The organism is Castellaniella sp. (genome assembly GCF_047971665.1).
Lineage (GTDB): Bacteria > Pseudomonadota > Gammaproteobacteria > Burkholderiales > Burkholderiaceae_B > Castellaniella.
Map to the genome: position 1 here is coordinate 1 of NZ_JBKEAA010000027.1, position 56,458 is coordinate 56,458.

The window sequence follows — 56,458 nt, forward strand, 5'->3', positions numbered from 1 at the left end:
CCAGCGGGAACTGCGCGCCCACGCCCAGCTCGCCCCACGTGCGCTGATAGGTCTCGCGCAGCTCGTCGCGCCCGATGAGCGCCTCGGACTTGTTGCACGTGAAGTCATGCAGCACGTTGGCCGTCACGTATAACGTGTGGGTGCGCTGCTCGCCGTTGTCGTTGTTGTAGGCCAGCCGCGCGCCGATCCGTCCGCGCAGGGTGCCGCCGCTCTGTTCGTCGATCGTGCGCACATCGTCATCGAAGTCGTTCAGGTGCACGTACTGATAGGACAGCTGCGCCTGCGGCTCGATCTGCCAGTGGCTGTCGCCCAGCCGCCACGGACGGCCCACCTCCACCGACACGACCAGCCCGTAGCCGTTCTGGCTGGCCGAACCGCTGCAACTGTCGTAGGTGTTGTGGATGACAGAGAGGTTGCCCACCAGGTCCAGATAGGTGCCGTTGGCGCTGTACCAGGTGCTGTAGGCTCCCAGCGAGTACATGTCGGTCGTGCCCGTGCCCACATGCTTGCGGTCGGTGACCACGCCGTTCTCGGCGCGGTACCTGTCGTAGAAGTCGTGATCGCCCCGACTGTAGGTCACCATCACGCCGAGGTGCTGGTGATTGCGCTCCTCATCCGTGCGCACCCGCAGATCGGTGCCGAACTGGATGAAACTGTCCTTGGTGGCGTAACCGAAGCGGTTCTCGCCCTGCTCCTTCAGGTCGGTGACGTTCAGACGGCCCCAGACCGGGTGGGGCCGTTTGCCCGTCGCCGTGCGCTCGCGGTAATCCGCGCACACCATGCCACAGTCATCCCAGGCCCAGGTCTGCTGCTCGCCCACGCGTTCGTGCAGCTTGCCCAGTTGCTCCAGCCCCATCTCGCGGTCGATGCGCGACATCTGCACGTAGCCCGAGGTGCCGGGGGTGTAGATGGGGACTTCGGGTTCAGTCTCGGGCTGCGGCACTTTGGCCGACAGCGTCCAGTAATTGTTGCTGGCGCCATTGGCGTCCGTCCGCTGCACGAGTTGCGCCTGGCCGGCATTGGTGGTTTCGGCCGTGCCTGTGAACGTGTTCGGCTGATCGAGGTCGCGCTCCAGGACGGAGACGACGGGCGCCAGCCACGCGCCGTTTTTGGCGACGTCGCTCTGTGTCACATCGCCAATGATGCCGTTGGGGACAGACACCGTGGTTGTCCCGCTCGCCGTGCCCTGGATGATCAGCAGATCATTTTGCTGGACATCCGGATTGTTCCAGCCTGAATCCACCAACAGGCGGGCTTTCTGACCGGTGTAGCTCCCCTCGATGGTCAGCTTGTCGCCGATGTGTCCATCGCTCATGCTCAGTGTCGATCCGTTCGAATCCACGTTTCCCTGCATGACGAAGGCCGCCGTTCCCGCGCCGTTGAAGGCATTGACGGTCGAGCCGCTCTGCATTTGCAGGTTTGTGAACGATGAGGTCCAGTCTCCATTGCTCTGGCTGAGATTCCAGGTAAATCCATTGCGCAGCGTCAACTCGAGGCTGGCTCGATTGAGCGTCGTCAGGCCTTGCATCTTTCCGTGGCCATCAAAGACGGCGGTGGTATTCCCCGCTCGCGTCACATTCTGGCCGACGCCCGCCTGTATCAACCAGCCATTTGCCGGGGCAACGATATCCGTGTTGTCGCCCGTGACGTTCAGACTGAAATCCTTCTGGTTGTCGTAAACCTTGACGATCGAGGCGGTGTCGGTGATGGATTGCAGTTTTGCGTCTTTCAGAAAGACCTGATTGTTCTCTTCTTCCTTGTTTCCAGTCACCTGCCAGTCCGATGGGCCAACGGCAATGACATCCAGATTGGCCGTCACGGTGGTCGCGCTGTTGGCGTAATCCGCCTTGAGGAGAGAATTGCTGCCGTATATCTTGATGGCATCGCCGATCGCGCCGGAGGCATCGATGGTCATTTTGCCCTCGGAAAAGACCACCCCGTTGCCTGTGCCGATGGCGCGGTTCTTGCCGATTTTGATGGCGCTGCTTTGGTTGTTGGTGCTGCCTTGGTTGTTGGTGCTGCCTTGGTTGTTGGTGCTGCCTTGTTGCGTCAATGTGATATAGCTGTCTCCTTTGAGCACGACCTGGGAGACGGCCTCATTGCCATACGCATCGGTAGACGCTCCGGAGACGTAAATGCCTTCTATGCGCGGGCCTTTCAGATCCATGGTCAGGGTCTTGTTGACAATGATCTGGCCGGCGCTGCCGTTTTGATCGTCCTTGCCGCCTTGAATTGCGCGCAGGCCTGCGTTGAGGATCGGTACGACTCCACCGCTTGTGGTTTGGTCCAGGGTCAGGTTGTCAACTTCGATGGTGGTGAATTGTCCATTATGGCCCGGGTCTGTTTCACCGGAGTTGACGGAGGAGCCCGCCAATAACCCGTAGACCCCCACGCCGCCAGAGAAGTTAAGGCCGGCATAATTCGTATTGACTGTCAGTTTGACGTCATTTGCCGTGATGCTGTTCAGATCGGACGTGTCGAAACCGATTGTGTTGTCAGCGGATTTGTAAGTCCCGGTGATATTCCTGAGAATGAGTTTCTTGCCTACCCGATATTGATTGGCGACGAGAGTGAATCCGCCGCTTTCCTTGAGCGCGGTTACGACTATATCCCCGGCAGTGTCCGTGGTTGAGCCGGAGTTGTTCCTGTTGATAATAAAAAGGCTTGTATTATCGTTGAGGTCGATCGAGTTTGTGGTGACACTCAGTTTTGGATTGTTGGCCGGGATAATGGTGCAACCTGATCCGGCGGGAACATAGGTTCCGCTTGTGGCGTTGGCCATGCATTCTGCGGCTGTCGCAAAATGCACGGGCGCCATGCACGCGACTGCGAGGAACAGGGATGCCACGACGGAACGTGTTTTTATTCTGCCGGCGACGAGTTCAGAACACGCGACCCATGCCATCAGGGCACTGTTCCACTTTGTTTTGTAGATATGATTCAATTTTGCCCCCGTGAGCCCCCAAAGGGTTTGCTTTTTCTGCCCGGCTGAATCTTTTTCATGTGTGCGCATGGGCTCGCGCGCACATTGATGCCGGTATTCACCGCAACGCACTGCTTTCCTGAGACGGAAGCTTTTACACATGAGAGCATTTGCAACAAATCCGGACAATTCAACAATTGTCAAATTTGCATTAATTAATGATTGAATATTCAACCATTGCCAACGATGTTGTTTTTGCGTGATGCATGCCAAACGGCAGCCAGGCAGGCGATCAAGAAACCGTTGGCATGATCTGCCGAATCAGGCCGGATGGGGCCAAGGGCTCGATGCTGGGAGGACGCGCAGGCGATTCGCGCAAAGGGCGGGTGAGAGGAGAAGTCAGGTCAAGCCGTCGGGGAAGGCGGTCTTGCAGGTGCCCGCAGGCAAGATGGGATGAGTGCGCCCTTGGCCTCCAGGCATGGAGAGCGGCCAGGCGTCAGGGGTGGTCGGTTTCCGGTCTCAAGGTTTTTGCGAACCGGTCCCAATCGAATCCCGGGCCTGGATCGGTCTTTCTGCCAGGGGCAATATGCTCGTGCCCCCGGACCGCCCGGATCGGGTGACGTGCCTGGAGGGTGGCCGTCAACGCGGCCAGTCGCGTGTACTGCGCGTCTGTAAAGGTCTGCGTGTCGGTCCCCTCGAGTTCGATGCCGATGGAGAAGTCGTTGCATCGCTCGCGGCCCTCGAAAGACGAAATTCCCGCGTGCCACGCGCGCAGCGTCGTCGGCACGAACTGCACGATCTCGCCGTCCCTGCGGATCAGAAAATGGGCCGAGACCCGCAGGTCGCGAATGTGGTCGAACCAGGGGTGAGCATCGATATCCAGGCGGTTCTGGAAGAAATCGATGATGGCGTTGCCCTGGAATACGCCGGGTGGCAGGCTGATATTGTGGATCACCAGCAGGTAGGGGGCCTCTTCGTCGGGGCGCTCGTCGTGGTTGGGCGAGGGGCGGCGCAGGAGCCCCGCGCCGGCGGCCAGCCAGCCGCTCGTTCCGATGGACAGCGCAGGTTCAGGAGACCCCGGCATCATCTTGCGACCTTTGGCTTTCGGCTATTTGCCCAGGCCCAGCCGGGCATGCTCGGGGCTGCACCAGGTCTTGCCCTGGCTCTGGAAGGCCTCGGACCGGGGCAGGTAGATCTGGCAGTGAGCGCAGCGCACCATGGTTTCGGACGCGGTTTTCGCCTCGTCGGCCTGACGGCGGGCGGCGGCCTGGCGCGCCTGGGCTTTTTGGTGGCTCAGAATGCGGGAAACAAACAGGACGGCCAGGATGATGATCGTCCAGAGCAGGAATTTACCCAAGAGTGCCTCGTTGCAGAATGACTTCAAGGACGAACCGGCTGCCCGTGTAGGACAGCAGCAGGAAGGCAAAGCCGGTCAGCGTCCAGCGCAGGGCGATGCGGCCGCGCCAGCCCTGAATGTGGCGCCCTGCCAGCAGTACGCCGAAGGTGGTCCAGGATAGCAGGGTAAAGACGGTCTTGTGGTCCATGGGCAGGGCGTTGCCGCCCAGGCGCAGGGAGACGATGATACCGGTCAGGACGGTCAGGGTCAGCACCCCGAAACCGATCCAGATCAGGCGGAACAGCAGTTGTTCCAGTGTCAGCAGCGGCGGCATGGCGCCCATGGCGCGGCTGACCACGCTTTGCTGTCCAGCGGATTCGATGGGGCGGTGCAGGTGGCGGTCCAGTACGGTCATCAGCATGGCGTGCAGGGCGGCCACGGTGATCAGGCCGTACGCTGTCATGGCGATCAGCAGGTGAACGCGCAGCCAGTCGTTGTCGGCATGGGGCACCAGATAGCCATGGGGGAAAAGCGCCGACAGCAGACTGACCAGTGCCGCCATGGGCAGCAGCAGGAGCAGCAGGCTGTCCAGGCGCAGCAGGAAATTCTCGATCCAGAAGACGATCATGCCCAGCCACAGGGCGGTGGAAAGGGCCAGCGCCCAACTCAGGTGCAGGCCGGTGGGCACGATGACGGCGGCAACCAGGCCGATGCCATGCAGGGCGATGGCGCCCAGCAGGCAGCTGCGGCCGATGGTGCCGGCGGGATGGACATCACTGGCCTGCGCAATAGGGCGCCACAGGGCAATGCCCAGCACGGCATAGGCCAGCGCGGCAAGCAAGTGAAATACAATGCTGACTGACATAGTCCCGTCGGTGTCCGGCGCGTGAAGCCGCGCCCCAAAAGCATCCATTTTATGCGCAGGCCGACGGATCAACCAGTTTTACGGATACGGCATCATGCTCGATAACCTGACTTCCCGCCTGTCGCGCATCGTCAAGACCATGCGCGGCGAGGCCCGCCTGACCGAGGCCAACACCCAGGAGATGCTGCGCGAGGTGCGCATGGCATTGCTGGAGGCCGACGTGGCGCTGCCGGTGGTGCGCGATTTTGTGGCGCGGGTCAAGGAATCCGCCCTGGGCCAGGAGGTTGTGGGCAGTCTGAACCCGGGCCAGGCGCTGGTCGGCGTGGTGCACAAGGAACTGACCGCCCTGATGGGCGGCGACCTGGGGGCCGAAGCCGGCGAGCTGTCGCTGGCCGCGCAGCCGCCGGCCGTGATCCTGATGGCCGGCCTGCAGGGCGCGGGCAAGACCACCACCACGGGCAAGCTGGCCGGGTGGCTGTCCGAGGGCAATCACGTTCAGCATGGTCGCAAGACCGGCCGCAAGAAAGTGCTGGTGGTCAGCGCCGACGTCTATCGTCCGGCCGCGATCGACCAGTTGCGCACGGTGGCGGCGCAGGTCGGGGTCGATTTCCTGCCGACCGAGACGACTCAAAAACCTCAGGACATCGCGCGCGGCGCCCTGGATCACGCACGCCGTCATCATTATGAGGTGCTGATTGTCGATACGGCGGGCCGCCTGGGCATCGATCAGGCCATGATGGACGAGATCCGTGCGCTGCACGAACTGCTCTCGCCGATCGAGACGCTGTTCGTGGTCGATGCCATGCAGGGCCAGGATGCGGTCAACGTGGCGCGTGCCTTTTCCGATGCGCTGCCTCTGACCGGCGTGGTCATGACCAAGCTGGACGGCGATGCGCGCGGCGGCGCGGCGCTGTCGGTGCGCCAGGTCACCGGCAAGCCGCTCAAGTTCGTCGGTGTCTCGGAAAAGCTCGACGGGCTGGAGCCTTTCCATCCCGAACGCATGGCCCAGCGCATCCTGGGCATGGGCGACATCGTGTCGCTGGTCGAGCAGGCCCAGAAGAACATCGACATCGCCGAGGCGCAAAAGCTTGCTGCGCGGATGAAATCCGGCGATCGCTTCGATCTGAATGATTTCCGCGATCAGCTGCAACAGGTCAAAAAGCTGGGCGACATGGGCTCGCTGCTGGAAAAGCTGCCGACGCAGTTCGCCCAGGCCGCATCACAAGTGCAGGGCGGTCAGGCGGAAAAGCAGTTGGCGCGCACAGAAGGCATTCTGAATTCCATGACGCCGCTGGAACGCGCCCGTCCCGAGCTCATCAAGGCCTCGCGCAAGCGCCGCATTGCCACTGGCTCGGGCGTGCCGGTCCAGGAGGTGAACCGGCTGCTCAAGCAGTTCGAGCAGATGCAGGGCATGATGAAGCAGATGAAAAAGGGCGGCATGGCAAAGATGATGCGCGCCATGGGCGGAATGAAGGGCCTGGGTGGCCTGGGACGGGGCGGTTTTCGCTGATCCCGCCAGGCGCGCCGGCGGTCATCCCGTCTGCGGGTGATCAGGTCTGCGACTGCAGGTAGTTTTGCAGGCCGACTTTTTCGATCAGGCCCAGCTGCTTTTCCAGCCAGTAGGCGTGATCGGATTCGGTGTCGTCCAGTTGCGCCACCAGCAGGTCGCGCGTGACGTAGTCACCATGGGTCTCGCAGATGGCGATGCCCTTGCGCAGCGAGGCCCGGACCTCGTATTCCAGTTCGAGGTCGGCGTGCAGCATGCCGGGGACGTCCGTGCCGGCCTTGAACGCGCTGGGGCGCATGTCGGGCTCGGCTTCGAGCATCAGCAGGCGCTGCAACAGGACGTCGGCGTGTTGGGTTTCCTCCTGCATCTCGTGGTCGCTGCGGGCGTGCAGTTTGGACAGGCCCATGTCCTGGTAGCGGCGTGAATGCAGAAAATACTGGTCACGCGCCGCGAGTTCGCCGCGCAGTTGTTCCGTCAGGTAGGCAATGACTTCGGGATGGCCTTGCATGGTGCTCCTCGGGTGGATCCGTCTACTAGGTGGAAGTATGCCACATGCGGATGTCTCGGGTCGGCTGCCTGGACATCCTCCGCGCCTGGAATCATCCACCGCCCACGGCGACGACGATTTCGATGTGGTCGCCTTCGGACAGCGGCGCCAGGGCATGCTGGCTGCGGGGCACGATGTCGCCATTGCGCTCCACGGCGATGCGCTTGCCTTCATAGCCCAGGTGCACCACCAGGTCGTGGATGGTGCGCACGTCGTCCAGGGCGGTGGCGGTGCCGTTCAGCAGGATGTTCAGGCTCATGGCGGAGAGCTCCTCAGTCGTTGGCATAGCGGTCGGTCGCGGCCAGCAATTGCGTCAGGATCCCGGGCTCGTCGAAGGCGTGTCCGGCGTCGGGGATCATCTGGAATTCAGCCTGAGGCCAGACGCCGTGCAGGTCCCAGGCCGATTTGGCCGGAGTGCAGACGTCGTAGCGGCCCTGGATGATCACCCCGCGGATGCCGGCCAGCTTGTGCGCGTCGTGCAGCAGCTGGCCTTCTTCCATGAAGCCGTGGTTCACGAAATAGTGGTTCTCGATGCGGGCGAACGCCAGCGCCGCCTGGTCGGCCGCATGCGCGCTGTGATGCGCCGGATTGGACAGCAGGCTGATGGTATGGCTTTCCCACTGGGTCCAGGCATGTGCCGCCTGCAGTCTGATCTGAGGGTCCGTGCCTGTGAGGCGACGTCGATAGGCGGCCATCAGGTCGTGGCGCTCGGCCTCGGGGATCGGGGCCAGATAGCCTTCCCACAAATCGGGAAACAGCCAGGACGCGCCTTCCTGGTAGAACCAGCGCAGTTCCGCCTGGCGCAGCAGGAATATCCCGCGCACGATCAGGGCATTGACGCGTTCCGGATGGGTCTCGGCGTAGGCCAGCGCCAGGGTCGAGCCCCAGGAACCGCCGAAGACGACCATGTGGTCGGCTCGCAGGACCTCGATGCGCAGGCGCTCGATGTCGGCGACCAGATCCCAGGTCGTATTGTGCTCGATGCTGGCCGAGGGCGTCGACCGGCCGCAGCCGCGCTGGTCGAACAGCAGGACGTTGTAACGCGCGGGATCGAACAGGCGGCGGTGGCTGGGGGAGCAGCCCGCGCCCGGGCCGCCGTGCAGAAACACGGCCGGCTTTCCCTGCGGGTTGCCGCACAGTTCCCAGTAGATGCGGTGGCCATGGCCGGCGTCCATGAAGCCTTGCGCGTAGGGCCGAATCTCTGGATACATCAGTCAGTCTCCGATGAGAGGGGCGCGTTCTCCGGGGAGCAGCGCGTGAAAATCAGGTCCCAGACACCATGGCCCAGACGCAGGCCGCGTGTTTCGAATTTGGTCAGCGGCCGGTAGTCGGGGCGGGGCGCATAGTCCGCGCAGGTGTTTTGCAGCGAGGGCGTCGCCGACAGGACTTCCAGCATCTGCTGAGCGTAGTGTTCCCAATCCGTGGCGCAATGCAGATACGCGCCTGGCGCCATGCGGCTGGCCAGCAACTCGATGAAAGCGGGCTGGATCAGCCGGCGCTTGTGGTGGCGTTTTTTGGGCCAGGGGTCCGGGAAGTAGATATGCACCCCGGCCAGCGATCCGGGAGCGATCATGTCGTGCAGCACTTCGACGGCATCATGTTGGATGATGCGGATGTTGTCCAGTGCGTTTTCGTGGATGCGCTTGAGCAGCGCGCCCACGCCGGCGTTGAAGACCTCGACCCCCAGGAAATCGTCGCCGGGCCGGGCCTGGGCGATTTTCTGGGTGGTCTCGCCCATGCCGAAACCGATTTCCAGGATCACCGGGGCTGTCCGGCCAAAGGCCTGGGACAGGTCGATGGGTGCGTCCTGATAGCGGATAGACCAGCGCGGCAGCCATTCGGCGATCGCCTGCTCCTGACTGGGGGTGATGTGGGCGCGGCGATGGACGAAGCTGCGGATGTGCGTGCTGCCCGAGGGGGTCTGGGCCGTCACGATGGGCGGAGGAGATTTGGACAGGTTCAAAATGCTGCTAAAATATTGGGCTGCAAGGGATTTGCTGATTACGATTTTACCAACGAATCTCTGTGCGTCACCGGCTTTGCTCGGTGCGGGTGTAGTTCAATGGTAGAACGGCGGCTTCCCAAGCCTCAAGCGTGGGTTCGATTCCCATCACCCGCTCCATCCCAGCGGCATTCAGAACCTCGACCGACATTCACTGCGCGATCACCCCGCGGGATGGCGCCTGTGCCAGTCCGTCGCCTGTCGGTAGGCCCAGCCAGCGCGCACCAGGTTGGCCTCGCCAAAATGGGTGGCGATGAACTGGAAGGCCACCGGCGCGCCGCTTTTCGTGAACCCTCCGGGCATCGTGATGGTGGGATGACCGCTCAAATCGAATGGGCACGTATAGCGCAAGGTACCGTTGAAAAGATCGGGATCCGTGCCGAGCTGCAGCATCCGCGTCACGGTCAGGGCGGATTCGACCGTCACGGGGGCCAGGATCAGGTCGACATCGCAGAAAAGCGCATTGACCCGGCCACGGAAGTCCGCGCGCCTGAGCAGCAGTTTTTGATAATCCATGCCGCTGGTCTGGCGCCCGGTGTCGATCAGGCCCGCCAGCCCGGGGCCGTATTCGTCGCGCCGCGCAGGGAAGGTGGACTCGTGATAGACGGCGGTCTCGACGCCGCACAGCGGCACCCAGTCATGCGCCGCCTGGTCGGAATCAGGAAACTGAATGTTCACCACCGTGCCACCCATGTGGGCGACGACCTCGAGCACCTCGTTGAGCACGGCGCGGGTGGCCTCGTCGACGCGATCGATCGACCAGGCCGGGTCGACGCCGACGCGCAGTCCGGTGAGGCCGCGGGTCATGAGTGTCAGGTAGTCGGGCACCGCCTCGTGGCTTGCCGTGGGGTCCTTGGGATCGCTGCCGGCGATCGTCTGCAGAATGGCGCCTGCGTCGGCGGCGCTGCGCGCCAGCGGGCCGATGTGGTCCATCGACGCGGCCAGCTCGCATGCGCCATAGCGGCTGACGCGGCCCCATGTGGGCTTCAGGCCGGTCACGCCATTGGCCGCTGAAGGAAAGCGGATCGAGCCGCCGGTATCGGTTCCCAGCGCGCCAAAGCAAAGACCCGCCGCTGAGGCGACGCCGGAGCCGCTCGAGGATGCGCCCGACCAGAGCGCGTCGCCCCACGGATTGAGGGGCGGTGGCACATCGGGATGGTGATCGGCGAATGCTCCCTCGGTCTGTTGCAGTTTTCCCAGAAGCACGGCGCCGGCATCGTGCAGCCGGCTGACGACCGTGGCATCGTCCTGAGCCATGAATTGCCGGTTGATCGGCTGCCATGCGTGGTCGGCGCATTCCGGGTCCAGAACAAGTCCTTGACCGCGAGCGGGACGCCATGCAATGGTCCGCAGACCCGTCCCTTCGCTATTTCATCATCGGATTGCTGCGCCTCGGCCAGGGCCTGCTCGCGCAAGACCGTCACATAGCTCTGAAGCCGGGGGTCGATGGCGTCGATCCGCGCCAGCATCGCCTGGGTGACTTCCATCGATGAGAGTTCACGGGACTGGATCAGCCGGCCTGCTTCCAGCAGGCTGAGAGAGTGAAGCGCGTGGTCCGCCATGTCTTTGCTCCTGGGGCGTGATCAGGTTGAACGATCAGGCATGCCCGTGGGAACCTGCCCGCCGTTTACCAGTTAACGGCAGGATCAGCGGTGCTGCTGTTCTGGGAGGGACGCCCCGGTGGTCTCTGAAGGACAGGCGGGGACAAATGCCAGGGAGCCGGGCGGTAGCGCCCTCAAGAGCGGATCAGGGTGTGGGGCGCATAGCCGAATGTCTTGCGAAACGCCCGGCTGAAGTGCGAGGCATCCGAGAAACCGTGGTCGAAGGCGGCCTCGGTCACGCTGCGGGACCGGCCCTCGATCAATGCGCGGTGACTGGCCTCGAGGCGCAGTTGCCAGACCATGCCCATGGCGGTCCGCTGGCGGCGCGCGAACGCCCGGGTGATGGTGCGGGAAGAAACGTGATGCGCGGCTGCCAGGCGCTCGAGATGAAGATCCGGATCCTCATAGTGGCGCTGGATATAGTCCGATACCTTGCTGTAGAGGTCGCGCTCGCTGGCCGGCTCGACCTCGCCCATCTGGATTTCGAGCGCGACGGCGACCAGATCCAGCAAGGTGCTGCCGAGCTGCGCTGCGGCGCCGGTCCGCATCCTGGTGAGATCCGTGGTGGCGGCATGCTCGATCATCGTCCGCAGCGGCGCGGCGGCCGGCTGGAGGTCGTCGATCACATGCACAGCCATCTGGTCAGCGCCGGGGCAGCGTTGCAACAGAGATCGCCGGGGAAGCCGCAGCAGATAGATCCCGTTTGTCTCCAGGGTGATGTCAAAGGGACGGGCTGCGTCATACAGCATCAGCGCGCCCTTGCTCAGGCGCGCCTCCCGGCCCCGCTGGCGCATGACGGCGTTGCCGCCCGTCATGTAACCGATCCACAGATCATCGTCAGGGGCGCGGCGCAGATGCGCCGGGTCGCGCGACCACCAGTGCAGGGGTGCGGCCATCTTGCTGATCTCGACCGCTCCGACCGTGCTGATGGCCATATCACCTCGGTGACTTTGCTGCGCTCGGTTCCGTCAAGGCCCCAAACCTTTGCATTAAACAGGAATCGCCTCGGTGAAAGAATCCGTGAATACCCGTCGCGGTCAGGCCGACCGCTCAAGGGGCGGGTCGTTTCCGTCATGCGTTGCGTGGGGCGGCGGCGTCTTCAGTTTGTCCAGACAGGCGCGTGCCGCGCCTTCCTTGACATGTCCGAAACCGCGCACCGATTGAGGCATCGCAGCCAGTTCCACGATCTGGCGGTAGTTTCCATGCGACAGGCCGGCCGCCCAGTCATCCAGGCGGGCGAAGTAAGCCCGGCACAGATCGCGCTCCAGGCGGCGCTCCGCGGTATATGAAAAGGGATCCATCCAGGTACCGCGGATTCTTTTGCAGCGCGCCAGGATCCGGAAGAGAGTCTCGGTGGCGGGGCCCAGCGTGATCTTGCGTGGTTTGCCAGTGTGTGGGTCGCGGCGGGCCAGCAGCGGCGGCGCCAGATGAAAGCGCAGGGTGTAGTCGCCCTCGAATTCGGCCTCCAGCTGTTTGCGGAATGCACCGTTGGTGTAGAGGCGCGCTACTTCGTACTCGTCCTTGACCGCCATGAGTTTGTACAGCGAGCGCGCCACCGCCAGGGCCAGCCTGGGTCGTCCCCCGGGAAACAGCGCTTGTTCGGCCGCCTCGATCCGCGCGACCGCGTCCTGATAGCGCCGCGCGCAGGCTTCGTCCTGGTAGGCCGCCAGTTCACGACCAAAGCGCCCGGTCACGACGGACAGCGGTTCGGGCATGTGCACAACGATGGCCTGTTCGCGAACCGGCGCGGCCACGCCCAGTGTCTCGGGCCTGGCCGCGGCCAGCCGACCCAGTCCGAATGCTGTCTTGTTGGCCTCGACTTCGACCCCGTTCAGTTCCAGCGCGCGCATGATCGCCGCCTCGCTCAATGGCACGGCGCCGCGTTGCCATGCATGGCCCAGCATCATCATGTTGGCCAGAATGCTGTCGCCCAACTGCTCGCGGGCCAGTGCATGGGCATCCAGCAAGGCCTCGTCGCCACACTGCGTGGTGCGGCGGATCATCTCGATCAGTCCGGCGGGGTCCTGTTCGGCCTGCGCATCGCGGGTGAACTCCGGGGTGGGGGCGAGATAGGTATTGAGCGTCACCTGGCACCCTTTGCGCCTGAGCGCCTGCAGCGCGTCGGGCTGACACGCCGCCACCACATCGCAGAGGATCGCGACGTCCGCCTCGTTCGGGCCGATGCGCACGGCGCCCGGGGCGTGGTCGCCGGGCGCGAGCCGTACATGGCTGATGACGGCGCCGCCTTTCTGCGACAGGCCCGTGATATCCAGCACGCTCGCGGCGCGGCCTTCGAGATGGGCCGCCATGGTCAGGATGGCGCCCACGGTGATGACGCCGGTGCCGCCGATGCCGACGACCAGGATATTGCAGTGGCGCTTGTCGGTGTGCCACTCCGGCTGCGGCAGTTCCGCGATCAGGGCGCGACGCCGGGCCGGGTCGGCGGCGCGGCTGCTGGCGGATTTGCGTGGTGTGCCGCCGATGACCGACACGAAGCTCGGACAGAAGCCGTTGACACAGGTGTTGTCCTTGTTGCAACTGGACTGGTCGATGGCCCGTTTGCGTCCGAAGGGGGTTTCCACCGGCACGAGCGACAGGCAGTTCGATTGCGTGCCGCAGTCGCCGCAGCCTTCGCAGACCGCGGTGTTGATGAACAGGCGGCGGGCGGGTTCTTCCAGGATTTTCTTTTTGCGCCGACGGCGTTTTTCTGCTGCGCACACCTGGTCGTGGATCAGGACCGTGACGCCTTCGGTATCGCGCAGTTCGCGCTGCAAGGCGTCCAGTTCCTCGCGGGGATGGACGGTCACGCCCTCCGGCAGCCTGACGCCTCGATAGCGGGCCGGGTCGTCGGTCGTGACCACCACGCGCGCGACCCCTTCGCCTTTGAGTTGCTGGCAGATGCCGGGCACAGAGATTTTGCCGTCGACAGGCTGGCCGCCGGTCATGGCGACCGCGTCATTGAACAGGATCTTGTAGGTGATGCGGGCCTGGGCCGCGACTGCCTGGCGGATGGCCATGTAGCCGGAATGAAAGTACGTGCCCTCGCCCATGTTCTGGAAGACATGCGGTCGGCGCGTGAAGCGCGACAGGCCGATCCAGTCGACGCCTTCGCCGCCCATCTGTGTCAGGCCGCTCGTGTCGCGGTCCATCCAGGTGGCCATGTAGTGACAGCCCACGCCGGCCAGCGCCTGACTGCCTTCGGGCACCTTGGTCGAGGTGTTGTGCGGACAGCCCGAACAGAAGTAGGGACGGCGGGTCAGCGTCGAGGCGGGATCGGGGACTGGTGCGCCAGCATCGGCGCCGGCACGGCGGGTCTCAAGGGCGCTGAAAGCCTCGCTCTGTTGCGGCGTGGTGTCGACCGGATGCAGGACGGTGTCGACTGAATGCGGGACGATATCGACTGGGTGCGGTGCGGTCGCCGGCGCTGTGTCCGGCCCGAAGCTCGCCTGCGTCAGCCACCGCTCCAGTGCCTGCAGGACCGTGCCCGGGCTCAGCTGTCCTTCGCGCGGCAGCAGGGGCTGCCCATCCAGCCCGTGCTGGCCGCTGACGGAGGGGCGCGTCGGCAGGTTGAACAGAATATCCTTGACCTGGCCTTCGATGACGGGCGCTTTTTCTTCCACCACCAGGATGTGGTCCAGACCTTGCGCAAAGTCCAGCAGGCCCTGCGCATCGATGGGCCAGCTCAGGCCGATCTTGTAATGGCGCAAGGCGGGCGGGGTGGTGTGGGTATCGCGATCGGTCAGGGCATCGAGCGCGTCTTCCGTATCCAGGAACGCCTTGCCGGTGGAAATGAGGCCCAGGGTCGCGTCGGGGGCCGGGCGGACCAGCCGGTCGAGGCGGTGCTGCCGGGAGAACGCCTTGACCGCCTCGATGCGGCGGGCCATGCGGGACTCGATTTCCGGCGTCAGGAATTCCCGCGCGCTGTAGGGGACGGCTCCGCGGTGCGGATCGGATTCGGGCGTGGCGAAATCGGGAATCGGCGTCAGGGTATAGGAGCGGGCGCTTTCGACGGTTTCCGTCACCGCCTTGAAGGCGACCCAGGCACCGCTGTAGCGCGACAGCGCCCAGCCCCAGCGGCCAAAATACTCGTATTCCTCGACGGAAGCCGGGTGGACGACCGGAATGCGCCAGCCGATCAGGGAGGTTTCGCTGGCATGAGGGATCGACGATGAAGCGGCGATATGATCGTCGCCCACCACCAGCAACACGCCGCCATGCGCCGAGGCGCCGGCGGCGTTGCCGTGGTGCAATGCATCGCCTGCGCGATCCAGCCCGGGCCCCTTGCCGTACCAGAGGGCAAAGACGCCATCGACGGTGCGGTCCTCGTGGGCGCCGGCCTGTTGCGTGCCCATGACCATGGTGGCACCCAGGTCCTCATTGACGGCTGGCAGAAAATGGATGTCGTGAGCATCCAGAAGTTGCTGGACGCGCCACAGCGCCATGTCCACCCCGCCCAGCGGTGAGCCGCGGTAGCCGGTGACGAAGCCCGCCGTGTTCAGGCCGGCCGCTTTGTCGGCCTGGCGTTGCGAGAGCAGCAGGCGCACCAGCGCCTGGGAACCAGTGAGAAAGATTCTGCCCTGTGTGGACGTCAGGCTGTCTTGCAGCCTGTAGGTCATGTCGGTTTCGTGCGTATCCATACGGCCTCCGGGGATGAATTCATGATAGGCAGAATGGCCGTGGGGTTTATCGCGTCAAGGCAGAGTAAAATCCCTAATAAACGAAATGAATATTTCATATCGAGACTATTTTGGACAAAACAGACCTGAAAATATTGAAGGCTCTGCAAAAGGATGGTCGTGCATCCGCCCAGCAGTTGTCCGATGCGGTCGACCTGTCGGCGGCGCCGGTCTGGCGTCGGGTCAAGGCCCTGGAAAAGAACGGTGTCATTCAGGGTTACGCCGCGCAGGTGAATCGTGGCGCGGTGGGGCTGCAAGGTTGCATGTTCACGCAGATCAGCCTGGAACGGCATTCGACTCAGGTGGTCGAGAATTTCGAGCGGACGGTGCGCGATGCACCCGAGATCCTGGAGTGCTATGCCGTCACGGGCGACGCCGATTATCTGCTCAAGGTGCTGGTGTCCAACCCCGAGGCCTACGACCGGTTCCTGCACCGGTTCCTGTTCAATATGCAGGGGGTGCGGCAGACGCGCACCATCGTGTCCCTGCGGGAAATCAAGCACGAGGTGTGCTTGCCCTTCGATGTGTGACGGGATGTCGGGTCGATCCCGTCGCGCTCCGGGATCTCTGGCCGTCCGAGATATCAATGGCCCGGTGTCTCAATGGCCCGGGTCTTTGTGGTGCGATATTGCAACGGTCTTCGCCGCCGGCCCGCAGAATCACACGGGCCGGCCATGCCGCTTGCTCAGCGGTTCAGCGCGGTTTCAGCCGTCGGAATGCGACCGAACCGGCCGCTGTTGAAGTCCTCCAGCGCCTGCCGGATTTCCTCTTCGCTGTTCATGACGAACGGACCGTAGCCGACCACCGGCTCATCGATCGGTTCGCCCGACAGCCACAGCAGCGTGACTTCGCCGTTGGCCTCCAGATGCACGGTGTCGGCCGCCCGATCCATGTGCACCAGTTGACCCTCGCGGGCGATCTCCTGCCCGTTGACCCGCACGGTGCCATGCAGCACCACCAGCGCCAGTGAGCGCCCCGGCACCGCCACGAGTTCGGTTGTGGCGCCGGCATGGAGCCGGACATCCCAGACATCGATCGGCGTGAACGTCCGTGCGGGGCCCCGGCTGTCGCCGTAGCTGCCGGCGATGACGCGCAGGTGGCCGACGCCGTCAGACAGATCGACCTGCGGGATGTCCGTGCTCGGCAGGGTCTGGTAGCCGGGGGCGGACATTTTGTCCCGGGCCGGCAGGTTGACCCACAGCTGCACCATTTCCAGCGGGCCGCCGCGTTTGGCAAAGGATTCGGCATGGTATTCCTCATGCAGAATCCCCGAGGCCGCCGTCATCCACTGCACATCGCCGGGGCCGATGGTGCCGCCGGCGCCCGTGGAGTCGTGGTGCGCCACTTCACCTTCGTAGACGATGGTCACGGTCTCGAAGCCACGATGCGGGTGTTCCCCCACGCCGCGCCGTCCGGTGGTGGGCGTGAAGTGCTGGGGACCGGCATGGTCGAGCAGCAGGAAGGGGCTCAGCGCCTTGCCGTGGTTGCTGTAGCTGAACAGCGAACGCACGGGAAAGCCGTTTCCGACCCAGTGGGGGCGCGGGGCTTCGTAGACACCAAGGACTTTCTTCAGCATGACGTTTCTCCTTGCGACAGGCCTGAGGGTCCCTCGGGACGCGGCAGGCGTTGAACATGGGGAAATTATGAATTTGGAACGATATTATGAATAGCCCACAATAATCACTCTCAGTGTTCTATAAATGAAACGATGAAACTGCCTGACCTGAATGATCTGTACTACTTCGCCCGGGTGGTGGAGCAGGGTGGATTCGCGCCTGCGGGCCGTGCGCTGGGCGTCCCCAAGTCCAAGCTCAGCCGCCGCGTGGCGATGCTCGAAAAACGGCTGGGCACGCAGTTGTTGCTGCGCTCGACGCGCAGTTTCGCCGTGACCGAGGTGGGCAAGCGCTACTATCAGCACTGTCGCGCCATGCTGACCGAGGCCGAGGCAGCGGAGGAATCCGCAGCGCTGGCGCACGCCGAGCCCTGCGGGGTGGTGCGGCTGAGCTGTCCGGTGGCCCTGCTGGCGGCGCGCGTGGGCTGCTTCCTGGGGGAATTCCTGCGAGACTATCCGCGCGTGGAACTGCAGGTGGATGAGACCAACCGGCGCGTGGATGTCGTGGGCGAGGGGCTGGATCTGGCGATCCGTGTGCGCCCGCCGCCGCTGCAGGACAGCGATCTGGTGCTGCGCACGCTGGGGGAACGCCGGCAGTGCCTGGTGGCGAGTCCCGCGCTGGTGCGGCGCATGGGAACACCGACCGGCCCCATGGATCTGTCCGAGTGGCCCAGCCTGGACCTTGGGGTGCCGCAGGAAATCCACCGCTGGATACTCTATGGCCCCGATGCCGTGCGCACTGAGGTCCGGCATCGACCCGGCCTGGTGACGCAGTCCATGGCGGCGTTGCGCGATGCGGCCCTGCTGGATGCGGGGGTGGTGCAGTTGCCGACCATGTTCGTCCAGGACGCGTTGCATGAGGGCACGCTGGTGCGGGTGTTGCCGAACTGGGCGCCGCGTTCTGAAATCATCCATGCGGTCTACGCGTCGCGTCGCGGGCAATTGCCCGCAGTGCGGGCGTTGCTGGATCATCTGGTCGAGCGGTTCGCGGCGTTGCAGGAGGAATGAAACGCCGATGTCCGTACCGGCATCGGCACTCGCACAGGTGTCGACGCCGGCAGAGTGTGCTGCCGCGCGGCTTTATCCGCCGAACTCCAGGCCGATCGCCAGTGCGCCGCCCAGCACGCCCAGCCCGGCGACGCCCAGCACCAGAACGGCCAGTTCCGAACGCCGGAACGATTTGCCCACCATGACCAGCGACGGCAGGCTGACCGGCGGCAGGGTCATGAGCAGCGCTGCCGCCGGCCCCACGTCCACGCCCAGGGCCAGCAGCGCCTGGACGATGGGGACCTCGCCAGCGGTCGGAATGACGAACAGGGTGCCCACCAGCGCGGCGCCCACGATCCAGAGCAGGCTGTTGTCGATGCTGAAATCGAGCACGGGAAACAGCCAGGCCCGGGCGGCGCCCAGCAGCAGCACCAGGATGAGGTATTCGGGCAACAGCCTCAGCGCCATGCCGGCAAAGGTCCGGGCCCAGCGCCGCAACATTCGGGACAGCTGGAAATAGGCGGGATCGGTTTCGACGGCCGGCGCGGCGTCGTGAACCGGTGTGCCGTCAGTCCGGTTCATGCGGTTCAGCGCCCAGCCCAGACCCAGCACCATCAGCAATCCCAGGGCCAGGCGCAGGCCGGCCCAATGCCAGCCCAGGACGAAACCCATGAAGATCAGGGTGGCCGGGTTGAGCATGGTGTTGCCCAGCCAGTAGGCGGCCGTGCCTCCCGGCGCGGCGCGGCAATGGCGCAGGCCGGTGATCACGGGCGCGGCGCAGCAGGTGCACATCATGCTGGGGATGGACAGCAGGCTGCCGGTCATGACGCTGCCGGCATTCGAGCGGCCCAGCCAGCGTTCGATCCAGTGTGGCGACAGCAGGGCCTGGATGGCGGATCCCAGGAGCAGCCCGAGAATCAGGGCTTTCCAGATGGCCAGCCCGTAGACCTTCGCGTAGTCGAGCGCGGCGGTCAGGGAAGGCGCGGGCGGCGCCTCCTGGTTCCCCGTCAGGATCGAGGCGCCGATGGAGTGTGTCTGGGCCGCCATGAAGGCGCGGTCGTAGTACGGCGACCATTTGACGTAGAACAGCCCCGCCAGGGCGATCAGGGCGACCAGCGCGATGCTCCAGAGGGGGGGGCGGGCGGGGTGGGTCGGATTCAATGCAGTCTCCGTGCGGGCTGGAGACGGGGCAAACGACCGGGCAGGCGGATCATGGAAAAGGCCGGGGGTGACGAAAGCTGGAATGATAAACCACCGGTTCGCCGCGAGAGGCTGTTGGCCGGGGCTGATGGGCGCCGGCGGCCGTGCCCCGTCTTCGCGATTCTTTAGGTCATAATATTCGAAATTGCTTAAATCTTTCCCGGAGTGTTCCATGAGCCTGTCGCCCTTTCATCTGGCCATCCCCGTGTACGACCTGCCCGCCGCCCGTCGTTTCTATGGCGAGGTCTTCGGCCTGGCGGAAGGCCGTTCCAGCGCGCAGTGGGTGGACTTCGATTTCTACGGCCATCAGCTGGTGATCCACGAGCATCCCCGGACCGCGTCCCAGGAGCGCGCCCACACCAACCCGGTCGACGGGCATGATGTGCCGGTGCCGCATTTCGGCATTGTCCTGGAATGGGATCAGTGGGAAGCCCTGGCGGATCGTCTGAGGTCCTTCAGTACGAAATTCGTCATCGAGCCTTATGTCCGTTTCAAGGGCCAGGTCGGCGAACAGGCCACCATGTTCCTGCTCGACCCCTGTGGCAATGCGCTGGAGTTCAAGGCGTTCAAGGATCTGGGCCAGCTGTTCGCCAAGTAGGCCATGCCGGCCGGCTTTGACGCGGGCCCCGGGTCGGTGTCAATATCCTGGCCATGCCCCGATTCCTGCACACTGCTGATTGGCAGATCGGCCGTCAATATGGCCGCTTTGCCCCCGAGGACGCCACGGTTCTGGCCGAGGCCCGTTTTGCCGCAGTCGAACGCATCGCGGCGTTGGCGGCGCAGGAGCGCGTCGACGCCGTGCTGGTGGCGGGCGATGTATTCGACGCGCAGACGGTCTCGGACCGCACCATCCGGCGCTTGTTCAATGCGCTGCGGGCCTTCGCGGGCCCCTGGATCCTGATCCCGGGCAATCACGATGCCGCCCTGGCGGAAAGTGTCTGGACCCGCGCGCAGCGATTGGACGCGGTGCCGCCGGGCGTGTGCCTGCTGCTGGAACCGGGCGTGCGTGTTTTTCCCGAGTCGGGGTTCGCGGTGCTGGCCGCGCCGCTGACCCGGCGGCAGACGCACGAGGATCTGACGGCATGGTTCGATGCGGCGCAGACGCCGGCGGGTCTGGCGCGCATCGGCCTGGCGCATGGCAGCGTTCAGGGCATCCTGGCCGAGGACATCGATTCCCCCAATCCGATCCAGAACGACCGGGCGCGATGCGCGCGGCTGGACTATCTGGCGCTGGGCGACTGGCATGGTTTCAAACAGATCGACGCGCATACCGTGTACAGCGGCACACCAGAGCCGGAGCGCTTTCGCGACAATGGGTCCGGCCGTGTCGTCCGGGTGGTGGTGTCCGGTCCTGGCCAGGTGCCGGAGGTCGAGCCCCTGGCGGTCGGGCACTACCGCTGGCTGGCCTGGCACGAACGCCTGGCCGTCGCGTCCGATCTCGATCTGCTTGTCGAACGCCTCGATGGCCTGCCGCCCGAGACCGTGCTGGACCTGACGCTGACCGGCGCCATCGATCTGGTGGGCGAGCGGCGGCTGGATCGCGCGCTGTCCGTGCTCCAGGGGCGCTGCCGCAGCCTGCAGGTGCATCGCGCGGGTTTGCGGCTCGAGCCGACGGTCGAGGACCTGGCCGCGCTGAGGGCGGACGGTTATGTGGGCGAAGTGATCGCGCAATTGCGTCAGCGGCAGGCGGTGGCCAACGGGACGGTCGGCCCGGAAAACCCGACGGATGCGAGGACCATGGCGGCGGCCACGGATCAGGCGCACGCAGCGGATACGGCGCACGCAGCGGATGACCAGGCGGATACGGCGCGCGAGGCGCTGGCGATCCTGGCCGGGCTGCTGGAAGCACAGTCCACGGGACCGGAGAAAGGCCCATGAAACTGTTGCGATTGCGAGTCGAGCAGTTGAGGCAGTTCCGCGAATCGGTGGAGATCCGTGATCTGAACCCAGGGCTCAATGTGTTCGCCGGTCCCAATGAATCCGGCAAGAGCACGCTGGTGCGGGCGATCCGGGCGGCTTTTTTCGAGCGGTTCAAGTCCAGCAGCACAGAAGACCTGCAGCCGTGGGGAGATACGTCGGCCGCCCCTCGCGTGGACCTGGAGTTCGAGTGGCAGGGCGAGCGCTGGACACTGAGCAAGCGCTTTCTGAAGCAGAAACGCTGCGACCTGGAGATCGGTGGCCGGCATTTTGATGGCGAGGCTGCCGAAGAAAAACTGGCCGCGTTGCTGGGCTATCAATTTCCCGGAAAAGGCGCCAGCAAGGCCCAGCACTGGGGTGTGCCGGGCCTGTTGTGGATCGAGCAGGGCGAGGGCCAGGAGCTGCGCGAACCCGTGGCGCATGCAGGCCATTACCTGAAATCCGCTCTGGGCGAGGGGCTGGGCGACATCGCCAGCAGCGCGGGCGATACGCTGATTGCCCGGGTCGAGGCCGAGCGGGCAAAACTGTTGACGGCGACGGGACGTCCCACCGGGGACTATGCCGAGGTCCTGCGGCAGCATCAGAGCGCCGCGGAGCGTCTCGCGGCGCTCGATCAGGACATTGCCGCCTATCGCCAGCAGGTGGACCGTCTGGCCGAATTGCGCCGCCAGCAGGCCGAGGATGTCGGCCGACCTTGGGAGGCCTACCGCCGGCAGGTCGCCGAGGCGCAGGCGCAACTGGCCGAGGTCCAGGGCTGGCGCCAGACCCGGGCGCACGAAGCGCAGTCGCTGGCGCACTGCCTCGCCAGCCAACAGCACGTCCAGGAGCAGCAGGCGGCCCATGTCCGCCAGCGCCAGGAACTGGCTGAGCGCGCGCGGGACCGGGACCTGACAGGCCAGAAAACCACCGGATTGGCGCATGAACAGCCCCGGATCCAGGATCGGCTGCGGCAGGCGCAGACCCACTACCGGCAGGCGGAGGACCGCCTGGCCCTGACGCGACGGCAGGCGAAACGGGCCGCCCTGGCCGACGAACTGGACCGGCTGATGCCCGAGCAAGCGCGGCTGGCGGCCGATCTGGCTCAGGCGCAGGCCTTGCAGGCGGGTTTGCAGGCGCTGCGTGAACGGCTCCAGCGCGTGCTGCTGGACGACTCGGTCCTGAAAAAATTGCAGCGTCTGGACCGGACGCTGGCCGAGCTCGATGCCGCCCGCCAGGCGGTCGCCACCCGCCTGGAATACGATCTGGCCTCGCAGCGGCACATCCGCGCGGGGGGTGAGACTTTGTCCGGCCAGGGCGAGCGACTGCTGCTGGAATCCGTTGAACTGGAAATCCCGGCGGTCGGCCGGCTGCGCATCCGCCCTGGTGGCGAGGACGTGGCCGACCTGGCCCGCCGCCGCCAGGAGGCGCGCGACCAGTTCGAGGCGCTGTTGGCCGGCACGGGGGCAGCGGATCTGCGGCAGGCCGAGGCGCAGGCGGAGCAGGCCCGGCTGCTCGAGAACGACATCCGTCTGGATATGTCCCGGCTGGAAGGGCTTGCGCCCCAAGGCGCGCAGGCGCTGGCCGACCGGCTGGCGCTGGTCCGCAAACGCCATCAGGCGGTGACCGAGGCCCTGGCCGCCTTGCCGGAGGACGAGGCCGGCGCTGACGCAGGTTCCGAGCCCATCGATGAGTCCGAAGCGGAGCGCGGTCTGGCCTGCGCGCGAGAGCAATTGCAGGCTGCGGAGCAGCGGGATGCGCAGCATCAGCAGGCGCTGCGTCTGGCGGAGCAGGCGGGCCGGACGGCCCAGGCCGAATGGCAAAGGCTTCAGGATGTGATCCAGGCCCCGGACCGCCAGCAGCAGGCGCAGGCGCTGGCGGCCCGGCTGGTCGAGCTGCAGACGCAGGCAGCGGCGCTGCGGCAATCCCAGCAGGCGCTGGACGAGCGGATTGCGGCGGCCCGGCCGGAGATCCTGGAGCAGGATGTGCAGCGGCTTTCGTGCACGGCCGATCTGTTGGCGCAGGCCGCCGAAACGCGGCGCGAGGAAAGCATCCGGGTGCAAAGCGCGCTCGAAGCCCTGGGCGCCGATGGACTGGAAGAACAGCGTGCCGAGCTGGGGCTGGAGACGGCATTCTCCGGCCGGCGGCGCGATGAGCTCAGGCGCCGGGCCGAGGCGCTGGATCTGTTGCTGGCGCTGTTGCGCGCCGGCCGTCAGGCATTGACCCGGCGCATTCAGGCGCCTTTGCAGCGCCACTTGAACCGCTACCTGCAACTGCTGTTTGCGCAGGCGCGGCTCGACGTGAACGAGGACCTGCTGCCCGAACGGCTGGTTCGCGCCGGGGCGGCAGGATCATCTCATGAGGCGGTGGACGCCCTCAGTTTTGGCGCGCGTGAGCAGATGGGGCTGATCAGCCGTCTGGCCTATGCCGATCTGCTGCGGGAATCGGGCCAGCCCACCCTGATCATTCTCGACGATGCCCTGGTGCACAGCGACCATGATCGTCTGGAAGGCATGAAACGCATCCTGTTCGACGCCGCGCAGCGCCATCAGGTGTTGTTGTTCACCTGTCATCCAGATCGCTGGCGCGGCCTGGGCGCGCGGACCGTGGAGATGGCTTCGCTGCGGGCCGGGCAGGAGCCGCTTTGATAGCCTCGCCAGGGCTTTTCAGTGGAGAAAGCCCCACCAGGTCATCGACGGGCGCCTGCACCAGTTTTTCGCCCAGATAGTCCAGAAAGGAACGCAGCGCGGGCGACATGCCGCGTCGTGACAGATAGACGGCGTGCACGATGCCCGAGGCCAGGGACCAGTCGGGCAGGATGCGTTCGAGCCGGCCGCTGGCGACGTCCTCGTGACACATGTAGTCGGGCAGCATGCCGATGCCGACACCGCCCAGGATGGCAAAGCGCAGGGTCATGAGGTCATCGGCCACGCAGGCGGGGCGGCAGGCGGCGTCGTGCCGTGCGCCCTGAGGGCCGAATAGCCGCAGTCTGACCTTGCCGCCGGAGGCCGATAGGCCGACTGCGTTGAAGCGTTCCAGGTCGGCGGGCTGGGCCGGCCGGCCCAGGCGCCGCAGGAGTGCCGGGCTGGCGACCAGCAGGCCATGGCTCAGGCCGAGCTGTTTGATGATGGCGCTGCCGCTGTCGTCCAGGGTCTGCCGGACGCGCAGGGCGACGTCCACGCTTTCTTCGACGAGATCGACGACGCGGTTGCTGACCTGTAGTTCGAGGCGCACCTTGGGATGGCGTGCCAGATAGCCGGGGATCAGCGGGCCGATGGTCGCCTGGGCCAGGGTCACGGGGCAGGACACGCGCAAGGGGCCGCGCGGCTCGGTCAGGATCTGGGCGAGTTCCGCCTGGGCCTGATCCGCCTGGTCGCGCACGGCGATGCAATGGCGGTGGTATTGCTCGCCAGCCGCCGTCAGCGACAGCTTGCGGGTGGTGCGGTGCAGGAGCCGCATGCCCAGTTCGGTTTCCAGGCGGGCGATCCGCCGCGACAGCCGCGAGGTCGGCAGGCCCAGCGTCCGGGCCGCGCCCGCAAAGCTGCCATGATCCACCACTTCGGCAAAATAGCGCATGTCGTTCAGGTCGTGCATGATTTTTTCACATCAAAAACAGAACAATCTATTCCCTTGACGCCATCTTATCAATGCTTGAAACCTAATGGACAATGAGGCCCTTCATCACATTGTCATTCACATGGGATTCATCATGAAACTGCTGCACATCGATTCCAGTATCTCCGGCCCGAACTCCGTCACGCGCGGTCTGACGCGCAAGATCGTCGCGCAGCAGCAGGCCGCGCATCCCGGCCTGCAGGTCGACTATCTGGACCTGGTCCTGCGGGCGCCCGAGCCCTTGTCGCTGGACGCACTGGGTTTCCGGCTGCCGCCTTCGAGCGAGACCCTGAGCGACATCCAGCGGCGTGAAAACGCGGTATCTGAGGCGCTGGTCAGCCAGTTGATCGCGGCCGACGTCGTGGTGATCGGTTCGCCGCTGTACAACTTCACCGTGCCGGCCCAGCTCAAGGCCTGGCTGGATCGCGTGGCCCAGGCGGGCCGCACCTTCAGATACACCGGGAACGGTCCGGTCGGCCTGCTCGGCGACAAGACCGTGATCCTGGCGCTCAGTCGTGGCGGCGTGTATTCGACCAGTGAGGCCGGCAACGCGATGGAACATCAGGAAAGCTACCTGAAGACGATTTTCGGCTTCATGGGCGTGACCGATATCCGGGTCGTGCGCGCCGAGGGCATGGACATGGGGCCCGACAGCCGGGCCCGTGGCCTGGCGCAGGCGCAGGAAGACATCCTGGCCCTGGCGGCCTGAACCGCCCGAGCCGCTTCGCGGCAGTCATCGGATGGCAGTGTCCATGACGGCATCAGGCCGGCATGGGCAGCCGGCCGTCCCTGAGGAATGCCTCGAGTGGGTAGGAGTGGACCGTCCGCTCTCCGGCCGGTTTGAAGGCGACCTCGCGGGCGCCCGACTGGCACAGCCAGGGGCGCATGCTGCGGGGGGATTTCCCGACTAGGGCCTGGGGTGTGAACAGGCCGACGCACAGCCCTTGCGCCGGATCGCGGGCCGAACGGTATTCGAAGGCCTCCACGCCTGCCGCGCGCATGTCGGTTCCGAGGGCCTGGGTCGCCTCATAGCGCACGGGATCGGTCAGCAGGGGTCGATGGGCATCGAAGGGCGGGGTCTGCAGCCGCAGGCCGTGTGTCGTGCGGTAGCCGACGGAAAACAGGGTGTGCTGGCTCTGGATGGCCTCCCCGGGTGGCGGGGAGGCCATCGAGTACCAGAACACGAAGCGGTAATAGGCGGATTCGGCCAGGGTCGCGCCCAGGTCGTGGCCGCCGTACAGCAGGCTGGGTTCGTGGGGGCGGCCGAAGCGCGATCCCCAGGGCAAGGGCGGATAGCGGAAGGGGGTGCGCAGCAGGTAGTGCAGCGGTCCGCCGCTGACGGGCCAGGGCGGCTTGGCGGCATCCAGCAGGGATTCCAGGATGGCCTGTTCTTCCAGCGTGTCCACGTATCCCAGGGTGGCAATGTGTTCCTGGCTTTCGACCAGACGATGCAGCAGACCCTGGATGGGGCCGATCCGGCGCTCGCCCGCACAGGCTTGCCACAATCCGCCGGGGCCGGTGTCAGGATCGATGCCGTGCCCGCGCATGGTCAGATCTTGCCGCGCATGGCATCCACGAAGCGCAGGACGGTCACCAGGCCCTGGATCGTGGTGATCTGCTCGGCGGGCACGCCGCCTGTGACGCGGTTCGGAGACTGCATGAAATGCCGGATCCACTGGACGTCACCGCCCGTGAGCGCGTAGAGCGCGCGGGCCAGCCGCACCAGCAGCAGCGCCAGTTCCCCCTGTTTGGAGGCGGGGTCCAGCGATTGCGCGGTCTTCATCCGGCTGATGGCGGTGCGGTGCATGCCCAGCACATCCGCCAATCCGGCCTGTCGCAGGCCGAGCTGCCCGGCCGCCCGCAGAACCGCCTTGGCCAGGACGGTATCCGGTGCCGGCAGGGTGTTGTGCAGGGCGGTCATCTGAGCCTCCCGTGAATGTTCAATATGCACATATTATCTTCTATCGGTGCATATTGCACAATATGAGCGCACAGCGGCGCGCGCGGCCCGGCGTTACGGCTGCGCCATGTCGGGCCGCGTCACTTGGAATGAAATCCGTTGGCGTGAATGGTCAGTCGCGGAAATTCTGGAACTGCAGCGGCAGTTCGACATCCGTCTTGCGCAGCAGGGCGATGACCTGTTGCAGGTCGTCGCGTTTCTTGCCGGACACGCGCAGCTTGTCGCCGTTGATCTGGGTTTCGACCTTCATCTTGGCCTGTTTGATGGCCGCGATGAGTTTTTTGGACACGGCCTGTTCGATGCCCTGGCGGATGGTGATTTTCTGGCGCGCGCCGCCCAGATTCTCGAGCGGCTCGTCCGGGTCCATACAACGCACATCGATGCTGCGCGCCGACAGGCGTGCGCGCAGGATGTCGATCATCTGCTTGAGCTGAAAGGCGCTGGGCGCCGACTGGGTGACGACGTAGCCCTCCAGTTCGAAGCTCGCATCCGTTCCCTTGAAGTCGAAACGGGTGGCGAGCTCGCGGTTGGCCTGGTCGACGGCATTGGTCAGTTCGTGTTTGTCGACTTCGGAGACGACGTCGAAACTGGGCATGAGGCGGACTCCTGAAAGAAGGGAAGGACTCCCCGGCTATTGTTCTTTTGCCAGTGCGGCCAGAGCCTGTGACAGGCCGCGGGACGCCAGCGGCAAGGTGATTTCGCGATCCGCCGCATCCTTGAACATGATCTTGCCCGGTTCGGATTGCGCGGCCAGCTCGCTGATCGTGGCGTTCGAGATCTCTGACGATGCGAAGCAGGCGCCCGGCAGGCAGCGCTGCCAGGCCAGTTCGATCGGCGTGGCCTTTGCCTTGATCATGACCTGCGGCTTGGCGCCGATCACGATGTTGGGCGGCACGACCACGGTCAGCCGTTCGCTTCCCCCCGATTGCGATTTGCCGATGGCGACCTGCGCGATGGGGTTGGTCTTGCCCTGTATCGTGATCATGTAGACGACCTCACAGAGCTTGCGGGATGGCTCGCCGATGCGCTGGCAGCGCAAGATCCAGTCCCCGAAGCTGGCCGTCGTCACTGTGGGAGTGGCCGGAACCGGGGCGGCGGGCGCGGGTTTGCTGGCGGAAGCCTCTTTGGCCGCGCCTTTCTGGGTCTGCGCCGAGACGGTCGGCGAGGCCAGGGAAAGAATCGCGACGAGCCATAAACCAGATGAATAGCGCATTGAATGCAACCTCATGTGAAGAGCCGCGATGGCTCATGAAAAAACGTATCGTGACCGCCCGGAGGATACGCCACCCCCTACAGCGATCGCAACCCGATATACAGGGCAGTCCCCGCCGTGATGCTCAACAGCGTCTGTCGTGTGCGCCATTGCAGCAGAACCACCAGGATCACGGCGGCCAGCTCCTGCCAGGGCAGGCCGTCATGACTGCGCGCCTGACCAGCAGCGGTGTCGATCAATAGCAGGACCATGATCGACAGCGGAAGCGAGTCTCCGAGTTTATGAACGATGGGATGGCGGCGCAACCAGTGACCGGCGATGAAGGGCAGGGCGCGCAGCAGGATCGTCACCAGCGCCATCAAGGCGATGACGATCAGCACATAGCCGGTATCAGTCATGGGCGGCTCCGGTGGAAGGCGCGGGCCGGGCGGGCCGCAGGGCGGCCGCCAGCAGACTGAGCGCAATGGCGATGGCCAGCGCCTGGGCGGGCATCAGCATGCTGCTGATCGTGTAGGCGGCGGCCGCGATCCAGATCGGCACCGCGTCGCGCCGCACGCGCCATTGTTCCACGGCCAGCACGGCGAACAGCGCCGCCAGCACGAAATCCAGTCCGGTCAGACCGATCTGTGCCTGGGCGCCCAGCACGACTCCCAGCGCTGTGCCGAGCACCCACCAGCCCTGGTTCAGGGCGCTGATCAGCGTCATGCGTGGCGTCCGTTCCTGCGCGGGCAGCGCCGTCAGGACGGAATAGGTCTCGTCCGTCAGGGCAAAGATGCAGTACCCGCGCTGCCAGCGATTGGACGGCAGGGTGTTGAGCAGGGACAGGCCATAGAACACATGGCGCAGATTGAGGATCAGAGTGGCCAGAACGATGGCGCTGATCGGCAGGCCGGCGGCCAGCATCGGCACCATCATGAACTGGGCCGCGCCCGCGTAGATCAACAGGCTGGACGCCAGGGCCAGCCAGCCGGAGCCGCCCGCCTGCACGAACAGAAAGCCGAAGACCGCGCCCAGCGGCACATAACCCATGGCGACCGGCGCCGTCAGGCTGGGGATGGACAGGGGGTTCGAGGTGGGGTCGGGCATCGGAAAAAATGAGTCGGGAAATCGGCGAATCAGCGACACACAGGCCAAGCCCCTCGGGCGCAATGGACCGAGGTGGAGGAGCCGCCGACGGCTTCAGGCGCGCAGGCCTAGAATTATAAGGTGCGGCATCCTGGATGACCGCGGATGCGGTGACGTGTCTTGATGCCTGTCACCAGACACCGGGCCGTTCTGGACTTGAAGCGGCGGGGGATGGCGGGCTCGACAGGAGGCGTGGAGATGAATGAATCGAATGAATCGAATGGATCGAGCGGAGCGGAGGCATCGGCACGACCGGCCGCGTGGACGCCGCCCGGCCCCGAAGCGCTGCGGGTCGGCTTCATCGGCGCGGGTCGGCTGGCGCGGGCGCTGTCGCTGGCCCTGTTGGCCGCCGGCATCCCGGTCGTCCGGGTCGCCAGCCGCGCCCGGGCCAGCAGTGAGACGCTGGCGGCGACGCTGCCAGTCTGTCAGGCCGGTGATCTCCCGGATGTGGCCCGGGACTGTGATCTGGTGTTCCTGACGACGCCCGATGCCCTGATCTCCGAAGTCGCGTCTGCCGCGCCCTGGCATGCGGGTCAAGCGGTCGTGCATTGCAGCGGGGCCACCCCGGTCGCCTTGTTGCAGCCTGCCGCGGCCGCAGGGGCGCTGATCGGCGGCTTTCATCCCATGCAGGCTTTTGGTGGCGATCCGGAGGCGGCGCTTGCCAGTCTGCCGGGCTGCACCGTGGCCATCGATGCGGAACCGCCGCTGGATGCCTTGCTGCACACGCTGGCCCGTCGTCTGGGCTGCGTCGGCCTGAGGTTGCCGCCGCAGGCGCGTGTGCGCTACCACGCCTCGGGGGGATATGCGTCGCAGCATGTTCATGCGCTCCTGGCCGAGGCGGTGCGGCTGTGGCAATCCTGGGGCGCGACGGAACAGCAGGCGCTGGATGCGCTGCTGCCGCTCTTGCGCGGCACACTGGAATCCGTGTCCCGCAGCGGTCTCGCGGCCGGCATGCCGGGCCCGGTTTCGCGCGGGGATGCGGGGACGGTGCGGCTGCACCGCCAGGCCTTGCAGGCGGTCGACCCGGACATGCGCGATCTTTACGACCGGCTGTGTCATCGCGGTGTCGCGCTGGCTCGCCAGGCCGGGCGGCTGGATGCGGCCGGCGCCGAACGGCTCGAGCAGATCCTCAACGCCGCGCCGGATCGTTGAGGCGGCGCGGCCAGGCGTGCATGCGGCCCTGGTCTGTGACTCAGCCGCCGTAGCCGGGGGCGGCGGCGGGTGTGCGGGCCAGCATCCAGTCGATGCCTGATTCTCCATGCGCCCGCAGCCAGTCATTGGCCTGGCGGAAATGATCGCAGCCGATGAAGGGGCGCGGTGGCCGCAGGGCGGACAGGGGTGAGGGATGGTTGGCGGTCAGAACCTCGACCGGACCGGCCGGGGGTTGCATGTCCAGCAGCGCGCGCCGTGCCTGGGCGTGTGATCCCCAGAGCAGCAGGACCTTGGGGCGGGTCTCGCGCAACACCCGCATGATCAGCGCGTCCGTGATGTGCTCCCAGCCCTTTTTGGCATGTGAGGCCGGCTGATGGGCTTCGACAGTGAGCGAGGTGTTCAGCAACAGCACGCCCTGACGCGCCCAGCGCACCAGACTGTTGCGAGGCGGCTGCCCGGGTTCTCCGTATTCCCGGGCGAGTTCCTTGAACATGTTGCGCAGGCTGGGCGGCGTGGGGCAGAAGTCCGGCACGGAGAACGCCAGGCCCTGGGCCTGGTTCGGTCCGTGGTAGGGGTCCTGGCCGACGATCACCACCTGGACCGCGTCCGGAGGAATCTCGATCAGGGCGCGGAAGGGTCGCAGCGGGAAGATGCGGGCGCCCGCCGCCAGCCGTTCGGCCAGCATGGCATCGAGGCGGCTCAGGATGTCTTGCAGGTGAGGCGCTTCGAGCGCGGATTTCCAGACGGGCGGCAGCGTGTCGATCTGGGCGCGCAGGGATCCCTGAAACGCATTCTGCACTTCGGTATCGGAGGGTGGGAGCATATCGTTCTTCGGAATCGGGGTTCGTCAAAAACGGCCTGGCGAACCGGCGCCGGCACCGGCGCGCGGGAGCGGATCAGCGTGGACAGGCCTTGATCAATGCTGCCAGGCGTTCGGACAGATGGGGTTCATCCATCTGGGATACATTGAACCGCATCATGCCGTCCGCTGTCTGCGTCTGGCTGAAGACATTGCCGGGAGCCAGCATCAAGCCCTGTTGCAGCCCCGCCCGCGCCAACCGTGCGCCATCGATGCCATCGGGCAGCCGACACCATAGAAACATGCCGTCCTCGGGTTCGTGCCAGGGCCGCAGGCCCAGGGCATTCAGTTGGCGGATTGTGCGGGACATGGCCCGGGCCAGTTGTTGACGCAGCAGCCGGGTGTGCTGCTGCCAGGCGCCGTCGCGCAGCAGCCGGGCGATGACGGCCTGCGTCAGACCGGCCCCGGAAAAGGTCGTGGCGGTCCTCAGATCGGCCAGGGCGTCGAGCCAGTCTTCGCGCGCGATCAGGTAGCCGCAGCGCAAACTGGCCGACAGGGTCTTGGAAAAACTGCCGACCTGCGCGACCCGCGCGTGATCGTCTCCGGTCACCAGGCGGGCCGAGGGCCGGGACTCGAAGTCACCGAAGATGTCGTCCTCGATCAGGATCAGATCATGACGGTGGGCCAGCGTCCGGATGCGCTGCGCCTTGTCGGCCGACAAACGGGCGCCGGTCGGATTGTGCGGCCCGGCGTTGCTGAGGTAGAGACGCGGGCGATGGGCGCGCAGGGCGGCTTCGAAGCGATCCATGTCCGGGCCGTCGGGTGTGAGGGGGACGCTGACGATGCGGGCCCGGTGCGCGCGCAGCAGCGCCAGGAAATTGAAATAGCAGGGGTCATCGACCAGGACGGCGTCGCCCGGTTCGATCAGGAACCGGCACAGCAGATCCACGGCCTGGGTGCCGGAATCGGTCAGCAGGATGTGTCGTGGATCGACCGTCAGGCCGCGCGCGCTCAGGTGCCGGGCGATCAGGGTGCGCAGAGCCGGCAGGCCCAGCGCGGGCGCGTAGTCGGTCAGCGGCGCGCCCGGATCGCGCGCGACCTGACGCAGGGCGCGGCGGATGGCGTCCCGGGGCATCCAGTGCTCCGGCAGCCAGCCGCAGCCGGGCTTGAGGGCCTGGGCACCGAGATCCAGCGATTGGCGCGAGACCCAGAGCGGATCGATCTGACGATCCAGGCGGGGGCCGATTTCCGCCAGTGTCAGCGGCGCCAGGGGGCCGGCGACATAAAAACCCGCCCCGGCGCGTGCGCGGATGACGCCTTCGACCGCCAGCCGGTCATAGGCTTCGACCACGGTGGATTTGGAGACACCGTGCTGCGCTGCCATTCCCCGCAGGGAGGGCAGCCGCGCGCCGGGTGGCCATTCCCGGGCCGCGATGCGCTGGCGCACGAATTGCATGATGCCGGCGGTGCGGCCCGTGGAAGAAATCTGTGGCGTATCCATCAGTACAGTTTATAGCGATTGTACTGCACTGTATCTGGATTCGACTGGCGCAGCAAGGCATGCTGAGATCCAGGCAGACCGTCCCGCAAGGATCACAAGGAAGACGCATGAACACGGCAACACGCGGCTGGATCAACGGCATGATCGGGGTTTCGATTTTCAGCGGCTCGCTGCCAGCCACCCGGCTGGCCGTGCTGGGGCTCGACCCGTTGTTCGTCACGGCGGCGCGGGCGGCGCTGGCTGGCCTGCTGGCCCTGGCCGTCCTGGCCCTGACGCGCGGCCCCCGGCCCGCACGGGCCGATCTGCGCACCCTGCTGCTGGTGGCATTGGGCGTCGTGGTCGGCTTTCCCCTGCTCACCGCCCTGGCGCTGCGCACCATCACATCGGCCCATTCCCTGGTTTTCATCGGCTTGCTGCCGCTGGCCACGGCGCTTTTCGGCACCTGGCTGGGCGGTGAGCGGCCCGTGCGCGCCTTCTGGATGTTCGCCATCCTGGGCGCGGCATCGGTGGTCGGTTTCGCATTCAGCCGGGACGGCTCGGGGTCGCTGGGCGCCGATGCGCTGATGATGGCCGCCATTGTCTCCTGCGGCTATGGCTACGCCGAGGGCGCCCGCCTGTCGCGCCAGTTGGGCGGCTGGCAGGTCATCTGCTGGGTGCTGGTGCTGTCGCTGCCGGTCAGCCTGCCTCTGGCCGTGCTCCTGCGCCCCGCTGTATGGACCAGCATCGCCGTGTCCGCCTGGGGCGGCCTGGCCTATGTGACTGTCTTCAGCATGCTGGTGGGTTTTGTGTTCTGGTATCGGGGGCTGGCCCTGGGCGGCATCGCCGCCGTCGGACAGTTGCAATTGCTGCAGCCGTTCATGGGGCTGATGCTGGCCGCCTGGCTGTTGGGCGAGCCGGTCACCCCAGCGATGCTGGTGGTCACGGCCTTTGTGGTGGCGTGTGTAGCGGGCGCCCGGTACACGGCCGCAGCGCCGGCCACGGCCTCGGGCGCCGCGCATTGAGGGGGGGCTGGCGCGGCGCGGGTGCGGCCCGGTCGTCGGGCCGCGCCCGGCGCGGTTCAAACAGAGGCTTCGGCCCTGAGCGTGGCCACGAAACGTTGGGTGCGTGGATCCTGGGGGCTCTGGAACAAGGCGGCGGAAGGTCCCGCCTCGATGACCGCGCCATCCTGCAGGAATACGGTCTGGCGGGCGATCTGCGCGGCCAGGCGCAGATCGTGAGTGGCCATCAGCATGGTCATGCCCTCGTCGGCCAGGTCGCCCAGTACCGTGACAACTTCGGCCGCCAGTCCGGGGTCCAGGGCCGAGGTGGGCTCATCGCACAGCAGGACGCGCGGTTCGGGCGCCAGCGCGCGGGCGATGGCCACGCGTTGCTGCTGGCCGCCCGACAGGCTCGAGGGCCAGGCATCGGCCTTTTCCCGCAGGCCGACTTTTTCCAGGAGCCCGAGGGCGCGTTCATGGGCGCGCTCGCGGCCCCAGCCCTTGACGGTCACCAGGCCTTCCATGACATTCTGCACTGCGGTCTGGTGGGGGAACAGCTGGAAATTCTGGAACACCATGCCGGTCTGCTGGCGAATGCGTTGCACGGCCGGCCGCGCCGGCGGGCGCCCGGGCTGGAATTCCAGGGTTTCCTCTCCCAGTCTGAGCCGCCCCGCGTCGGGAACGTCGAGCAGGTTCACGCAGCGCAGCAGCGTGCTCTTGCCGCTGCCCGACGGGCCGATGAGGGCGGTGACCTGGCCCTCCTGGATGGAGACGTCGACGCCGTGCAGCACCTCGTTGCCGGCAAAGGATTTGCGGATGCCTTGCAGATCGATCATCGCTGTCCCTCGGTGAAGACCGCGTGCTGACCGAAATGGCGTTCCAGGCGCGTCTGGGCTGCCGACAGGAAGGAGCAGAGCACCAGATAGATCAGGGCGGCCTCGATATACATGATCAGCGGCTCGTAGGTCACGGAGGCAATGCGCTGGGCCGCCTGGAAGATCTCGGGCACGGTGATCACCGCCGCCAGCGACGTGTCCTTGACCAGCGAGATGAACGAATTGGCCAGGGGTGGAACGGCCACGCGCGCGGCCTGGGGCAGCACGGTGCGCCGCAGCGCCTGGGTGCGCGTCATGCTCAGCGAATAGGCGGCGTCCCATTGACCCTTGGGAATGGCCTCGATGGCGCTGCGGATGACCTCGGCGTTGTAGGCGCCGACGTTCAGCGAAAAGCCGATCAGGGCGGCCGGCAGCGGGTCCAGCACGAAGCCGACGCTGGGCAGGCCGTAGAAGATCACGAACAGCTGCACCAGCAGCGGTGTGCCGCGGATCAACCAGACGTAGAACCGGACCAGCGCCACCAGGGGTGGCGGTCCGAACAGCCGCGCGATCGCGGTCAGGAACGCCAGCAGCAACCCGACCGCAAAGGACAGGAGCGCCAGCGGCACGGTAAAGCGGATGCCTCCGACCAGCAGCGGCCAGAGGGAATCCACCATCAGTTCAAGCCAGTCCGGCACGGTCGGGACTCCTGAAGATCGTGTCGTGAAGCGCGCGGGACGGGCTTATTTCACGTTGGAGGACAGGTCCTCGCCGAAATAGCGTTCGGAAATCTGCTTGTACGTGCCGTCATCGCGCAGCGCGTCGAGCGCCTTGTCGATGGCGGCCTTCAGGTCGGACTGGTTCTTGCGCATCAGCACGCCGGACTGGCCGAACTCGGCGCTGTTGTCCGTGGCGACGACCTTGACCTTGGCCTTGGGCTGCTGTTTTTTGAAGTCCAGGAACGACAGCTGGTCGTTGACGGTGGCCTCCACCCGGCCCGAGGTCAGCAGGGCGATGGCGTCGTTGAAGCCCTGCACCGGGACCACCTCCGCGCCGCTGCGCTGGGCGAGCTTGCCGAAATTGCTGGTGATGGTGTTGGCCGAGCGCTTGCCTTTCAGGTCGGCGAAGGTGTGGATCGTGGTGTTGTCGTCACGCACGATCAGCGCCGCTGCCGAGGCGATGTAGGGCTTGGAGAAATCGAACTTGGCCTGCCGCTCGGCGCTGATGCCGACCTGGTTGATGACCACGTCGTAGCGATTGACGTCCAGTCCGGCGATCAGGCCGTCCCACTTGCCTTCCACGAACTCCGCCTTGACGCCCAGTTGCTTGGCGATGGCGCGGCCGATGTCCACATCGAAGCCGATGAGCTGGTTGTTTTTGGGATCGTGAAAGGAGAACGGGGCATAGGTGCCCTCGGTGCCGATGCGCAGGACACCGGCTTTCTGGATGAGGGCCAGGTCATCGGCGGCCTGGGCGGCCTGGGTGGCGCCCAGCAGAGGCAGCAGGGAAGCGAGCAGCAGGGCGGAGAGTTTTTTCTTCATGATGGATGGGAATGGATCGATTAATTCAAGCGGTTATATGAGAACAACGTTTTATAGGTTTTCATTCTAATGAGGCGTCCTTCAAGTCGCAAAGGTTTTCGATCTATCTACATATCGCTTCTGGAAATATGAATTTGTATTAGGAGAAGTCTCATGAATTTGCACCAGGAGGATCGTCCCGGCCCGGCTCATGGACGCACCGGGGCATGGATTTGACCGGAATCAACGGGAGGCGGCGCCGAACTGCGTAGAATGCGACGCATGCAGCAGGCAGGCAAACGCGCACCCCGTCAGCGCGCGCACCGTGATAGACATCGGATCGTTCACTGGCTTCTGATCCTGGGGCTCTGGCTTCAGGTGGCGGGGCCGGTGCTCGCCAGCATTCAGCCCGCCGATCCCTTGCGGCGGCTGCAGGTTGCCGCCTGCTCGCCGTCGGGCACGGTGGTGCTGGACCTGCTGGCCGATCCGCAGACGTCGGATGAGCCCGACTCGGCCATGCGCCAGCCAGGCCATTGCCTGCTGTGTTCTTCCAATCCGGTGTTGCCGACAGCCTCGATGGCCGGGGCTGCCGTGCCGGTTTCGCCCCGGACCCAGCCCGCATCAAGGGTCGATGACCCTCCTTGCGTGGCGCGGTCCGCCGATACCTGGACATGGCCGCCCGTGCGCTGCCCGCCTTCTCGTTCGTGCTGAAACCCTGAATTCTCCTGTTTCCGGGCCGTCCAGGTCCGGCGTGCCGTCGGCTTGCGGGCCGCGGGGCGTCCCGGATGTCTTTCAGTCTTTTCGCTCAACGAGATAGTGATGAAAAAAGCAACCTTGCGGGTGGCCGGGATTCCGTTCGCCCTGATGTCACTCGGCCTGTCACAGGCAGCCGAGCCCCAGTCCATCCGCGCCCTGACGCCCGTGGTCGTCACGGCGCCCCCGGCGGATGAGCCGTTGGTGGTGCGGACTGATCCCAAGGCGCCGCGCCAGCCTGTTCCCGCGCACGATGGCGCGGATTTCCTCAAGAGCATCCCCGGATTTTCCGTGATACGCAAAGGCGGCACGTCCGGCGATGCGGTCCTGCGGGGATTGTCCGGATCGCGCCTGGGCATCCTCCTGGATGGCCAGGAGATCTATGGCGGCTGCGGCGGACGCATGGACCCGCCCACCGCCTATGTCTATCCGGAATCCTATGATCGCGTCACGGTGCTCAAGGGGCCGCAGAGCGTGCGCTATGGCGCCGGCCAGTCGGCTGGCGTGGTGTTGTTCGAGCGCGATGTCCGGCGTCTGGAATCGTTCGGCTGGAAAGCCGATGGCAGCCTGACGCTGGGTCGTTTCGGGCGCAATGACCAGATGGCCGACGTGCTGGTCGGCGGTCCGCAGGCGTATGTGCGGGCCGGAGGCACCCGTGCCCAGGCGAACGACTACGAGGACGGCAGCGGCAACCGGGTGCGTTCCAACTACTTGCGCTGGAGCAGTCATGCGGCGGTCGGACTGACGCCGGACGACAGGACGCGCATCGAGTTGTCGGCGGCTCTGAGCGATGGCCGCGCCGCCTATGCCGACCGAGGCATGGATGGCGCGAAATTCAGGCGCGAGAACGTATCCCTGATGTTCGAGCGCAAGCGCATGGGCGGCCTGGTGGATGAAATCGAGGGGCGGGTCTATTACAACCATGTGGATCATGTCATGGACAACTACACGTTGCGTGATGTGCCGGCGGACAAGATGAAGCCCTACATGGCCAGCAATCCGGATCGCCGCACGACGGGAGGGCGGCTCAGCGCCACGCTGCGCCCGTCGCGATCGTGGAAACTGGTCCTGGGCGCCGATGTCAAACAGGACGTGCACCGGGGACGGGGCAGCGGAATGCAGGCCTCTGCCGGGGCCGCCGATGCGGCCTACGAATCGGCCACCCGGGTCGAGGACATGCGTTTCGAGCAGTATGGTGTGTTTGGCGAGGGCACCTGGTTCGTCACGGATCGGGATCGTGTGATCGGCGGGCTGCGGATCGACCGGGTCGAGGCCCGTGACAAGCGCGCGCCGGCGAAGTCGGCCACGGCCGGTCGCAGCCGCGACCAGGCCCTGACCAGCGGTTTTCTGCGCTATGAGCGCGATCATGGAAAGAACAGCACCTGGTACGCCGGGATTGGCCATTCGGCACGCTTTCCCGATTATTGGGAGCTGATGAAGGGCAATCCTGACGGCGCCAATAGCGCTTTCCTGTCCACCCGCCCGGAGAAACTCACCCAGATCGATGTCGGGACGAGCTGGCGCGGCGGCCCCTTGGCGTTGTCGGTCTCGGCCTTCTACGGCCAGGTGGATGACTACATCCTCATTGACTGGGACCGCCGCCAGACGCGCAACATCGACGCCACGATCCTGGGGGGAGAGCTGGATGCCTCGTGGCAGTTCAATCCTTCATGGCAGGGGGTGGCCAGCCTGTCCTACGTGTATGGCAAGAACCGGACGGACGGTACCGCGCTGGCGCAGCAGCCGCCGCTCGAAGTCCGCCTGGGGCTGAATTATGCCCATGGGCCTTATTCCGCCGGTGTGCTCTGGCGTCTCGTGGCGGCACAGAACCGCTACGACGAGGGCAAGGGCGGGATCGCCGGCAAGGATCTCGGCCCCACCGGAGGCTTTGGCGTGTTGTCGCTCAATGCCGGCTGGCGGCCGAACAAGTCCGTGCTGTTGACCGCCGGGGTGGATAACGTGTTCGACAAGACCTATGCCGAGCATCTGTCGAGGTCGGGCGTGGAAATCCCCGGCAGCGTGTCCTTCGTGGATACCCGGCTCAATGAGCCCGGCAGGGTGTTCTGGCTGAAGGCGCAGATCGCGTTCGATTGATCGGTCGGCGCGAGGGCCCGGCTTCGCCCCTTTCAGTGAACCGCCTCCCGGGAGATGGACGTCGATCCCGTCTTTTGGGGGGTGGTTCAGGGGGGCGGGACTTTATGTCGTCTGCCGCCGCTCCCAGATCGTCAGCTCGGAAAAGGTGTGCTGGAACTTGCGCCGCGTCTCGCGGATGACGAAGGGAACATCCTCGGGCCCTGTCAGCAGCCAGAAGTGTGGGGTGAGGTGTTCTTTCAGGCCGTCGAGCGTGGTGTAGTTTTCCGCGTTCTTCTTGAAGCCGCCCAGCCAGGCATTGCGCGGCGTGTGCTCCTCCAGCCAAGTATAGGGCGAGGCGATCAGCAGCAGGCCGCCCGGGACGATGCGCTCGTGGATCTGGTCCAGGAATCGCGCCGGGTCGTACAGGCGGTCGATCAGGTTGGCGGCCAGGACCAGATCGTAGTTCGTGAACTGCGGCTTGAGGTTGCAGGCGTCGCCCTGGAAGAACGTCACCCGGTCGACGATGTCGCCCAGACCCAGATTCGCCAGCGTACGGGTCATGTAGGACACCAGCTCGCCTTCGTCGATCAGGGTATAGCGCAGCTGTCCCGTCTGGATCAGTTGCACGGCCTGATTGATGAAACGGGCCGAGAAATCCACCCCTGTCACCTGCTCGAAGGCCCGGGCCAGTTCGAACGTGGCTCGGCCGGAGGCGCACCCCAGATCCAGCGCGCGCCGGCGCGGCCGGTCGCCCAGGGCCTGGATGGCGCGCTGCGCCAGGGTCCGCGGAAAATTGGGGACATCGAAATAGGCGTCGCCGTAGTGGAACTCGGCGTATTCGGACATCAGCTTGTCGGTCTCGTAATAGGCGGCCGGCGCCATGGTGGGCGCATGGGACACGACATAGCGGAAGCCCGCATGCTGGAAAAAATGCCGCCTGAAGGCGTAGCGTGAGGCACGGACGGCCTCGTTGCCGCAGGCGATCCAGGAGCCTCCCTTGATCAGGTTGTGGCGTCCGTCGAACGTCGGTGTCGTGAAATCGTCGTAGATCGGGTGGACATCGAAGCCGTCGAACGGATAGGTGGGCGTTTCGGTCCATTGCCAGACGTTGCCCACCACGTCGTACCAGCTGCCGTGGCGCCAGGTGTCCACCGGGCAGGACGAGGCGCCGTGGTCCAGGTGCAGGTTGGCGGCGCAGGGCTGGTCGCCGGGGTCGCGCAGGCCGGCAGTGTCGTACAGCCGGTACCATTCGTCTTCTGTGGGCAGGCGCACGGGCTGGCCGGTCTCGGCCGCCATCCAGTTGCAGTAGGCCTTGGCTTCCAGGTAGTTGACCTCGACCGGCCAGGACCAGGGCATGGGGACTTCTTCGGTCATCAGGCGCAAGTACCAGCCTTGGGTCTTCTTGACCCAGAATGTCGGGTGCTCGGCCTGGCTGTAGGCCAGCCACTGGCGGCCTTCCTCGGTCCAGTCGCGCTGATTGCGATAGCCGCCCGCCTCGACGAACGCCAGGTATTCGCGGTTGCTGACCAGCAGGCGTCCGGCCTGGAAGGATTCGACCTCGGCCGTATGAATGCCGTATTCATTGTCCCAGCCGTATTGCGGATCATTGAATGACTTGCCCACGCGCACGCTGCCGGCCGGCACGCGCGCCAGGTCGTTTTCGGGGGGTTCGCCCCCGGTGTCGGGGATGGGCGCCCATCGCGGGACGGAGCGCACGTATTCGAGCGCGTGCTGGCGGATCAGGACCGAGGAGGTCTCCAGGTGGATGCGTTCGTGCTCGATGCCCATGACGATCGCCCACCAGGGGTTCTGCCAGTCGATCGGAGACTGCAGCGGCGCATGGTCGATCAAATCGAGCACCAGGCTGCGCACCCGGTTGCGGTAGGTCTGGACTTCGGCCACGGAAGGCCAGTCGTAATGAGCCTCGTCCAGGTCGTCCCAGCTCATTTCGTCCACGCCGACGGCAAAGATCGATTCCAGCCGGTGATCCAGGCGCTGGTCGATCAGGCGCGTGAGCATCAGCTTGTTGACGAAAAAGGTCGCGGTGTGGCCGAAATAGAAGATCAGCGGATGACGCAGGGGGATCGGCTTGACGACATAGGCTTCGTCGCTGGCCAGGCACTGGAACAGGGACTCGTAGCGATCGAAGGTGTCCAGGAAATAGCGCCGGATGGCGGCGCGCAGGCGATTCGTGTCTGGATCGGCCAGATCGGGCGTGCGCACGAACAGGGTATCGGGCGCGGTCCGCTGGTCTGAAGAAGGCGGCAGTGGCGCGGCAGTGGAGGGCATGATCGGATTCCTGCGGATTCTTTCTCGCAGCATGCCGGCGCGGGAGTTCTTGCGCGCCGCGCATCGGCATGTCGCATGTAAGCGTGTTGTCGTGATGAGCGTGTCGCTCTTTAGACTACCACGGACTTGTACGGTATATGTTTCATGTTTTTCCGTCACGAGGCCGGCCGAACCGGCGCCGCCCGCACGATGCTTCAGTTCAGGATGACAGCGCCCACTTTGGCGCGCAGGGCCTCGAAGCCTTCGGTCTGCAGCGCCTGGCTGTTGCAGAACAGTCGGTCGATGCGTTCGGCGGGGCAGTAGGTTTCGCGACTGGCGGCGCCGATCTTGCTGTGATCCGCCAGGATCCAGGTTTCGGTGGCGCCTTCGGACATGGCGCGGGCGATCAGCGCCTCGTCGTGCAGAAAGCTCGAAGCCCCCTGGCGCGCGTTGACGGCCACGGGCGAGAGCAGGGCGATGTCGGCGTGGAACGTCTGGATCTGCAAGATGGTCGATGCGCCCGAGGTGGAGGACAGGGTGGTGTTGAGCACGCCGGGCAGGATGATGATCTGGTTGTCCGGATTGCCGGGTGGATCGGTGAAGCAGGCCGCGGCGCTGAGCGAATTCGTGATCAGGGTCAGGCCGCTCAGTTGCGCCAGTTCGCGGGCCAGCAGGGTCGTGGTGCTGCCCGCGTCCATGAACAGGGTGACGGGGGTGCGCAGCCGCTGGGCGACCGACCGGACGATGGCCTTCTTGGCGGCGATGTGGATGGTGTTGCGCTTGTCGATGGGGGGTTCATCGCTCAGGTAGATGGCCCCGCCGTGCACGCGTTGCAACAGCCCCAGCGCCTCCAGTTCCAGGAAGTCCCGGCGGACGGTTTCGCGGGAGACGCCGAGCTCGCGAATCGTGTCCTCCGTCGTGATGCGCTGATGGCGCTGCAACAGCATGCGGATTTTCTGGTGGCGCGCTTCGGACCACATGTCAGGCCATCCCGGGCGAGAGATTGGGGCGGAAATAATAAACCAGTGCCCGCATCATCAGCATGGCCACCGCGACGACCAGGATGATGATGGTCGAGAAGGCCGCTGCCTGAGAGACGAAACCGGCCTCGTTCAGATGCATCACGGAGACGGCGGCGACGTTGAGCTGGGGGGTGACCAGGAAGATCACGGCAGACAGGGTCACCATCGAACGCATGAACAGGAAAAAGAACACCGCCAGCACGGTCGGCGCGATCACGGGCAGGATGGCATCGCCCATGACATGGCGGGCCTTGCCGCCGAGGCAGGCGGCAGCCTCCTCCAGCGCCCGGGGTACCATGCGCATGCCGGTGGCCATCGTCAGGAACCCCTGCGTGTGATAGTGATAGAAATTGCACAGGGCAATGAGCAGTGCTGTGCCGTACATCCAGTGCAGCGGATAGCCGGGATCGTTGAAGGTGAAGATATACGACAGGCCCAGCACCAGCCCCGGCACGCCGACCGGCAGCACGGCCATCAGGTAGATGGCCTTGGCCAGACGGCCCTGCAGATTGCGCACGCCATAGGCCAGCAGGAACAGCAGCACGATGCCGATCAGCGCCGCCGCCACCGAAACATAAAGCGTAGTCCAGATGGGCTGATAACCGCTGGAAATGTTGATGTGGAAGTTCGCCAGCGTCAGGCTCATGTTGTAGGGCCACAGCTTGACGAAACTGGCAAACACGACCACCACGATGATGGCCCAGATCGCCAGCGCCGTGGCGTGGGTGATCAGCCCCAGGAAGACATCGCGCCAGTGCGCCGCAGCGGGCTGCAATGGAATCCGGCTTTCGGAGCTGCCGCCGAATTGTTTCTGCGAGGCGACCCGCTCGATGTAGACCGACAGCAGCGCGGGCAGCAGCAGGATGATGCCGACGACCGAGCCCATGCCGAAGTTCTGCTGGCCGGACACCTGGCTGAAGATTTCCGTGGCCAGGACGCGGTAGTCCCCGGCGATCACGGCGGCATTGCCGAAGTCGGTGATCGTGATGGTGAAAACGACGAATGCCGCGCTCAACAGGCCGAACTTGCAGTTGGGCAGCGTGATGTGAAAGAACTGCTGGGCCGGGGTGGCGCCCATGACAGTGGCGGCGTCGTAGTAGCGGGCATCGGCGTTGCGCAGGGCCGCCTGGATGATCATGATGGCCTGCGGCAGGGCGTAGAACACGTCCGAGAGCAGCAGCCCCCAGTAGCCATAGATGTTCTGTTCGATGCCTGTCCATTGGTAGAGCAGGCCGTTGCGTCCCAGCAGGAACAGCAGCCCCAGACCCTGCACCAGCGAGGGCGCCAGCAGCGGCAGCAGCAGACTGAGCTGAATCCAGGGTTTGAACCAGACGCGGCTGCGCTCGAGCGCGTAGGCGATGGGGAAACCCAGCAGGATGCAGACCAGGGTCGTGCTCAGGCTGATGGACAGGCTGTTGACACCGGCCGTCACCAGGCCGGGGGTCGAGGGGATGGCCGTATAGTTGTCCAGGCCCAGCGTGCCGTCGAGCTGGACGAAGCTCTGCCAGAAGATGGTCAGCAGGGGATAGCCGAAAAACAGAATCAGCGCCAGTGTCGGGATGGCGACGCAGACCCGGGTCAGCCATTGCTCGGGCGTGGCGGAAAGGCGCGGAGACGGATGGCCTGAGGAAGAAACTGCCATGGTGGACTGGGGCATGCCGGTCTCCTAGACCTCGACCCAGCAGCCGTGCCCGGGATCGATGGCGGGGCGTACCCGGTCGCCTTCCTGGTGCGCGGACGTCGCGTGCTGTTCGACCCGCAGATCCAGGTCCCCCCAGCGCAGCGTCATGCGGCACAGGTTGCCCAGAAAGGTCACGGAGCTGACCGTGGCCGGCCCGTCGGCGTCCGCCGTGAGCTGGATGTGCTCTGGCCGCACGCACAGCAGCCATTGCGATTCGTTTCGGGGTGGCGGGCGCGTGTCCAGCACCTCGGGGGCGTGCTGCCGCGCCCAGTTGGCCGACAGCAGGTTGCTCAGGCCAATGAAATCCGCCACGAAGCGGGTCCTGGGTTCGTGATAGAGCGCCTGGGGCGAGCCCACCTGTTCGATGGCGCCGTTGTTCATGCAGACGATGGTGTCGGCCAGCATCAGGGCTTCTTCCTGGTCGTGCGTCACCATAATGGTCGGAATCTTGAGGCGGCGCTGGACCTCGCGGATCTCGTGGCGCATTTCATTGCGCACCCGCGCATCCAGGGCGGACAGCGGCTCGTCGAGCAGGATCAGGCGAGGATTGACGGCCAGCGCGCGGGCCAGGGCCACACGCTGCTGCTGTCCGCCCGAGAGCTGCCAGGGAAAGCGTTCGGCCATGTCGGGGATGCGGATCAGCTTGAGCAGCTCGTCGACGCGCTCGGCGATTTTCGCGGCCGGCTCGCGGCGGATGCGCAGCCCATAGCCGATATTCTCCCGCACGGTCATGTTCGGGAACAGCGAATAGGACTGGAAGACAATGCCGAAATTGCGGCTGCGCGGCGGCAATTGGCTCAAATCCTGACCCGAGAACCGCAGCTCGCCCGCATCGGCCTGCAGGAGTCCTGCGATGATTCTCAGCAGGGTCGTCTTGCCGCAGCCGCTGGGGCCGAGCAGACAGACGAAATCGTGCGGGCCGACGCTCAGGTTGATGTCCTTGAGCGCCTGGAAACCGTCGAACGACTTGCGGACGTGGGAGAGTTCCAGACTCATGCAGCCTCCGGATGCGGCGGGCGGGAGGACCGGCCGCCGGTGAGGCGGCACGGTACGGTGAGGAGCGGGCCCCTTTGAAGAAGTGTCAGCGGGCGGTGACCTGCTGCCAGGTCTTGAGTGTTTCCGCGCGGCTGGCTGCCGATTTCTCGAAGTCGATCGGGAACAGGATCTTGCCCACGTCCTTCGGAAGACCGGCCTTCATCAGTTGCCCGGAAGGCTCGACGCCCGGAATGGTGACGATCTCTTTGTATTTTTTGTAGAGGGAGGCGGCCTCGGAGGAGAGCGTCCAGTCAAGGAAACGCTTGGCGTCATCCGGATTCTGTGTGCTCGACAGAATGCCGGAAGCCTCCAGCTCGTAGCCTTCCCAGTCGGACGGAATCACCATCTTGACCGGGAAGCCAGCCTCGATGGATTGCATGGCGGGGAAGGCGAAAGAGATCCCGATGGCGTATTCGCCCGTGCGCGCCATCTTGCAGGGCTTGGAGCCTGAACTGGTGTATTGGGCGATGTTGACGTTCAGGCGCTTGAGCAGATCCCAGCCCTTGTCCTGGCCCAGGCCTTGCAGGATCGCGGCGATCTGCAGCCAGCCCGTGCCCGAGGCGGCCGGGTTGGGCATCACCAGCTCACCCTTGTAGACCGGTTTGGTCAGGTCTTCCCAGGAGGTTGGCATGGGCAGGTTCTTGGACTTGAGCCGATCGGTATTGACGCAGAACGCCGCCATGTAGCCGGTGGCCGCGAACCAGGTACCGTCCTTGCCGCGGTAGATCGGCGCCAGCTGCTTGGCCGCGGCGGGCTCGTATTTCATCAGGGTGTCGTGGATGCGGGGGTCGAGCATGTTGGTGACGGCAAACCCCCAGATCAGGTCGGTGCGTGGGTTCTTGGCCTCGGCCAGCAGCCGGGCTGCGAGGTCGCCGGTCGACAGGCGCAGGACGTGGAATTCGACATCGGGCATGGCGGTCTTGGCGGCCGCCATGTATTCGGTGATCTCGTCGTCCTCCAGGGCGGTGTAGATGGTCAGGGGTTTGGCCTGTGCGGTTGCATGGATCAGGCCGGCGCCGGCGAGCGCAAGTGCTGCCGCCAGGACCTTTTGTGTGAAATGTTGCATGCGTGTCTCCTGCTGTCTTAGGGAAGTCGGTCTGATGCCGAATCAATGGTTCTGCAGCAGCTGCAGGGATTGACGCGGGGCGGTCGTATCGATGAACCGGGGCGTCTCCAGTTGCTATTTTGTGGAAATTTGCATAAATATGCAAGAGCCCTCAGAATACTTCCATCAGGCTCGGACCCTCAGTCAACCATCACGGGAGCGCGCGATGTCGATTCCACAAACCGTACCGGCATGGACCGACGAGGTCCTCGATTTCGCTCAGGATCTGGTCGGTCAGGCGCGTTCGATCTCCTTGCGGTGGTTCCGCCACCGGCCGCCGGTCGAGACCAAGGCCGATGCCAGTCCTGTGACCGTGGCCGATCGCGGGGTCGAGGAATTCCTGCGCGCGGAAATCAGCCGCCGTTACCCGGATCATGGTCTGCTCGGCGAGGAATTCGGCGTCCAGGCGGGCGAGGCATCCGTCGTCTGGTCGATCGATCCGATCGATGGCACCCGCAGTTTCATTACCGGCAATCCGCTGTGGGGCTGCCTGCTGGCGGTGCTGCATGAACAGCGTCCCCTGTTCGGCATCATCGACATTCCGTGCACGGGAGAGCGCTGGGTGGGTGTGCGCGGCCGCGGCAGTTGGCTCAACGGCGAGCGGTGCCGCACGCGCGAGGGGGGCCGCCTGGAGGACGCCATCCTCCAGGCCACATCGCCCGACCTTTTCGTGGGGGAGGACGCCCGCGCGTTCGAGCGCCTGGGCGCGGCTGTCCATCTGCGCCGCTTCGGCGGCGATTGTTACGCCTATGCCCTGCTGGCCAGCGGCATGATCGATCTGGTGGCCGAGGCTGGCCTGATGCCCTACGACTACCTGGCGCTGGCGCCCGTCATCGAAGAGGCGGGCGGCGTCATCACGGATTGGCACGGCCGGGCCCTGAGCGCGCGTTCCGATGGCCGGGTGCTGGCGGCGGCCAATGCCGGTCTGCACCGGCAGGCGCTGGAAATCCTGGCCGCGCAGGCCTGACTGTGGTGATGCCGGCCGCGCGGGCCGGTCAGTGGATTTCCACACCGGGGCGCAACCGCCGGAACGTCAGGTCGCGCAGGTCGGCGGTATTGGCGCCGGGGGCCTTGATCATCAGGATGTCATCGGCCAGCGCCGCGAAGTCCGCCCGGAAATGAACCGAGCTTTTCAGGACCAGGACCCGGTAATGCCGGGGATCGGCACCCAGATGGTGGAACATCGCCTGATCAGCGGCCTGCTGCTTGCGGCTCGAGATCAGGACCTCCACGCCGTCGCGGCGCACCCGCGCCATGAGACCCAGATCCATGCGGCAGCCTTTGTAGAACGGGCCGGTGCCGACGAACCGTCCGTCGCCCAGGGCCAGGATGTCGAAGGGGCCCGTGGCCGGTTCGTCCCCTGGATAGCCGCGTCCCCCCAGCGGCAGGTCGATGCGCGCGCCCACACCCTGCTCATGGGCGGCCCGGGCAAAAGCCGCATCGCACAGGACGGCCACGCAGGCCGGGCCGGCGCTCCGGTCCAGCAGTGCGCGCAGCAGACCGGTGGTATCGCCGGATCCGCCTCCGCCCGGGTTGTCCTGGGTATCTGCGAGGATGACGCATCCGGATGCGCGGTCCGTGAGGGCATCCAGGGCCTCGTCAGGCGCGTACAGGCGGCCGCTGAACGAAGTCCGCCGGGCCTCGACCGCCCGGGCCAGTGTCTGGACCGCGTGGGTCGCCCGCGCGGGGACGCGGGCGTAGGCCAGGATGCTGGGGCCGGATTCTGGCGTATCCGACAGGGGAAAACCGGGGATGAACTGCACTTCCGGACAGTCGGCGGTTTCGAGCGCGCGGGCCTCGGCCATCAGGGCGCTGGCGGGGGCGTCGCCCAGGGTGCTCTGCCAGGGCATCGACACCAGAAAATCCAGTTTGCGCCAGTCGGCAAAAAAGGACTCGCCCGCCAGCAGGCGCTGCATCATCCGCGCCGCCCGGACCCCGGTGTCGGCCATGTCCACATGGGGATAGCTGTGATAGGCGACCATGGCCTGGGTCAGATCCACCATGACCCGGGTGACGATGGCGTGGAAATCCAGCGCGGCGACGTAGGGCAGCGCCGGGCCGGTGATCGCCCGCAGGCGGCGCAGCAGCTCCCCCTCGGCGTCGTCCAGGCGCTGGGTGACCATCGAGCCGTGCAGGTCCAGGAACAGGCCGTCCAGCGGCTGGTCCCTGAGGTGCGTCTCGATGCGGGCGACGATGGTCTCGAAAGCCGCGTCGGCGACCGGGCCGGAGGGGTTCGCGGAGCACCAGAGCAGCGGGACGATCTCGTGGCCCGCGCTGTGCATGGCGGAGATGAAACCGCTGATGGCCAGGTTCATGTCCCGTGTCGCTTCGAGGATCGCCTCTCCCTCGGTCAGGCCCGGCCAGGCATCGGCTTCTTCGAATCGATCCAGTCCCGTGACGTCCGGGGCGAAGGTATTGGTTTCGTGCAGAAACCCGAGGACGCCGATCCGGGCCATGATCACAGCGTCCCATCGATCGCGTTGCGCAGGATCCGGTCGTATTCCTCAGGCGTGAAGGGGATCGGGTTGGTGGCGGCCGAGGCGTCCTGCACGGCCAGCGCGCCGATGGTTCCCACGGCGTCGCCGGGGATGCCGATGGCTGCCAGGGCATGCGGGATGCCGATGGATTCGCGCAGCGCCAGCACCCAGTCCAGGACGGCACCGAAGCCGGGACGGGGCAGGTCCAGATAGCGCGCCAGGCGCGTCATCGTGTCGGAGACCACAGATTCATTGGCCTTCAGCACATAGGGCATGAGGATGGCGTTGAGCATGCCGTGATGCGCGTCATAGCGCGCGCCCAGCGGGTGGGCCAGGGCATGCATCGCGCCCAGGCCCTTCTGGAACGCCGTGGCGCCCATGCTGGAGGCGACCAGCATCTGGTGGCGCGCCTCCAGATCCTGGCCATCCTCGACGGCGCGGCGCAGGTACTGGTGCACCAGCCGGCTGCCTTCCATACCGATGCCGGTGGCCATGGGATGGTACACGGGCGAGCACAGGGCCTCGAGGTTGTGCGACAGGGCGTCCATGCCGGTCGCCGCTGTCAGACGGGCAGGCAGGGCCGTGGTCAGTTCGGCGTCCAGGATCACCAGCGCGGGCAGCATGCGGGCGTGGAAGATGATGCGCTTGATGTGGGCCGCCTCGTCGGTGATGACCGAGGCGCGGCCGACTTCGGAGCCGGTACCGGCCGTGGTCGGCACCGCGATGACCGGCGCCATGCCCTGAACGTTGACGCGCAGGTAGTTGTCGCCGATGTCCTCGAAGTCCCAGAGCGGGCGGGTCTGGCCGACCATCAGGGCGATGGCCTTGGCCGCGTCCAGCGCCGAGCCGCCGCCAAAGGCGATCACGCCATCATGGCGGCCCGTGTGAAAGGCCGCAACGCCGTCCTCGACATTGTGGCCCGTCGGGTTGCCCTTGATGGCGGAAAACAGGCCGCAGTCCAGGCCATCGTCCCGGCAGGCCTGGACTGCGCCGGTGACGATGGGCAGCGCGGCCAGCCCGGGATCGGTCACCAGGAGGGGGCGGTGCATGTCCAGGGCGCGGCAATGCTGCGGCAGCTCGCGGATGCGTCCGGCGCCCGCTTTGACGGCGGTCGGGTAGTTCCAGTTGGCGGCAGGGGGCGTGTTCGGTGCGTTCATGATGCGGGTTCCTACAGAAGACGCAGATGATAGGACTTGACGCGGGTCAGGGCGTGATAGCCCAGGATCGACAGGGAAATGCCGTGGCCCGTGTGTTTGACGCCGGTCCAGGCCAGGGCCGGGTCCAGATAGTCGCAGCGGTTCATGAAAAACGTTCCGGTCTGGATCTGGCGGCCCAGTTCACGCGCGGTCTGGGTGTCGCGGGTGAAGACCGAGGCGGTCAGACCGTAGCGGGAGTCGTTCATGAGCGAGACGGCCTGTTCATCGGAGGTCACGGGCATGATGCCGACGACGGGGCCGAAGCATTCGTCATTCATGACGGGCATGGTGTGGTCGACACCGGTCAGGATGCAGGGCGCCAGATAGGTGCCGGCGTTCCCGGCCTTGGGAAAACGGGCGGGATCGACGCAGTTGCGCGCGCCCATGCGGACGGATTCGGCGATCACGGCGCGGATTTCGTCGGCGGCCCGGGCGCGCACGATCGGCCCCAGGTTGGTTTCCGGATCCAGGGGGTCGCCCAGGCGATACTGTTCGGTCAACGCGACGGCGCGGTCCACGAATTCCTGGTAGTGCGACTGATGAACATAGATACGCTGGATGCCGCAGCAGGACTGTCCGGAATTGAAGAACGCGCCGTCCACCAGGGTGTCCACCGCCTGGCCCAGATCCGCATCGGCGCGCACGTAGGCTGGATCGTTGCCCCCCAGTTCCAGGCCCCGGCCGATGAACCGTCCGACGGCAGCTTCTTCGATCGCGCCGCCGCCGCGCACCGAGCCGGTGAAGACGACATGATCGATATCGGGCGACTGAATCAGGGCGCGGATCGTGTCGTGCGTGGCGTGGATGTACTGGAATACGCCCGTGGGCACGCCCGCGTCCGTGAAGGCGGCCACCAGCTGTTCGGCGCACAGCGGCGTCTGATCCGAATGCTTGAGGATCAACGCGTTGCCGGCGGCCAGGGCGGGCATGATGCTGTTGACCGCGGTCAGCAGGGGGTAGTTCCAGGGGGCGACGGTCAGGACGACGCCGACTGGCTCGCGCTCGATCGAGCGCTGCAAGGCGTCCTTGGGCGGCAGTTCGATCGGGGCCAGCGCCTGTTCGGCGACTGAAAGCATGTAGTGGCCGCGTTCGGCGAATCCGCGCAGCTCGCCCGGTGTCTGGCTGATGGGGCGTCCCATCTGGCGTGTGATGGCATCGGCGAATGCGTCCGTGCGCGACGACACGGTGTCGATGGCGGTTTCCAGGCAGGCGATCCGGTCGTTCAGCGGACGTTGCGCCCATTCGCGCTGGGCCTGCCGCGCGGCGCGGACGATGCGTTCCGCGTCAGCCTGGCTGGCATGGGGGCGGCGCAGGAGTTCCTGGCCGTTGATGGGGCTGAGGGTGATGAGTTCGCTCATGAGGGTTGCTTTCGTGAGTTGCTTTCGGGGGTTGCCTTCGGAGGCGGCTCAGATGATTTCGAAATAGCGCTGGAGTTCCCAGTCGGTGACGTATTCGCGGAATTTGCGCTCCTCCCATTCCCGGGTGGCGGCCATGTGGTCCACGAAGACGGCGCCGAACAGGTCGCGGGCCGCCTGCGACCGGCGCAGGCGCTGGGCGGCGTCCCAGAGGGTCTGGGGGAACTTGATGTCGTCGGGGAATGTCTGCGTGTAGGCGTTGCCGGAAGTAAAGACCGGTTCGAGTTTCTGTTCGATCCCCAGCAGGCCCGAGCCCAGGGCGGCCGCCAGCGCAATGTAGGGATTGGCGTCGGCCGAGCCGATGCGCACCTCGATGCGCTGGGACTTCGAGCTGCCCGGGATGACACGCAGCGCCGTGGTGCGGTTTTCGATGCCCAGGCTGGCCTCCAGCGGCGCCCAATAGCCGGGCACCAGCCGCGTGTAGCTGTTGATGGTCTGCGCGTACATGGCCATGAAGTCGGGCATGTGGCGCTGCAGGCCGGCGGCGAAATGGCGCTGGACCGGACTCATGGTGTGTTCGGCTTTGGGGGCGTGGAAGACATTCTTGCCGGTTTCCCGGTCTGTCAGGGACAGGTGGATGTGACCGCTCTGGCCAGAGCAATGGTGTGACCATTTGGCCATGAAGGTCGCCATCAGGCCCTGCTGTTCGGCGAGGGCCTTGGTGAAGGTCTTGAACAGGAAGGCCTTGTCGGCGGCCTGGCCGGCGCGGTCGACCGCGATGGCGGCTTCGAGCACGCCGGGGCCGGTCTCGGTATGCAGGCTCTCGATGGGAATGTCCATTCTTTCGCACAGTTCCATCAGCTCCTGGTAGAAGTCGGAGTGGACCGTGCTGCGCAGGACGGAATAGCCGAAATTGCCCGGTGTCCAGGTCTTCAGGTTGCGGTACTGTTTTTCGCGCACGGAATCCGGCGTCTCGTCGAACATGAAGAACTCGTATTCCAGCGCGGCGTGGGCGTCGAAACCGAGGTCGGCGGCGCGGTCGATCATGCGATGCAGCAGACGGCGCGGGCAGACGTCGGCCGCGGGGCCGTCCAGTTCAGCGATGAAAAACAGCATGTCCTCGCCCTGGGCGTTGCGTTCCAGGGGCAGGCGGCGGCAGGATCGGGGATCGATGCGGACTGCCGCGTCGGGGTAGGCGGTATGCCACCCCGTGAACGTGGTGTTGTCGTAGAGCTGGTCATTGGAATCCCAGCCCATCACGACATCGCAGAAGGCAAAGCCGTGTTTCAGCGAGCTGATGAACTTGTCCTTGCGCATGTATTTGCCGCGGATGATGCCATCGATGTCGGACAGCCCCAGCTTGATATGGGTGAGGCTGCTCTGTTCGATCAGGGCGATCGCGTCGTCGATGGTCTGAATGGATCGTTCTTGCATGATGCACCTATGGACGCAGGATTGAGTTGGAGCGGGCCGGATCGGTCAGGTCCGGCCCGTTGCCGACGGACCGGGATCACGTGTTCCGGTACGGGGGGCCGGCCTTTTCCATGATGCTTGCGTATTGCTTCAGGATGTCCACGATCTTGGCGCTGCGCGGACTCTTCTGGGCGATCTCGTCCCAGAATTTCTTGGCCTCGGTCTCGACTTTCTCCCATTCCTTTTCCGGGATGGTGGTCAGTTCGAGCTTGCCGCCCTTAGTGCGGTAGTGGGCCTCGCCCCACCAGTACCAGTGCTGGCGGTAGTAGTGGGAGCTGTCCGTGCTGAGGCGGAACAAGGTTTTCAGGTGATCGGGCAGGGCCTGCCATTTTTCGGTGTTGGCGATATACGAACCCGCCCAGGCGCCGGAAATGTTGTTGGTCAGATAGTATTTGGTGACGTCCGCCCAGCCGACCGTGTAGACTTCGGTGATGCCCGACCAGCACACGCCGTCGAGCTCGCCGGTCTGCAAGGCGACCTGCACGTCCTCGTAGGGCAGAGTGACGGGGACCACGCCCAGACGCGACAGGAACCGGCCCCCGGTGGGAAAGGTATACAGCCGCAAGCCCTTCAGGTCGTCGAGGGCGCGCACCGGTTTGGTCGTGGCCATGTTGCAGGGGTCCCAGGCGCCGGTGCCCAGCCAGGTCACATTCTCGACCTCGGCGTAGGCCTCCTCCCAGATCTTGTTCAGGCCATACCAGTTCCACAGGGCGGGGACGTCCAGGCTGTAGCGTGAGGCCAGCGGGAAATACGCGGCGAAGATCGCCACGTCCACCGGGGCCGCCATGGAATCGTCGTCGCTTTGCGCCGCGTCGATGGTGCCTTTCTGCACGGCGCGGAACAGCTCGCCTTGCGGCACCAGCTGATCGGCCGTGTAGAGTTCGATTTCCATCTGGCCGTTCGCGGCCTGGTTGAAGGCGTCGATGGATGGTTTGATCACGTGTTCGGCCAGCGCCGGTCCGGCGTAGGTCTGCAGGCGCCATTTGATCGGCGCCTGGGCGCGCACGATCGCCGGCGCGGCGACCGCGCCGGCTCCCAGCGCCGCGCCGCCGGCCAGTTTCAGGAACTGTCGTCGTTGAGTCATGATGCTGTCCTCCAGTGTCGGACGGTCGGACCGCGCTCCGCCGCCCTGTCGTGTCGTCCGATGGGCGCGGGGCCTATCGGGCGCGGTTGGAATAGAGATCGGGAAGCCACAGTGCGATCTGCGGGAACGCCATGATGATGGCCAGGGTGAGCATCATCAGCAGGGCAAAGGGCACGATGGATTTGTAGATGTCGACGATGGTGATTTCCGGCGGCGCCATGGCCCGCATCAGGAACAGGTTGTAGCCAAAGGGTGGAATGATGTAGGCCAGCTGGCAGGTGACGGTATAGAGAATGCCGAACCAGATCGGGCTGAAGCTCAGCGCCTTGATCAGCGGGATGTAGAGCGGCGCGACGATCACCAGCATCGCCGTGTCGTCCAGGAACATGCCCAGCACGATGAACGACAGCATCATGATGATCAGGATGGTCCAGCGGTCCAGCTCGAGATCCTGCAGGAGCAGGTTCTCGATCGCCTTGATGGCGCCCAGCCCGTCGTAGACGGCGCCGAAGCACAGCGCCGCGAGGATGATCCACAGGAACATGCAACTGACGCTGAGCGTCTGGCGCAGACAGGATTCCATGACGGTCCGGGTCAGGCGGCGCTTGAGGGCCGCCGCCAGTGTCGCCAGGCCCGCGCCCAGGGCCGAGGTCTCGACCAGGCTGGTGATGCCGGTCATGAACGATCCCATCATCACAGCAAAGATCACCAGCGGCAGGATGCCCTCGCCCAGCAGGCGCCATTTTTCGGGTTCGGCCGCGCGGCGCTCCTCCCCGGACAGCGGCGGGCCCAGTTCGGGGCTGATCCGGCAGCGCACATAGATGTAGATCGTGAACAGCAGCGCCATCAGCAGACCGGGCAGGATGCCGCCCAGCCACAATTGCAGCACCGGCTGGCGGGCGATCATGGCGTACAGCACCAGCACGATGCTGGGCGGGATCAGAATGCCCAGCGAGCTGCCGGCCTGGATCACGCCGGTGATCATCACCTTGTCGTAACCGCGGCGCATCATCTGCGGCAAGGCCACGCTGGCGCCGATGGCCATGCCGGCCACGCTCAGGCCGTTCATGGCGGAAATCATCACCATGAGTCCGATCGTGCCGATGCCCAGGCCGCCGGGCATGGCGCCCATCCAGACGTGGAACATGCGATAGAGCTTGTCGGCCAGGCCCGATTCCGACAGCATGAACCCCATGAAGACGAACAGGGGCAGCGTCAGCAGGGCGAACCAGTTCAGGACGGTGAACGTGGCATTGAACGGCATCTCGATGTCGTTGCCGCCCCACAGGAAATAGGCTGCCGTGGCGCCGATGAAACCGACCACGCCGTAGACCCGTTGTCCCGTGGACATCAGGACCAGCAGCGACGAGAACATGGTCAGGGTGATGAGTTCGTGGCTCATTCGATCTCCTTGCCGCATGCGGTGGCCAGGTCGCGGAAGAATGTGGCGATCGACTGCAGCAGCATCATGAAGATGCCGAAGGTCATGATGAGCTTGATCGGGGCCAGCGGCGGCGCCCAGGCGGTGTAGTTGCGCTGGTTGTTGATGATCGCGTATTCGGTGCTGGAAATGCCGCCGAGCAGCAGGAAAACGAGGAAGGCGATCACCATCCAGATCGTGACCATGTCCATCATGGCCCGGGTGCGGGGGGACCAGCGCGAATAGAACAGGTCCATGCGGACGTGGGCGTCGATCTGCATGGAATAGCCGCCGCCCAGCAGGTAATAGGCCGACAGCAGGAACTGGGCGCTTTCCATCATCCAGTTGATGTAGACGTTGAAGGCCACCCGGACGAAGGCCGAATACAGGAAGCCGATCATCATGACCAGCACGAAATACATGGCAAAGCGGCCGATGAACCGGTTGCTCCTGTCCACCCAGCGGACATAGTGTCTGATGATGTGCGGCACGCGTTCCTCCTCGTCGGCACCGGCGCGGTTTCCCGGCATGGCCTGATTCGATGAGAGAAATGGTGACGCGTGGCGGGACGCACGCCTATCGCAAAACGGCAGCCGGCCATCAGAATTCGGCATGGCTTTATCTGATTTCGGCAAAACCAGGGACATCCCTAACGGAATGGCGGGCCCTTGCGCGTATCGGGACCGGTCATCGAGGGGTTACCGCGCCTAGTCACCGCGCCTGGTCACCGCGCCCGGTCATCGAATGGTCATCGAGCAGTCATCCGGCCCGGTCATCGACCTGGGTGGCGCGCTCAGTCGGCGGGATGCCGCAGGGTGCGGGAAGGCAGCTCGCCGAATAGCTGGCGGTAGTCGCGGGAGAACTGACCCAGATGCTCGAATCCCCAGGTCGTGGCGATCCGGGTGACACGACTGGCCGGGTCGTCGGTGCTGCGCAGCCGACGCCGGACCTGGTTCAGCTTGAGGATGCGCAGATAGGTCAGCGGAGACATCCCCGCGACCTCCTGGAAGCAATATTGCAGCGTGCGCCGGCTGACGTGCATCTGGCGGCAGAGGTCGGCGATCGACAGGCGCTGGTCGGGGTGGGCCAGGACCAGTTCGCAGGCCTGACCGACCACCTGATGGCTGTGCCGGATGCGGGAATGGTGCGCATCGCGCGGCGGGGGATGGCCGTGCGCCAGCGCGGTGCCGAGCTGGTCGAGCACGGTTTCCCGCAATTCGAGGATCTGCGCAACCGTGATGGCGGATTGCGGTTCGTACGGGAACAGGGCCCGGTGCAGCGTGCCGAGGATGCGCCGGAAATGTTCGGTCGGGATGCGCAGGGTGCCGCCGTGGTCGGGCAGTCTGAGGGCGTCCGGATACGGGAAATATTCGTCCAGCAGTTCCTGGCCGACGACGATACCGAAGATCTGGTAGTGCTCGGGCGTGTTCAGCTCGAACTCGCGGCCGCCCTGACGGAACAGCAGCGTGTCGTTCTCGATGGGCTGGGCATCCAGGCGCGAGGTCGCCGTGCCCGGGGCGGGCAGGCCGAACCACAGCGCATCCTGCCAGGCGGCGCAGAATTGGCGCAGGGCCTGGTTGGCCGATTCCTGGAAGATCTGCAGGCCGGGCAGCCACAATTCGGTCAGCCGTCCTTCGAAGCGTCCGGGTGAGAACTGGCTGTAGCTTTGTTCCCACTGGCTGAGGTTATG

The 56,458-nt window shown here is 65.4% G+C and carries 49 protein-coding genes, 1 tRNA gene and 1 pseudogene (1 of these 51 cut by a window edge); 13 read left to right on the plus strand and 38 right to left on the minus strand.

All coding sequences use genetic code 11. From position 1 onward, the window contains the following. From ACK5JE_RS10575 to ACK5JE_RS10590, 4 genes are all read right to left on the minus strand, one after another. On the minus strand, positions 1 to 3,013 hold a 3,013-nt coding region (locus ACK5JE_RS10575), incomplete at its 3' end, for an autotransporter outer membrane beta-barrel domain-containing protein (protein ID WP_416801672.1). Positions 3,014 to 3,419: 406 nt separating this feature from the next. Next, positions 3,420 to 4,010 carry a 1,6-anhydro-N-acetylmuramyl-L-alanine amidase AmpD gene (gene ampD, locus ACK5JE_RS10580; RefSeq protein WP_416801673.1) on the minus strand — a complete coding sequence of 197 codons (591 nt, stop codon included), beginning with the start codon at positions 4,008 to 4,010 and terminating at the stop codon, positions 3,420 to 3,422. 21 nt (positions 4,011 to 4,031) lie between these two features. Next, entirely contained in the window at positions 4,032 to 4,280 is a 249-nt protein-coding gene (locus ACK5JE_RS10585) for a PP0621 family protein (RefSeq protein ID WP_416801674.1), read from the minus strand. Next, positions 4,273 to 5,124 carry a cytochrome C assembly family protein gene (locus ACK5JE_RS10590; protein WP_416801675.1) on the minus strand — a complete coding sequence of 284 codons (852 nt, stop codon included), beginning with the start codon at positions 5,122 to 5,124 and terminating at the stop codon, positions 4,273 to 4,275. The genes ACK5JE_RS10585 and ACK5JE_RS10590 overlap by 8 nt, the downstream gene beginning before the upstream one ends. 94 nt (positions 5,125 to 5,218) lie before the next feature. Between ACK5JE_RS10590 and ffh the strand changes: the two genes are divergently transcribed. Then, the gene (gene ffh / locus ACK5JE_RS10595) at positions 5,219 to 6,634 is read left to right on the plus strand and encodes a signal recognition particle protein (protein WP_416801676.1); all 1,416 of its coding nucleotides are present in this window, start codon (positions 5,219 to 5,221) and stop codon (positions 6,632 to 6,634) included. A gap of 40 nt (positions 6,635 to 6,674) precedes the next feature. On the opposite strand, the gene bfr is transcribed toward ffh, so the two are convergent. The 4 genes from bfr to trmB all read right to left on the minus strand — a co-directional run bounded on the left by bfr (position 6,675) and on the right by trmB (position 9,141). Further along, the gene (gene bfr, locus ACK5JE_RS10600; protein WP_416801677.1) at positions 6,675 to 7,139 is read right to left on the minus strand and encodes a bacterioferritin; all 465 of its coding nucleotides are present in this window, start codon (positions 7,137 to 7,139) and stop codon (positions 6,675 to 6,677) included. 91 nt (positions 7,140 to 7,230) lie between these two features. Next, positions 7,231 to 7,431 carry a sulfur carrier protein ThiS gene (thiS, locus tag ACK5JE_RS10605; RefSeq protein WP_416801816.1) on the minus strand — a complete coding sequence of 67 codons (201 nt, stop codon included), beginning with the start codon at positions 7,429 to 7,431 and terminating at the stop codon, positions 7,231 to 7,233. A 19-nt stretch (positions 7,432 to 7,450) separates the two neighbouring features. Further along, complete coding sequence (gene pip / locus ACK5JE_RS10610) at positions 7,451 to 8,392, minus strand: prolyl aminopeptidase (RefSeq protein WP_416801817.1); 942 nt, start codon at positions 8,390 to 8,392, stop codon at positions 7,451 to 7,453. Beyond that, positions 8,389 to 9,141 carry a tRNA (guanosine(46)-N7)-methyltransferase TrmB gene (gene trmB / locus ACK5JE_RS10615; protein ID WP_416801678.1) on the minus strand — a complete coding sequence of 251 codons (753 nt, stop codon included), beginning with the start codon at positions 9,139 to 9,141 and terminating at the stop codon, positions 8,389 to 8,391. The genes pip and trmB overlap by 4 nt, the downstream gene beginning before the upstream one ends. Before the next feature lie 85 nt (positions 9,142 to 9,226). Here trmB and ACK5JE_RS10620 point away from each other — a divergent pair. Further along, a tRNA-Gly gene (locus ACK5JE_RS10620) sits at positions 9,227 to 9,300 on the plus strand. Between the two features lie 42 nt (positions 9,301 to 9,342). Here ACK5JE_RS10620 and ACK5JE_RS10625 read toward each other — a convergent pair. The 3 genes and pseudogenes from ACK5JE_RS10625 to ACK5JE_RS10635 all read right to left on the minus strand — a co-directional run bounded on the left by ACK5JE_RS10625 (position 9,343) and on the right by ACK5JE_RS10635 (position 15,418). Beyond that, positions 9,343 to 10,742: pseudogene (locus ACK5JE_RS10625) on the minus strand (amidase). 173 nt (positions 10,743 to 10,915) lie between these two features. Then, positions 10,916 to 11,716, minus strand: a complete 801-nt coding sequence (locus ACK5JE_RS10630) for an AraC family transcriptional regulator (protein WP_416801679.1) — start codon at positions 11,714 to 11,716, stop codon at positions 10,916 to 10,918. A gap of 102 nt (positions 11,717 to 11,818) precedes the next feature. Beyond that, a complete protein-coding gene (locus ACK5JE_RS10635) occupies positions 11,819 to 15,418 on the minus strand; it encodes an indolepyruvate ferredoxin oxidoreductase family protein (protein ID WP_416801680.1) in 3,600 nt (1,199 codons plus the stop codon). A gap of 110 nt (positions 15,419 to 15,528) precedes the next feature. Here ACK5JE_RS10635 and ACK5JE_RS10640 point away from each other — a divergent pair, with 110 nt between their 5' ends. After that, the gene (locus ACK5JE_RS10640; RefSeq protein WP_416801681.1) at positions 15,529 to 15,987 is read left to right on the plus strand and encodes an Lrp/AsnC family transcriptional regulator; all 459 of its coding nucleotides are present in this window, start codon (positions 15,529 to 15,531) and stop codon (positions 15,985 to 15,987) included. Between the two features lie 155 nt (positions 15,988 to 16,142). On the opposite strand, the gene ACK5JE_RS10645 is transcribed toward ACK5JE_RS10640, so the two are convergent. After that, positions 16,143 to 17,030, minus strand: coding sequence for a pirin family protein (locus ACK5JE_RS10645; RefSeq protein WP_416801818.1), 888 nt, complete (start codon positions 17,028 to 17,030; stop codon positions 16,143 to 16,145). 135 nt (positions 17,031 to 17,165) lie between these two features. Between ACK5JE_RS10645 and ACK5JE_RS10650 the strand changes: the two genes are divergently transcribed. Beyond that, on the plus strand, positions 17,166 to 18,077 hold the full coding sequence (locus ACK5JE_RS10650) for a LysR family transcriptional regulator (protein WP_416801682.1): 912 nt from the start codon (positions 17,166 to 17,168) through the stop codon (positions 18,075 to 18,077). A 72-nt stretch (positions 18,078 to 18,149) separates the two neighbouring features. On the opposite strand, the gene ACK5JE_RS10655 is transcribed toward ACK5JE_RS10650, so the two are convergent. Further along, entirely contained in the window at positions 18,150 to 19,217 is a 1,068-nt protein-coding gene (locus ACK5JE_RS10655; protein ID WP_416801683.1) for a permease, read from the minus strand. A 211-nt stretch (positions 19,218 to 19,428) separates the two neighbouring features. Between ACK5JE_RS10655 and ACK5JE_RS10660 the strand changes: the two genes are divergently transcribed. The 3 genes from ACK5JE_RS10660 to ACK5JE_RS10670 are packed head-to-tail and all read left to right on the plus strand — an operon-like array spanning position 19,429 to position 23,797. Then, positions 19,429 to 19,854, plus strand: coding sequence for a VOC family protein (locus tag ACK5JE_RS10660; RefSeq protein WP_416801684.1), 426 nt, complete (start codon positions 19,429 to 19,431; stop codon positions 19,852 to 19,854). A 53-nt stretch (positions 19,855 to 19,907) separates the two neighbouring features. Next, on the plus strand, positions 19,908 to 21,134 hold the full coding sequence (locus tag ACK5JE_RS10665) for a metallophosphoesterase family protein (RefSeq protein ID WP_416801685.1): 1,227 nt from the start codon (positions 19,908 to 19,910) through the stop codon (positions 21,132 to 21,134). Continuing rightward, a complete protein-coding gene (locus tag ACK5JE_RS10670; protein ID WP_416801686.1) occupies positions 21,131 to 23,797 on the plus strand; it encodes an AAA family ATPase in 2,667 nt (888 codons plus the stop codon). The genes ACK5JE_RS10665 and ACK5JE_RS10670 overlap by 4 nt, the downstream gene beginning before the upstream one ends. On the opposite strand, the gene ACK5JE_RS10675 is transcribed toward ACK5JE_RS10670, so the two are convergent. Continuing rightward, positions 23,712 to 24,743 (minus strand): LysR family transcriptional regulator, encoded by a 1,032-nt coding sequence (locus tag ACK5JE_RS10675; RefSeq protein ID WP_416801687.1) that lies wholly within the window; start codon positions 24,741 to 24,743, stop codon positions 23,712 to 23,714. The genes ACK5JE_RS10670 and ACK5JE_RS10675 overlap by 86 nt on opposite strands. A gap of 115 nt (positions 24,744 to 24,858) precedes the next feature. Here ACK5JE_RS10675 and ACK5JE_RS10680 point away from each other — a divergent pair, with 115 nt between their 5' ends. After that, complete coding sequence (locus tag ACK5JE_RS10680; RefSeq protein WP_416801688.1) at positions 24,859 to 25,473, plus strand: FMN-dependent NADH-azoreductase; 615 nt, start codon at positions 24,859 to 24,861, stop codon at positions 25,471 to 25,473. Positions 25,474 to 25,525: 52 nt separating this feature from the next. Here ACK5JE_RS10680 and ACK5JE_RS10685 read toward each other — a convergent pair whose 3' ends face one another. The 6 genes from ACK5JE_RS10685 to ACK5JE_RS10710 all read right to left on the minus strand — a co-directional run bounded on the left by ACK5JE_RS10685 (position 25,526) and on the right by ACK5JE_RS10710 (position 29,023). Beyond that, positions 25,526 to 26,311, minus strand: coding sequence for an RES family NAD+ phosphorylase (locus tag ACK5JE_RS10685; RefSeq protein ID WP_416801689.1), 786 nt, complete (start codon positions 26,309 to 26,311; stop codon positions 25,526 to 25,528). A 2-nt stretch (positions 26,312 to 26,313) separates the two neighbouring features. Next, positions 26,314 to 26,685 (minus strand): MbcA/ParS/Xre antitoxin family protein, encoded by a 372-nt coding sequence (locus tag ACK5JE_RS10690; protein WP_416801690.1) that lies wholly within the window; start codon positions 26,683 to 26,685, stop codon positions 26,314 to 26,316. 151 nt (positions 26,686 to 26,836) lie between these two features. Continuing rightward, a complete protein-coding gene (locus ACK5JE_RS10695) occupies positions 26,837 to 27,319 on the minus strand; it encodes a YajQ family cyclic di-GMP-binding protein (protein ID WP_416801691.1) in 483 nt (160 codons plus the stop codon). Positions 27,320 to 27,355: 36 nt separating this feature from the next. Beyond that, positions 27,356 to 27,937, minus strand: a complete 582-nt coding sequence (locus tag ACK5JE_RS10700; protein ID WP_416801692.1) for an invasion associated locus B family protein — start codon at positions 27,935 to 27,937, stop codon at positions 27,356 to 27,358. 77 nt (positions 27,938 to 28,014) lie between these two features. Then, positions 28,015 to 28,335, minus strand: coding sequence for a branched-chain amino acid transporter permease (locus ACK5JE_RS10705; RefSeq protein WP_416801693.1), 321 nt, complete (start codon positions 28,333 to 28,335; stop codon positions 28,015 to 28,017). Next, positions 28,328 to 29,023, minus strand: a complete 696-nt coding sequence (locus tag ACK5JE_RS10710; RefSeq protein ID WP_416801694.1) for an AzlC family ABC transporter permease — start codon at positions 29,021 to 29,023, stop codon at positions 28,328 to 28,330. Before ACK5JE_RS10710 ends, ACK5JE_RS10705 begins: the two co-directional genes overlap by 8 nt. A 237-nt stretch (positions 29,024 to 29,260) precedes the next feature. On the opposite strand from ACK5JE_RS10710, the gene ACK5JE_RS10715 reads away from it, so the two are divergent. Further along, positions 29,261 to 30,214: a Rossmann-like and DUF2520 domain-containing protein gene (locus ACK5JE_RS10715; RefSeq protein ID WP_416801695.1), complete on the plus strand. Its 954-nt coding sequence runs from the start codon at positions 29,261 to 29,263 to the stop codon at positions 30,212 to 30,214. 40 nt (positions 30,215 to 30,254) lie between these two features. Here the strand turns inward: ACK5JE_RS10715 and ACK5JE_RS10720 are convergent, their stop codons facing one another. After that, positions 30,255 to 31,037: a uracil-DNA glycosylase gene (locus ACK5JE_RS10720; protein WP_416801696.1), complete on the minus strand. Its 783-nt coding sequence runs from the start codon at positions 31,035 to 31,037 to the stop codon at positions 30,255 to 30,257. 73 nt (positions 31,038 to 31,110) lie between these two features. Next, positions 31,111 to 32,514, minus strand: a complete 1,404-nt coding sequence (locus ACK5JE_RS10725) for a PLP-dependent aminotransferase family protein (RefSeq protein ID WP_416801697.1) — start codon at positions 32,512 to 32,514, stop codon at positions 31,111 to 31,113. A gap of 107 nt (positions 32,515 to 32,621) precedes the next feature. On the opposite strand from ACK5JE_RS10725, the gene ACK5JE_RS10730 reads away from it, so the two are divergent. Continuing rightward, a complete protein-coding gene (locus tag ACK5JE_RS10730; RefSeq protein WP_416801698.1) occupies positions 32,622 to 33,515 on the plus strand; it encodes a DMT family transporter in 894 nt (297 codons plus the stop codon). Between the two features lie 56 nt (positions 33,516 to 33,571). On the opposite strand, the gene ACK5JE_RS10735 is transcribed toward ACK5JE_RS10730, so the two are convergent. The 3 genes from ACK5JE_RS10735 to ACK5JE_RS10745 are packed head-to-tail and all read right to left on the minus strand — an operon-like array spanning position 33,572 to position 35,847. Then, the gene (locus ACK5JE_RS10735; protein ID WP_416801699.1) at positions 33,572 to 34,327 is read right to left on the minus strand and encodes an amino acid ABC transporter ATP-binding protein; all 756 of its coding nucleotides are present in this window, start codon (positions 34,325 to 34,327) and stop codon (positions 33,572 to 33,574) included. Beyond that, positions 34,324 to 35,004 carry an amino acid ABC transporter permease gene (locus ACK5JE_RS10740; protein WP_416801700.1) on the minus strand — a complete coding sequence of 227 codons (681 nt, stop codon included), beginning with the start codon at positions 35,002 to 35,004 and terminating at the stop codon, positions 34,324 to 34,326. Before ACK5JE_RS10740 ends, ACK5JE_RS10735 begins: the two co-directional genes overlap by 4 nt. A gap of 45 nt (positions 35,005 to 35,049) precedes the next feature. Beyond that, a complete protein-coding gene (locus ACK5JE_RS10745) occupies positions 35,050 to 35,847 on the minus strand; it encodes an amino acid ABC transporter substrate-binding protein (protein ID WP_416801701.1) in 798 nt (265 codons plus the stop codon). A gap of 252 nt (positions 35,848 to 36,099) precedes the next feature. Between ACK5JE_RS10745 and ACK5JE_RS10750 the strand changes: the two genes are divergently transcribed. After that, positions 36,100 to 36,537 (plus strand): DUF2946 family protein, encoded by a 438-nt coding sequence (locus ACK5JE_RS10750; protein WP_416801702.1) that lies wholly within the window; start codon positions 36,100 to 36,102, stop codon positions 36,535 to 36,537. 108 nt (positions 36,538 to 36,645) lie between these two features. Continuing rightward, the gene (locus tag ACK5JE_RS10755; RefSeq protein ID WP_416801703.1) at positions 36,646 to 38,673 is read left to right on the plus strand and encodes a TonB-dependent copper receptor; all 2,028 of its coding nucleotides are present in this window, start codon (positions 36,646 to 36,648) and stop codon (positions 38,671 to 38,673) included. A gap of 102 nt (positions 38,674 to 38,775) precedes the next feature. Here ACK5JE_RS10755 and ovoA read toward each other — a convergent pair whose 3' ends face one another. The 5 genes from ovoA to ACK5JE_RS10780 form a co-directional block, all read right to left on the minus strand. Then, positions 38,776 to 40,941, minus strand: coding sequence for a 5-histidylcysteine sulfoxide synthase (gene ovoA, locus ACK5JE_RS10760; RefSeq protein ID WP_416801704.1), 2,166 nt, complete (start codon positions 40,939 to 40,941; stop codon positions 38,776 to 38,778). A 194-nt stretch (positions 40,942 to 41,135) separates the two neighbouring features. Beyond that, positions 41,136 to 41,900, minus strand: a complete 765-nt coding sequence (locus tag ACK5JE_RS10765) for a DeoR/GlpR family DNA-binding transcription regulator (protein ID WP_416801705.1) — start codon at positions 41,898 to 41,900, stop codon at positions 41,136 to 41,138. A gap of 1 nt (position 41,901) precedes the next feature. Continuing rightward, positions 41,902 to 43,599, minus strand: a complete 1,698-nt coding sequence (locus ACK5JE_RS10770; protein WP_416801706.1) for an ABC transporter permease subunit — start codon at positions 43,597 to 43,599, stop codon at positions 41,902 to 41,904. A gap of 9 nt (positions 43,600 to 43,608) precedes the next feature. Next, positions 43,609 to 44,619, minus strand: coding sequence for an ABC transporter ATP-binding protein (locus tag ACK5JE_RS10775; protein WP_416801707.1), 1,011 nt, complete (start codon positions 44,617 to 44,619; stop codon positions 43,609 to 43,611). 85 nt (positions 44,620 to 44,704) lie between these two features. Beyond that, a complete protein-coding gene (locus tag ACK5JE_RS10780) occupies positions 44,705 to 45,724 on the minus strand; it encodes an ABC transporter substrate-binding protein (RefSeq protein ID WP_416801708.1) in 1,020 nt (339 codons plus the stop codon). Between the two features lie 205 nt (positions 45,725 to 45,929). Between ACK5JE_RS10780 and hisN the strand changes: the two genes are divergently transcribed. Beyond that, on the plus strand, positions 45,930 to 46,730 hold the full coding sequence (gene hisN / locus ACK5JE_RS10785; RefSeq protein WP_416801709.1) for a histidinol-phosphatase: 801 nt from the start codon (positions 45,930 to 45,932) through the stop codon (positions 46,728 to 46,730). 28 nt (positions 46,731 to 46,758) lie between these two features. Here the strand turns inward: hisN and ACK5JE_RS10790 are convergent, their stop codons facing one another. From ACK5JE_RS10790 to ACK5JE_RS10825, 8 genes are all read right to left on the minus strand, one after another. Then, entirely contained in the window at positions 46,759 to 48,219 is a 1,461-nt protein-coding gene (locus ACK5JE_RS10790; protein WP_416801710.1) for a M81 family metallopeptidase, read from the minus strand. A gap of 2 nt (positions 48,220 to 48,221) precedes the next feature. After that, a complete protein-coding gene (locus ACK5JE_RS10795) occupies positions 48,222 to 49,397 on the minus strand; it encodes an iron-containing alcohol dehydrogenase (protein WP_416801711.1) in 1,176 nt (391 codons plus the stop codon). 11 nt (positions 49,398 to 49,408) lie between these two features. Next, on the minus strand, positions 49,409 to 50,794 hold the full coding sequence (locus ACK5JE_RS10800) for an aldehyde dehydrogenase family protein (protein ID WP_416801712.1): 1,386 nt from the start codon (positions 50,792 to 50,794) through the stop codon (positions 49,409 to 49,411). A 48-nt stretch (positions 50,795 to 50,842) separates the two neighbouring features. Then, positions 50,843 to 52,225 (minus strand): glutamine synthetase family protein, encoded by a 1,383-nt coding sequence (locus ACK5JE_RS10805; RefSeq protein WP_416801713.1) that lies wholly within the window; start codon positions 52,223 to 52,225, stop codon positions 50,843 to 50,845. 76 nt (positions 52,226 to 52,301) lie between these two features. Continuing rightward, entirely contained in the window at positions 52,302 to 53,348 is a 1,047-nt protein-coding gene (locus ACK5JE_RS10810; RefSeq protein ID WP_416801714.1) for a TRAP transporter substrate-binding protein, read from the minus strand. A 73-nt stretch (positions 53,349 to 53,421) separates the two neighbouring features. Then, complete coding sequence (locus tag ACK5JE_RS10815) at positions 53,422 to 54,750, minus strand: TRAP transporter large permease (RefSeq protein WP_416801715.1); 1,329 nt, start codon at positions 54,748 to 54,750, stop codon at positions 53,422 to 53,424. After that, the gene (locus ACK5JE_RS10820; protein WP_416801716.1) at positions 54,747 to 55,298 is read right to left on the minus strand and encodes a TRAP transporter small permease subunit; all 552 of its coding nucleotides are present in this window, start codon (positions 55,296 to 55,298) and stop codon (positions 54,747 to 54,749) included. Before ACK5JE_RS10820 ends, ACK5JE_RS10815 begins: the two co-directional genes overlap by 4 nt. 263 nt (positions 55,299 to 55,561) lie before the next feature. After that, positions 55,562 to 56,458 carry the 3' portion of a helix-turn-helix domain-containing protein gene (locus ACK5JE_RS10825; RefSeq protein ID WP_416801717.1) on the minus strand. 93 nt of this gene lie beyond the right edge of the window, so only the last 897 of its 990 coding nucleotides appear in the window; its start codon lies off the right edge, out of view; it ends in the stop codon at positions 55,562 to 55,564.

What these genes read in the sequence shown, in the direction of transcription:
- ampD (WP_416801673.1), bottom strand. Translation starts at nt 4,010, where the DNA reads ATGATGCCGGGGTCTCCTGAACCTGCGCTGTCCATCGGAACGAGCGGC.
- ACK5JE_RS10590 (WP_416801675.1), bottom strand. Translation starts at nt 5,124, where the DNA reads ATGTCAGTCAGCATTGTATTTCACTTGCTTGCCGCGCTGGCCTATGCC.
- ffh (WP_416801676.1), top strand. Translation starts at nt 5,219, where the DNA reads ATGCTCGATAACCTGACTTCCCGCCTGTCGCGCATCGTCAAGACCATG.
- bfr (WP_416801677.1), bottom strand. Translation starts at nt 7,139, where the DNA reads ATGCAAGGCCATCCCGAAGTCATTGCCTACCTGACGGAACAACTGCGC.
- ACK5JE_RS10630 (WP_416801679.1), bottom strand. Translation starts at nt 11,716, where the DNA reads ATGGCCATCAGCACGGTCGGAGCGGTCGAGATCAGCAAGATGGCCGCA.
- ACK5JE_RS10635 (WP_416801680.1), bottom strand. Translation starts at nt 15,418, where the DNA reads ATGGATACGCACGAAACCGACATGACCTACAGGCTGCAAGACAGCCTG.
- ACK5JE_RS10650 (WP_416801682.1), top strand. Translation starts at nt 17,166, where the DNA reads ATGAAACTGCCTGACCTGAATGATCTGTACTACTTCGCCCGGGTGGTG.
- ACK5JE_RS10660 (WP_416801684.1), top strand. Translation starts at nt 19,429, where the DNA reads ATGAGCCTGTCGCCCTTTCATCTGGCCATCCCCGTGTACGACCTGCCC.
- ACK5JE_RS10665 (WP_416801685.1), top strand. Translation starts at nt 19,908, where the DNA reads ATGCCCCGATTCCTGCACACTGCTGATTGGCAGATCGGCCGTCAATAT.
- ACK5JE_RS10670 (WP_416801686.1), top strand. Translation starts at nt 21,131, where the DNA reads ATGAAACTGTTGCGATTGCGAGTCGAGCAGTTGAGGCAGTTCCGCGAA.
- ACK5JE_RS10675 (WP_416801687.1), bottom strand. Translation starts at nt 24,743, where the DNA reads ATGCACGACCTGAACGACATGCGCTATTTTGCCGAAGTGGTGGATCAT.
- ACK5JE_RS10680 (WP_416801688.1), top strand. Translation starts at nt 24,859, where the DNA reads ATGAAACTGCTGCACATCGATTCCAGTATCTCCGGCCCGAACTCCGTC.
- ACK5JE_RS10685 (WP_416801689.1), bottom strand. Translation starts at nt 26,311, where the DNA reads ATGCGCGGGCACGGCATCGATCCTGACACCGGCCCCGGCGGATTGTGG.
- ACK5JE_RS10690 (WP_416801690.1), bottom strand. Translation starts at nt 26,685, where the DNA reads ATGACCGCCCTGCACAACACCCTGCCGGCACCGGATACCGTCCTGGCC.
- ACK5JE_RS10695 (WP_416801691.1), bottom strand. Translation starts at nt 27,319, where the DNA reads ATGCCCAGTTTCGACGTCGTCTCCGAAGTCGACAAACACGAACTGACC.
- ACK5JE_RS10700 (WP_416801692.1), bottom strand. Translation starts at nt 27,937, where the DNA reads ATGCGCTATTCATCTGGTTTATGGCTCGTCGCGATTCTTTCCCTGGCC.
- ACK5JE_RS10705 (WP_416801693.1), bottom strand. Translation starts at nt 28,335, where the DNA reads ATGACTGATACCGGCTATGTGCTGATCGTCATCGCCTTGATGGCGCTG.
- ACK5JE_RS10710 (WP_416801694.1), bottom strand. Translation starts at nt 29,023, where the DNA reads ATGCCCGACCCCACCTCGAACCCCCTGTCCATCCCCAGCCTGACGGCG.
- ACK5JE_RS10715 (WP_416801695.1), top strand. Translation starts at nt 29,261, where the DNA reads ATGAATGAATCGAATGAATCGAATGGATCGAGCGGAGCGGAGGCATCG.
- ACK5JE_RS10720 (WP_416801696.1), bottom strand. Translation starts at nt 31,037, where the DNA reads ATGCTCCCACCCTCCGATACCGAAGTGCAGAATGCGTTTCAGGGATCC.
- ACK5JE_RS10725 (WP_416801697.1), bottom strand. Translation starts at nt 32,514, where the DNA reads ATGGATACGCCACAGATTTCTTCCACGGGCCGCACCGCCGGCATCATG.
- ACK5JE_RS10730 (WP_416801698.1), top strand. Translation starts at nt 32,622, where the DNA reads ATGAACACGGCAACACGCGGCTGGATCAACGGCATGATCGGGGTTTCG.
- ACK5JE_RS10735 (WP_416801699.1), bottom strand. Translation starts at nt 34,327, where the DNA reads ATGATCGATCTGCAAGGCATCCGCAAATCCTTTGCCGGCAACGAGGTG.
- ACK5JE_RS10745 (WP_416801701.1), bottom strand. Translation starts at nt 35,847, where the DNA reads ATGAAGAAAAAACTCTCCGCCCTGCTGCTCGCTTCCCTGCTGCCTCTG.
- ACK5JE_RS10750 (WP_416801702.1), top strand. Translation starts at nt 36,100, where the DNA reads ATGCGACGCATGCAGCAGGCAGGCAAACGCGCACCCCGTCAGCGCGCG.
- ACK5JE_RS10755 (WP_416801703.1), top strand. Translation starts at nt 36,646, where the DNA reads ATGAAAAAAGCAACCTTGCGGGTGGCCGGGATTCCGTTCGCCCTGATG.
- ovoA (WP_416801704.1), bottom strand. Translation starts at nt 40,941, where the DNA reads ATGCCCTCCACTGCCGCGCCACTGCCGCCTTCTTCAGACCAGCGGACC.
- ACK5JE_RS10765 (WP_416801705.1), bottom strand. Translation starts at nt 41,900, where the DNA reads ATGTGGTCCGAAGCGCGCCACCAGAAAATCCGCATGCTGTTGCAGCGC.
- ACK5JE_RS10770 (WP_416801706.1), bottom strand. Translation starts at nt 43,599, where the DNA reads ATGCCCCAGTCCACCATGGCAGTTTCTTCCTCAGGCCATCCGTCTCCG.
- ACK5JE_RS10775 (WP_416801707.1), bottom strand. Translation starts at nt 44,619, where the DNA reads ATGAGTCTGGAACTCTCCCACGTCCGCAAGTCGTTCGACGGTTTCCAG.
- ACK5JE_RS10780 (WP_416801708.1), bottom strand. Translation starts at nt 45,724, where the DNA reads ATGCAACATTTCACACAAAAGGTCCTGGCGGCAGCACTTGCGCTCGCC.
- hisN (WP_416801709.1), top strand. Translation starts at nt 45,930, where the DNA reads ATGTCGATTCCACAAACCGTACCGGCATGGACCGACGAGGTCCTCGAT.
- ACK5JE_RS10790 (WP_416801710.1), bottom strand. Translation starts at nt 48,219, where the DNA reads ATGGCCCGGATCGGCGTCCTCGGGTTTCTGCACGAAACCAATACCTTC.
- ACK5JE_RS10795 (WP_416801711.1), bottom strand. Translation starts at nt 49,397, where the DNA reads ATGAACGCACCGAACACGCCCCCTGCCGCCAACTGGAACTACCCGACC.
- ACK5JE_RS10800 (WP_416801712.1), bottom strand. Translation starts at nt 50,794, where the DNA reads ATGAGCGAACTCATCACCCTCAGCCCCATCAACGGCCAGGAACTCCTG.
- ACK5JE_RS10805 (WP_416801713.1), bottom strand. Translation starts at nt 52,225, where the DNA reads ATGCAAGAACGATCCATTCAGACCATCGACGACGCGATCGCCCTGATC.
- ACK5JE_RS10810 (WP_416801714.1), bottom strand. Translation starts at nt 53,348, where the DNA reads ATGACTCAACGACGACAGTTCCTGAAACTGGCCGGCGGCGCGGCGCTG.
- ACK5JE_RS10815 (WP_416801715.1), bottom strand. Translation starts at nt 54,750, where the DNA reads ATGAGCCACGAACTCATCACCCTGACCATGTTCTCGTCGCTGCTGGTC.
- ACK5JE_RS10820 (WP_416801716.1), bottom strand. Translation starts at nt 55,298, where the DNA reads ATGCCGGGAAACCGCGCCGGTGCCGACGAGGAGGAACGCGTGCCGCAC.